General features: G+C 59.2%; 59 protein-coding genes and 1 pseudogene (1 of these 60 running past the window's edge). 38 read left to right on the top strand and 22 right to left on the bottom strand.

The window, feature by feature from the left end; translation table 11 throughout:
• The 3 genes in view from V6767_RS18180 to V6767_RS18170 are tightly spaced (at most 14 nt apart) and all read right to left on the bottom strand, a layout consistent with a single transcriptional unit that may run on beyond the window.
• On the bottom strand, nt 1–116 hold the 5' portion of the coding sequence (locus V6767_RS18180; RefSeq protein ID WP_018067328.1) for a hypothetical protein. Its footprint begins 259 nt before the window's first position; only the first 116 of its 375 coding nucleotides appear in the window; it begins with the start codon at nt 114–116; the stop codon falls past the left edge of the window.
• Between the two features lie 14 nt (nt 117–130).
• Nucleotides 131–673, bottom strand: coding sequence for a hypothetical protein (locus V6767_RS18175; RefSeq protein WP_448474747.1), 543 nt, complete (start codon nt 671–673; stop codon nt 131–133).
• Between the two features lie 8 nt (nt 674–681).
• On the bottom strand, nt 682–1,164 hold the full coding sequence (locus tag V6767_RS18170; RefSeq protein WP_448474746.1) for a hypothetical protein: 483 nt from the start codon (nt 1,162–1,164) through the stop codon (nt 682–684).
• A 144-nt stretch (nt 1,165–1,308) separates the two neighbouring features.
• Here V6767_RS18170 and V6767_RS18165 point away from each other — a divergent pair, with 144 nt between their 5' ends.
• From V6767_RS18165 to V6767_RS18135, 7 genes are all read left to right on the top strand, one after another.
• A complete protein-coding gene (locus V6767_RS18165; protein WP_448474745.1) occupies nt 1,309–2,439 on the top strand; it encodes a hypothetical protein in 1,131 nt (376 codons plus the stop codon).
• A 3-nt stretch (nt 2,440–2,442) separates the two neighbouring features.
• Nucleotides 2,443–3,084: a type IVB secretion system apparatus protein IcmL/DotI gene (locus V6767_RS18160; RefSeq protein WP_106308663.1), complete on the top strand. Its 642-nt coding sequence runs from the start codon at nt 2,443–2,445 to the stop codon at nt 3,082–3,084.
• Between the two features lie 41 nt (nt 3,085–3,125).
• Nucleotides 3,126–4,103, top strand: a complete 978-nt coding sequence (locus V6767_RS18155; protein ID WP_448474744.1) for a DotH/IcmK family type IV secretion protein — start codon at nt 3,126–3,128, stop codon at nt 4,101–4,103.
• The gene (locus tag V6767_RS18150) at nt 4,100–5,392 is read left to right on the top strand and encodes a DotG/IcmE/VirB10 family protein (protein ID WP_448474743.1); all 1,293 of its coding nucleotides are present in this window, start codon (nt 4,100–4,102) and stop codon (nt 5,390–5,392) included. The genes V6767_RS18155 and V6767_RS18150 overlap by 4 nt, the downstream gene beginning before the upstream one ends.
• On the top strand, nt 5,392–5,712 hold the full coding sequence (icmT, locus tag V6767_RS18145) for an IcmT/TraK family protein (protein ID WP_448474742.1): 321 nt from the start codon (nt 5,392–5,394) through the stop codon (nt 5,710–5,712). Before V6767_RS18150 ends, icmT begins: the two co-directional genes overlap by 1 nt.
• 385 nt (nt 5,713–6,097) lie before the next feature.
• Entirely contained in the window at nt 6,098–7,384 is a 1,287-nt protein-coding gene (gene repC / locus V6767_RS18140) for a plasmid replication protein RepC (protein ID WP_448474741.1), read from the top strand.
• A 17-nt stretch (nt 7,385–7,401) separates the two neighbouring features.
• Nucleotides 7,402–7,914 carry a thermonuclease family protein gene (locus V6767_RS18135; RefSeq protein ID WP_448474740.1) on the top strand — a complete coding sequence of 171 codons (513 nt, stop codon included), beginning with the start codon at nt 7,402–7,404 and terminating at the stop codon, nt 7,912–7,914.
• A gap of 38 nt (nt 7,915–7,952) precedes the next feature.
• Here V6767_RS18135 and V6767_RS18130 read toward each other — a convergent pair whose 3' ends face one another.
• Both V6767_RS18130 and V6767_RS18125 read right to left on the bottom strand, forming a co-directional pair.
• Nucleotides 7,953–8,633, bottom strand: coding sequence for a HEPN domain-containing protein (locus V6767_RS18130; RefSeq protein WP_448474739.1), 681 nt, complete (start codon nt 8,631–8,633; stop codon nt 7,953–7,955).
• Nucleotides 8,634–9,109: 476 nt separating this feature from the next.
• Nucleotides 9,110–9,741: pseudogene (locus V6767_RS18125) on the bottom strand (SOS response-associated peptidase).
• 163 nt (nt 9,742–9,904) lie between these two features.
• Here V6767_RS18125 and V6767_RS18120 point away from each other — a divergent pair.
• The 11 genes from V6767_RS18120 (at nt 9,905) to V6767_RS18070 (ending at nt 22,019) form a co-directional block, all read left to right on the top strand.
• On the top strand, nt 9,905–10,798 hold the full coding sequence (locus V6767_RS18120) for an ArdC family protein (RefSeq protein ID WP_448474738.1): 894 nt from the start codon (nt 9,905–9,907) through the stop codon (nt 10,796–10,798).
• A gap of 142 nt (nt 10,799–10,940) precedes the next feature.
• Nucleotides 10,941–13,049 (top strand): ParB/RepB/Spo0J family partition protein, encoded by a 2,109-nt coding sequence (locus tag V6767_RS18115; protein WP_448474737.1) that lies wholly within the window; start codon nt 10,941–10,943, stop codon nt 13,047–13,049.
• A gap of 126 nt (nt 13,050–13,175) precedes the next feature.
• A complete protein-coding gene (locus tag V6767_RS18110; protein ID WP_448474736.1) occupies nt 13,176–13,733 on the top strand; it encodes a hypothetical protein in 558 nt (185 codons plus the stop codon).
• 60 nt (nt 13,734–13,793) lie between these two features.
• The gene (locus tag V6767_RS18105; RefSeq protein WP_448474735.1) at nt 13,794–14,054 is read left to right on the top strand and encodes an antitoxin; all 261 of its coding nucleotides are present in this window, start codon (nt 13,794–13,796) and stop codon (nt 14,052–14,054) included.
• Nucleotides 14,051–14,455, top strand: a complete 405-nt coding sequence (locus V6767_RS18100) for a PIN domain-containing protein (RefSeq protein WP_448474734.1) — start codon at nt 14,051–14,053, stop codon at nt 14,453–14,455. The genes V6767_RS18105 and V6767_RS18100 overlap by 4 nt, the downstream gene beginning before the upstream one ends.
• The gene (locus V6767_RS18095) at nt 14,436–15,107 is read left to right on the top strand and encodes a hypothetical protein (protein WP_448474733.1); all 672 of its coding nucleotides are present in this window, start codon (nt 14,436–14,438) and stop codon (nt 15,105–15,107) included. Before V6767_RS18100 ends, V6767_RS18095 begins: the two co-directional genes overlap by 20 nt.
• Before the next feature lie 15 nt (nt 15,108–15,122).
• Complete coding sequence (locus tag V6767_RS18090; RefSeq protein ID WP_448474732.1) at nt 15,123–15,653, top strand: transcriptional regulator; 531 nt, start codon at nt 15,123–15,125, stop codon at nt 15,651–15,653.
• Nucleotides 15,654–15,854: 201 nt separating this feature from the next.
• Nucleotides 15,855–18,461: a strawberry notch-like NTP hydrolase domain-containing protein gene (locus V6767_RS18085; RefSeq protein ID WP_448474731.1), complete on the top strand. Its 2,607-nt coding sequence runs from the start codon at nt 15,855–15,857 to the stop codon at nt 18,459–18,461.
• Between the two features lie 122 nt (nt 18,462–18,583).
• Complete coding sequence (locus tag V6767_RS18080) at nt 18,584–20,110, top strand: tyrosine-type recombinase/integrase (protein WP_448474730.1); 1,527 nt, start codon at nt 18,584–18,586, stop codon at nt 20,108–20,110.
• Nucleotides 20,107–21,018 carry a tyrosine-type recombinase/integrase gene (locus V6767_RS18075; RefSeq protein WP_448474729.1) on the top strand — a complete coding sequence of 304 codons (912 nt, stop codon included), beginning with the start codon at nt 20,107–20,109 and terminating at the stop codon, nt 21,016–21,018. Before V6767_RS18080 ends, V6767_RS18075 begins: the two co-directional genes overlap by 4 nt.
• Nucleotides 21,015–22,019 carry a tyrosine-type recombinase/integrase gene (locus V6767_RS18070; protein WP_448474728.1) on the top strand — a complete coding sequence of 335 codons (1,005 nt, stop codon included), beginning with the start codon at nt 21,015–21,017 and terminating at the stop codon, nt 22,017–22,019. Before V6767_RS18075 ends, V6767_RS18070 begins: the two co-directional genes overlap by 4 nt.
• A 39-nt stretch (nt 22,020–22,058) precedes the next feature.
• Here the strand turns inward: V6767_RS18070 and V6767_RS18065 are convergent, their stop codons facing one another.
• Entirely contained in the window at nt 22,059–24,500 is a 2,442-nt protein-coding gene (locus V6767_RS18065) for a TOTE conflict system archaeo-eukaryotic primase domain-containing protein (protein ID WP_448474727.1), read from the bottom strand.
• 161 nt (nt 24,501–24,661) lie between these two features.
• On the opposite strand from V6767_RS18065, the gene V6767_RS18060 reads away from it, so the two are divergent.
• The 3 genes from V6767_RS18060 (at nt 24,662) to V6767_RS18050 (ending at nt 28,745) form a co-directional block, all read left to right on the top strand.
• The gene (locus tag V6767_RS18060; protein ID WP_448474726.1) at nt 24,662–26,506 is read left to right on the top strand and encodes a strawberry notch C-terminal domain-containing protein; all 1,845 of its coding nucleotides are present in this window, start codon (nt 24,662–24,664) and stop codon (nt 26,504–26,506) included.
• Complete coding sequence (locus tag V6767_RS18055) at nt 26,503–27,549, top strand: DUF7146 domain-containing protein (RefSeq protein WP_448474725.1); 1,047 nt, start codon at nt 26,503–26,505, stop codon at nt 27,547–27,549. Before V6767_RS18060 ends, V6767_RS18055 begins: the two co-directional genes overlap by 4 nt.
• Before the next feature lie 275 nt (nt 27,550–27,824).
• Entirely contained in the window at nt 27,825–28,745 is a 921-nt protein-coding gene (locus V6767_RS18050) for a DUF2493 domain-containing protein (protein ID WP_448474724.1), read from the top strand.
• Nucleotides 28,746–28,807: 62 nt separating this feature from the next.
• On the opposite strand, the gene V6767_RS18045 is transcribed toward V6767_RS18050, so the two are convergent.
• Together V6767_RS18045 and V6767_RS18040 are read right to left on the bottom strand one after the other, a co-directional pair.
• Complete coding sequence (locus V6767_RS18045) at nt 28,808–29,140, bottom strand: DUF736 domain-containing protein (protein ID WP_448474723.1); 333 nt, start codon at nt 29,138–29,140, stop codon at nt 28,808–28,810.
• Between the two features lie 774 nt (nt 29,141–29,914).
• Nucleotides 29,915–30,406, bottom strand: a complete 492-nt coding sequence (locus V6767_RS18040; protein ID WP_448474722.1) for a L,D-transpeptidase — start codon at nt 30,404–30,406, stop codon at nt 29,915–29,917.
• 647 nt (nt 30,407–31,053) lie between these two features.
• On the opposite strand from V6767_RS18040, the gene repA reads away from it, so the two are divergent.
• From repA to V6767_RS18015, 5 genes are all read left to right on the top strand, one after another.
• A complete protein-coding gene (gene repA / locus V6767_RS18035; RefSeq protein ID WP_448474721.1) occupies nt 31,054–32,277 on the top strand; it encodes a plasmid partitioning protein RepA in 1,224 nt (407 codons plus the stop codon).
• A 136-nt stretch (nt 32,278–32,413) separates the two neighbouring features.
• Nucleotides 32,414–33,433: a plasmid partitioning protein RepB gene (repB, locus tag V6767_RS18030; RefSeq protein ID WP_448474720.1), complete on the top strand. Its 1,020-nt coding sequence runs from the start codon at nt 32,414–32,416 to the stop codon at nt 33,431–33,433.
• 173 nt (nt 33,434–33,606) lie between these two features.
• Complete coding sequence (gene repC / locus V6767_RS18025) at nt 33,607–34,929, top strand: plasmid replication protein RepC (RefSeq protein ID WP_448474719.1); 1,323 nt, start codon at nt 33,607–33,609, stop codon at nt 34,927–34,929.
• A 175-nt stretch (nt 34,930–35,104) separates the two neighbouring features.
• Complete coding sequence (locus V6767_RS18020) at nt 35,105–35,470, top strand: type II toxin-antitoxin system RelE/ParE family toxin (protein WP_448474718.1); 366 nt, start codon at nt 35,105–35,107, stop codon at nt 35,468–35,470.
• Entirely contained in the window at nt 35,463–35,789 is a 327-nt protein-coding gene (locus V6767_RS18015; RefSeq protein ID WP_448474717.1) for a helix-turn-helix domain-containing protein, read from the top strand. The genes V6767_RS18020 and V6767_RS18015 overlap by 8 nt, the downstream gene beginning before the upstream one ends.
• 25 nt (nt 35,790–35,814) lie before the next feature.
• Here V6767_RS18015 and V6767_RS18010 read toward each other — a convergent pair whose 3' ends face one another.
• Nucleotides 35,815–36,894 carry a site-specific integrase gene (locus tag V6767_RS18010; RefSeq protein ID WP_448474716.1) on the bottom strand — a complete coding sequence of 360 codons (1,080 nt, stop codon included), beginning with the start codon at nt 36,892–36,894 and terminating at the stop codon, nt 35,815–35,817.
• A gap of 146 nt (nt 36,895–37,040) precedes the next feature.
• Between V6767_RS18010 and V6767_RS18005 the strand changes: the two genes are divergently transcribed.
• The 3 genes from V6767_RS18005 to V6767_RS17995 all read left to right on the top strand — a co-directional run bounded on the left by V6767_RS18005 (nt 37,041) and on the right by V6767_RS17995 (nt 39,501).
• Nucleotides 37,041–37,994, top strand: a complete 954-nt coding sequence (locus V6767_RS18005; protein ID WP_448474715.1) for a DUF1403 family protein — start codon at nt 37,041–37,043, stop codon at nt 37,992–37,994.
• A gap of 2 nt (nt 37,995–37,996) precedes the next feature.
• Nucleotides 37,997–38,680 carry an SMC-Scp complex subunit ScpB gene (gene scpB / locus V6767_RS18000; RefSeq protein ID WP_448474714.1) on the top strand — a complete coding sequence of 228 codons (684 nt, stop codon included), beginning with the start codon at nt 37,997–37,999 and terminating at the stop codon, nt 38,678–38,680.
• A 182-nt stretch (nt 38,681–38,862) separates the two neighbouring features.
• A complete protein-coding gene (locus V6767_RS17995) occupies nt 38,863–39,501 on the top strand; it encodes a YoaK family protein (protein ID WP_448474713.1) in 639 nt (212 codons plus the stop codon).
• On the opposite strand, the gene V6767_RS17990 is transcribed toward V6767_RS17995, so the two are convergent.
• Nucleotides 39,470–40,366, bottom strand: a complete 897-nt coding sequence (locus V6767_RS17990; protein WP_448474712.1) for a DMT family transporter — start codon at nt 40,364–40,366, stop codon at nt 39,470–39,472. The two genes, V6767_RS17995 and V6767_RS17990, sit on opposite strands and share 32 nt — an antisense overlap.
• A 129-nt stretch (nt 40,367–40,495) precedes the next feature.
• Complete coding sequence (gene rnk / locus V6767_RS17985) at nt 40,496–40,915, bottom strand: nucleoside diphosphate kinase regulator (RefSeq protein ID WP_448474711.1); 420 nt, start codon at nt 40,913–40,915, stop codon at nt 40,496–40,498.
• A 749-nt stretch (nt 40,916–41,664) separates the two neighbouring features.
• On the opposite strand from rnk, the gene V6767_RS17980 reads away from it, so the two are divergent.
• A complete protein-coding gene (locus V6767_RS17980) occupies nt 41,665–41,934 on the top strand; it encodes a hypothetical protein (protein ID WP_448474710.1) in 270 nt (89 codons plus the stop codon).
• Here V6767_RS17980 and V6767_RS17975 read toward each other — a convergent pair.
• Nucleotides 41,889–42,332, bottom strand: a complete 444-nt coding sequence (locus V6767_RS17975; protein ID WP_448474709.1) for an RrF2 family transcriptional regulator — start codon at nt 42,330–42,332, stop codon at nt 41,889–41,891. The two genes, V6767_RS17980 and V6767_RS17975, sit on opposite strands and share 46 nt — an antisense overlap.
• Nucleotides 42,333–42,461: 129 nt before the next feature.
• On the opposite strand from V6767_RS17975, the gene V6767_RS17970 reads away from it, so the two are divergent.
• Nucleotides 42,462–43,151, top strand: coding sequence for an NnrU family protein (locus V6767_RS17970; RefSeq protein ID WP_448474708.1), 690 nt, complete (start codon nt 42,462–42,464; stop codon nt 43,149–43,151).
• A 5-nt stretch (nt 43,152–43,156) separates the two neighbouring features.
• On the opposite strand, the gene V6767_RS17965 is transcribed toward V6767_RS17970, so the two are convergent.
• The 6 genes from V6767_RS17965 to V6767_RS17940 form a co-directional block, all read right to left on the bottom strand.
• On the bottom strand, nt 43,157–44,350 hold the full coding sequence (locus V6767_RS17965; RefSeq protein ID WP_448474707.1) for an NnrS family protein: 1,194 nt from the start codon (nt 44,348–44,350) through the stop codon (nt 43,157–43,159).
• Nucleotides 44,351–44,358: 8 nt separating this feature from the next.
• Nucleotides 44,359–45,579 (bottom strand): NnrS family protein, encoded by a 1,221-nt coding sequence (locus tag V6767_RS17960; RefSeq protein ID WP_448474706.1) that lies wholly within the window; start codon nt 45,577–45,579, stop codon nt 44,359–44,361.
• Nucleotides 45,576–46,328, bottom strand: a complete 753-nt coding sequence (locus V6767_RS17955; protein ID WP_448474705.1) for an ABC transporter ATP-binding protein — start codon at nt 46,326–46,328, stop codon at nt 45,576–45,578. The genes V6767_RS17960 and V6767_RS17955 overlap by 4 nt, the downstream gene beginning before the upstream one ends.
• Nucleotides 46,325–47,167, bottom strand: coding sequence for an ABC transporter permease (locus tag V6767_RS17950; protein ID WP_448474704.1), 843 nt, complete (start codon nt 47,165–47,167; stop codon nt 46,325–46,327). Before V6767_RS17950 ends, V6767_RS17955 begins: the two co-directional genes overlap by 4 nt.
• Nucleotides 47,145–48,161: an ABC transporter substrate-binding protein gene (locus tag V6767_RS17945; protein ID WP_448474703.1), complete on the bottom strand. Its 1,017-nt coding sequence runs from the start codon at nt 48,159–48,161 to the stop codon at nt 47,145–47,147. The genes V6767_RS17950 and V6767_RS17945 overlap by 23 nt, the downstream gene beginning before the upstream one ends.
• An 85-nt stretch (nt 48,162–48,246) precedes the next feature.
• Nucleotides 48,247–48,675: a pseudoazurin gene (locus tag V6767_RS17940; RefSeq protein WP_180902367.1), complete on the bottom strand. Its 429-nt coding sequence runs from the start codon at nt 48,673–48,675 to the stop codon at nt 48,247–48,249.
• A 462-nt stretch (nt 48,676–49,137) separates the two neighbouring features.
• Between V6767_RS17940 and V6767_RS17935 the strand changes: the two genes are divergently transcribed.
• Together V6767_RS17935 and mog are read left to right on the top strand one after the other, a co-directional pair.
• Nucleotides 49,138–49,512, top strand: a complete 375-nt coding sequence (locus V6767_RS17935; protein ID WP_448474702.1) for a hypothetical protein — start codon at nt 49,138–49,140, stop codon at nt 49,510–49,512.
• A 1-nt stretch (nt 49,513) separates the two neighbouring features.
• The gene (gene mog / locus V6767_RS17930; RefSeq protein ID WP_448474701.1) at nt 49,514–50,035 is read left to right on the top strand and encodes a molybdopterin adenylyltransferase; all 522 of its coding nucleotides are present in this window, start codon (nt 49,514–49,516) and stop codon (nt 50,033–50,035) included.
• Nucleotides 50,036–50,314: 279 nt separating this feature from the next.
• Here the strand turns inward: mog and V6767_RS17925 are convergent, their stop codons facing one another.
• From V6767_RS17925 to V6767_RS17915, 3 genes are all read right to left on the bottom strand, one after another.
• Entirely contained in the window at nt 50,315–50,857 is a 543-nt protein-coding gene (locus V6767_RS17925) for a hypothetical protein (RefSeq protein ID WP_448474700.1), read from the bottom strand.
• A gap of 21 nt (nt 50,858–50,878) precedes the next feature.
• Entirely contained in the window at nt 50,879–51,700 is an 822-nt protein-coding gene (locus V6767_RS17920; RefSeq protein WP_448474699.1) for a hypothetical protein, read from the bottom strand.
• A gap of 122 nt (nt 51,701–51,822) precedes the next feature.
• Complete coding sequence (locus V6767_RS17915) at nt 51,823–52,773, bottom strand: helix-turn-helix transcriptional regulator (RefSeq protein ID WP_448474698.1); 951 nt, start codon at nt 52,771–52,773, stop codon at nt 51,823–51,825.
• Nucleotides 52,774–53,007: 234 nt separating this feature from the next.
• Between V6767_RS17915 and V6767_RS17910 the strand changes: the two genes are divergently transcribed.
• The 5 genes from V6767_RS17910 (at nt 53,008) to V6767_RS17890 (ending at nt 56,354) form a co-directional block, all read left to right on the top strand.
• Complete coding sequence (locus V6767_RS17910) at nt 53,008–53,652, top strand: dihydrofolate reductase family protein (protein ID WP_448474697.1); 645 nt, start codon at nt 53,008–53,010, stop codon at nt 53,650–53,652.
• A gap of 11 nt (nt 53,653–53,663) precedes the next feature.
• Complete coding sequence (locus V6767_RS17905) at nt 53,664–54,029, top strand: ArsR/SmtB family transcription factor (protein WP_448474696.1); 366 nt, start codon at nt 53,664–53,666, stop codon at nt 54,027–54,029.
• Nucleotides 54,010–54,483 carry an SRPBCC family protein gene (locus V6767_RS17900; RefSeq protein ID WP_448474695.1) on the top strand — a complete coding sequence of 158 codons (474 nt, stop codon included), beginning with the start codon at nt 54,010–54,012 and terminating at the stop codon, nt 54,481–54,483. Before V6767_RS17905 ends, V6767_RS17900 begins: the two co-directional genes overlap by 20 nt.
• A 247-nt stretch (nt 54,484–54,730) precedes the next feature.
• A complete protein-coding gene (locus V6767_RS17895) occupies nt 54,731–55,846 on the top strand; it encodes an HPP family protein (RefSeq protein WP_448474694.1) in 1,116 nt (371 codons plus the stop codon).
• Nucleotides 55,847–55,934: 88 nt separating this feature from the next.
• The gene (locus V6767_RS17890; protein WP_448474693.1) at nt 55,935–56,354 is read left to right on the top strand and encodes a hypothetical protein; all 420 of its coding nucleotides are present in this window, start codon (nt 55,935–55,937) and stop codon (nt 56,352–56,354) included.
• Nucleotides 56,355–56,465: 111 nt separating this feature from the next.
• Here the strand turns inward: V6767_RS17890 and V6767_RS17885 are convergent.
• Nucleotides 56,466–56,687, bottom strand: a 222-nt coding sequence (locus V6767_RS17885) for a hypothetical protein (protein ID WP_448474692.1), incomplete at its 5' end; no start/stop codon positions are given.

The following is a 56,687-nucleotide window of genomic DNA, read 5'->3' as shown; positions in this document are numbered from 1 at the left end:
GTGGTCGTCGAAAAATTGCTGGCTAGATCGCCCAGCGATTGTTGCGCCATCACTGGCCCAAGCATGGCCAGATAAAAGCCGGAAAATGTCAGCAGGCCGGTGCACTTTCTCTGCATTTGGTCTCTCCTTTTTATTTGACCAGAAGTTTTTCAAGCATCTGCAGGACAACGACGATGTTGATCGCCAACGTCCCTGCGACGAGGTGGACAATCCCGCGTCCCGTATCGCCGATTTGTCCGCCGTTGCCGGCGCGGGCGAGCAGGAACAGACCCCGTACAAATCCGAGAAGGCCGATAAATTGCGCGAAACGAACCAGAGCAATAACGGCTCTCTGGCTCATTTCAGCGGAAAGCGGCTTGGTGATTTCGGGAGCGTAGGTGAATACCTGTTCCGCCGACACGCTCTCGGATTGCAGGAAGAAGCTCATCAGGAATGCCCCGATGACCGTCGACAGCGAAATCAGAAGTGAGCCGACGAAGAACAGGACCAGCGGACCGGTGTATGAGCCGGACGCCGCGCCCCCAATACTACGGAGCTCGTGGGCTGAAGCCATGCCGACGATCGAGCGCGCCACGAAGACAAGACCCACCAAAAAGCAGGTGCCTGCGACCAACGCCTGCAGGGGGGCAATGATCGCGACACCGCGCTCCAGGAGCTGGACAAAACTATCCATAGCCCGCCCTATTCCGCACTATTCCCATCCGGGGCCGGCATGGCGACGACCGGATGGGTTACAATCTCGTGCTGCACGCCAACGCCTCCATTTGCGGCCTCAAAGCCAAGAGGCCCGCCCGTGCCCTGGAGCGTGACCAGTTCGTTCAGGATAAACTCGTCCTGCTTCTTCAGCTCATTCACATGACCGATAATGCGCTCAAGGACGCCGTTCCTGGCGGTCAGCGTGTTCAGTTGCTGTACCAGGCCAGCCTGCGCGGTTTTAAGCCGTTGTACCTCTGAATGTAGCTCTGAGACCTGCACCGATGTTGCATCGGAGACCCGGCTTGATTTGACCGCCTCTGGTTGACGCATAAACAAGTAGAGGTTGACCGCCGATATGGCCACAGCGAACACGAGCGCGATGACAACAGGCGATTTAGAGCTATTTTTCAGCAAATTTGGGTTGCTTCGATACGATTCGTGTTCGTATAACTCAATTTGATTTGTCACGAGAGCCCCCGATGAGGTCTGATTTTTCCCCGAAATCACCCGTCTTCCAAGGGGACTTCACAGCTCCAATGTCTTGATGTAATACAGTCTCACGTCATTCAATGCAACATTGACAGGAACAAATTAGCACCGGGGGCCTCCTTAATGTTCAAACGCAAGTCGGCGGTTTCTACGTCCGTCCTTTTCCCCGCCGCCTTACTCGGCCTGTGGCCACTCGGGGCGATCGCCGAAAACGTCACTCAGGCCGACATCGATCTGCCTTGGCAGACCACCTTTGTCGGTTGCAGCACATCAGCAGCACCTTTCATCGAGAACCAGCTCAACCTTTACGGCGCGCGCCCGTTGATGAAGGTCGATGGTATGCAGGCATGGGCTGTGCCGCAGGGTGACGGCACAGAGAAATTTGCGCTCACAACGGAGGACGGACTGACGATCTTCGGCTCGGTTGTTGGGCCGCAAGGCGAGGACATTTCCGGCGCGTTGCTGTCGACCAGGCCGAATACCGTTTCACTGGAAACCGCCAGCGCGCTCTCTCCTTCACGGCCCCCTTCACCGAAGGTCGCCAACGAGGAGCCCGCTGCATCCAACCCCGACGCTCTCGAAACCCCTAATCGGTTGACCGGGGCAGTTCCTGCGGAATCTGACGAGGCGCCGTCTTCGAATGTGGTTGAACCGGGCGAGGATGCCACGCCGGCCGCATCGGCCGATCAGGTTGAGGCAAGCAAACCGCCCAAACTGGCGTCGGTGGGCTCTCAAAATACACCAGACATTCCGATCGCCCAGACTTTGGATGAGCTGGTGCAGCAGGCCCATGATTTCAGCGCGTGGTTTCCGGTCGGCAATCCAAAGCCCGACGCACCGACCTTTTTCCTGCTTGCCGATCCCACGTGCCCGCATTGTGCATGGTCGATCGATTCAATGAAACCGCTCATCCAGAACGGCGATATCGACCTGCGCATCATTCTTGCCCCGATCCTCAGCGAGGCGGCTTTCAATGTCTCTGCGGCCATCCTTCAGTCGGACAATGTCGGCACGGTTTTCTTGAAAAATGAGTATGCCGCGACTTCAAGCGTTGGTGGCCAAAAGGTTGCTGCGATCGCTTCCGACAAAATCGACGATCAGACGGCTGATATTCTGCGCAGAAACGTGTTGTGGATGCGCCAGAACGGGATCAAGGGTGTTCCCTTTTTCATTTACAAGACACCCGAGGGCGGACAGTTCGCTTTTGGCAACCTCACCCAACAAGCGCTCGATACAGCGCTCACAATGGAGTGAGGCATGAGCGAGCAATCCTACGGCGCACTCGAAACCGTCATGAAGCGCACACAGACGTATCGGACGGCTTTCCGGGTGATGTCGGTAATCAGCTGTGCGCTTCTGGTCACAACCGTCGTTTCGGTGGGCGCAGCGGCCTACCTTGCCACCCATCGGCCCGAGCCCCGCTACTTTGCGACAACAACCAACGGCCAAATCTTGCCATTGGTGGCGTTGGATAAACCGCACCTCAATGCAAACGAAGTCGCCAACTTCGCCACCCAGGCCGTTACCGCAGCGCTGACCTACTCCTTCACCAATTATCGCGCCGACCTCACAGCCGTGCAGAAGTATTTCACGCAGCCCGCCGGATGGAACTCGTTCATCGACGCTCTCGACAAGAGCGGTCAGCTCGAAATGGTGAAGGAGCGCAGGCTGAATACCACGGCGGTTGCTCAAGACGCAGTGATCCTTTCACAGGGGCCAAACGCTCGTGGCGTCTATCAGTGGGTCGTGCAGATTCCGCTCCGCATCACCTATGAATCCGCAAGTGAAGTATCGGGGCAGGATCTTCTTGTGACAGTTACCATCAATCGGATGGAAACCTATCAGACCCCTGAAGCCGTCGCGATCAACCGCTTTATCGCAGCGCGTGGAGGCGCCTAATGACAATGCGTACCTCAGGCGCCGTTCTATGCGTTCTACTAATGACCACGGCACCTGCTCTCGCGCAGGACGCGCCGAGCGGACTTGCCCAGGCGGCTGCACAAGGCACGCAGCGCGCCGAACAGATTAATCAGCAGCAAGCCGACCAGCAACAATACGAGCAGCCCGACAGCGAGTTTCCTGTCATTGGGTCAGACCACCTACTCAAGTCGCTCGATGAGTTGGACCGCCCGCTTTCGCCGGAAGAAATCACGGCTTACGGCGCGGCAGTTCAATCTCAAATGCCGATGACCCCCGAGTTGATCCGCGACTACAAGCGTCGGGTGAATGAAAGCCAGAAAGCCGCAGCTCAACCCGCGACCGGCTTTCGGCCGAAGGCGATCTCTGATCAGGTTCAGGTTTCGCTCGAGGCAGCCGCCCAAACCACCGCGATCAAAACCTCACCCGGAACGATCTCCAACCTCGCCTTCTTTGACCGCACCGGAAAGGCTTGGCCCATTGCCAGCTATGGCGTCGGTCGCCCCAATGCGTTTCAGGTCTATGCGATGCAGGAGGGGAGCAATCAGCTCATGATCACGCCGCTTCTTCCGCATGCCTTTACAAACCTGACCGTTTCTCTGGTCGGTGAGGACCGGCCATTAATCATCGACGTCGAAACAAACGAAAAGGTCACCCAATATCGGCGCGACTATCAGGTCGACGGTCTTGGCCCGAACGCGCATGTTTCCACGGCCGTCAGCGCTCCGCCGAGCCGCGCCTCCAACCAGGTCATGATGGCGTTCGTCCAAGGCGCCGGCATTCCACAAAACGCCACGAGGCTTTCCACGGACGAACCGTCCGTATCGGCATGGCGATACGGAAAGGATCTCTACATCCGCACGACCAGCACGCTGCTTTCACCATCCTGGACTGAAAGCCTGACCGGTCCTGGCTCGGTGCACGCCTACAAGCTCAAACCGACGCCCGTTGCACTGATCTCGTCCGATGGCTCTGTCAAGAAAGTGAGAATTTTCCAATGACCGATGCAGAAAACCGATCTAACGAGAACCACAACAACCCCGACACCAGCGAAACGCACCAGGCCGCGCCGGAAGTCGAAACGGAATCGCCCATGAACGATGAACGGCGTTCCACGATTGATCGGAGCGCGCAGCGCAACAATCGCATTGTCTACGGCGGCATCCTGGTGATCGCGGTGGGTCTTGGTTTCGTGCTGTGGCAGAGTTATTCGTCTTCGCCCGTTCCATCGTCGAGCGTTGCACGCCCACCGAATGTCGAGAGTACGCCCGGCGGCGAACAGCAAGGACGGTCAGAGCGCTACCAGAATACGCTCGATCAGTCGAACGAGGCCGGTGCCAAGAGTGCTTTCGAAAACGACGAAAGCTTCATCGCGACACCTGACGAAGCCATGCGGTCGATCGACACGATTGGGCAGAAGAAAGATCCGCCGCCGGTCAAACGACCCGTCGCGCCCGCCAATGTCATTGAGCGTCGCGACCAGCCTGTTGAGTACCGAACCGCCGATCGGCGGCAGCCCCCCAAACCGCAGACTGACTATCGACGCATCGATCAGCTTGCGAGCGCCATGAGCGCACAACAGCAAGGATTGCTTCAGTCATGGCAGCCTGTGGCCTCACAGGCAACGGTTGTCATTGAACAGGACCTGTATACGCCGCCTGAACCGCTCACGGCCAGCAATGGACAGGGCGGTGGCAATGGTTCCGTCCAGTCGTCCGGAGCTTCGTCGGTTCAAACCTATGCGGTCGCTGGCGATACGGTCATGGCGCGCATCCAGAACGCTTCCGATTCCGATACGCCCGGACCGGTGATCGCCGAGATCATCAATGGCCCCCTTGATGGCGCCCGCGCCATTGGCGCTTTTGAGGTGAACAAGACGCAGAGCGCGCTCGTCATCCAGTTCGATCGGATCGTGATGCCCGATGGCGCAAACTACGACACCAGCGCCTACGCGATCGATGCACAGCAGTCGACCATCGCCGTGAAAACAGACATCGACCGTCGTTATTTTCAGCGCTACGGCGGTAAGCTGGCGGCTGCGTTCATATCCGGTCTGAGCGGCTCTCTGTCTCAACCGCAACAGCAATATGTTGGCATTTCCGACAATATTGGCTCCATCATCACCAACAAGCCGACGGTGAACGAAAGCATCTATGCCGGCTTCGCCGCAGCTGGCGACGCCATTTCCAGCGACCTCAACAACAACGCGCCGAACGGACCCCTGGTCAAGGTTCGGGCCGGTCAAATGATCGGCATCCTGTTCCTTGAAAATGTCGGAGTGGCGAACTGATGGCGGAAAGCAGCTTCAACATCTACGGCACGCCGGTTTACTGGCGGGAAACAGTGCGAACGCCGCGCCTGCTTATCTTCGATGCCCGCCTGATATTCTTCTTCCTGCTTTTGACATTGCACCTGCGGCTATGGACCTTCATCACTCTGGTCCTCGCGTGTTGCGGGTTCTGGCTCATCGAGCGCTATGGGTACGCTTTTCCGAATGCACTGAGGGCCATTCGCAGTCTTGTTGCTGGCCGCCAACGTCCCGCCCTGCCCGGCTACAGATACCGGTCAATGATCGACTATGGCTTTGAGACGCGTGAGGTTCAGGGATGAGCATAGCGCGAACAAACACAGCCAAAGCTCCCGTTTGTGCATGTGCGCTCTCGAAAGGCACTGCCGGCGGCAGCGCAATTTGCGTTGTGGGTGGCGACTATAGCCTGATCAACGCGAGACAGAACCAGTTGGCGGATGCCGCTGAATCTATTTTGGCTTCGGTGAAGTCAAACTCAGCGCGACAAAAAGGAGAGAAAAGTTGAGGTAGCCTCAAAACGACAAAGCCCCGCGCGGCTGCAACCGGCGGGGGCTTAGTGCTAAAAATAGCCAAGACGTTGATAGGCTCTTTTTAGCATTCACCCGACATCGTGGGCAAGAGGAAAAACGCAGTTTCTGCGCACGATACCCCTTTGCCTGCTCCCTGCTCAAAAGCAAGGAAAACGGAATGTTAAAATCATCGACCGGGTGGCGCAAACAGACACCCGAGCGTGCCTATTTTTCCGATCTTGCGGCCAAGGCCCCGATCGGAAGTCACGGCCGCGCCGAAATCCGCAAGCTGCTCAATCGCATTCGGCCCGTACTGCGGACGAACACCACGCAAATGCTGCTGCTGAATATCCTGTTCGACGCCACCTATGATCAGGACTGGCAAAAAGGATCTCAACCGATCGTCTGGCTGTCCAACGAGGCGTTGGCTCGCCAGCTCAATATAAGCGTCAACGCGACACGGGCCGCCTTGCGGTCGCTGACCGACATGGGCATTATCTCTCACCACGATAGCGCCAATTGCCGGCGCTCCGGACAGCGTGATCGTTCCGGCCGCATCGTGCATGCGCATGGCATCAGCCTCGCCTTGCTCGACGCGCGGTTTGACGAGCTGACGGCGAAGGCCGACAGATACGATCGCGACAATCAGCGCCGGCGCATCCTGCGCAACGACATCACGTCGCTGCGGCGAGACATCATGGCCGCCCTGGAGATGTCGAAAGAGACGCTTCCGGCACGCCGCTGGCATAGCTTCGCAAAGCGGTTGGGCCACCTGCGAGCGTTCCTGGGCAAGATCGGCCGCGCCAGCGTCGAGCATCTTGAGCGGATGCACCGCGATTTCGAACGCCTCTGGAAGGCCCTTAATGCCCTCGTCATGAGGGACCTGGACAAGAAAACTGACACCAAGGCGTCATCTGACGGACACCTATTAAAACCTACAACTCACCCCGGAACTGTATCTTGTAATGAAGAACGGAGTTACGCCGACGCGCAACACTCTAGTTTTCAAGCTGACAGCGCCTACGGCGCTGAAAAGATGGCTCTTGAAAATGAGCCTCGGCAGGTTGAGGGGCATGAGCAACCCGAAGAATCGGTGAAATCCGGACGGCGGATAGATCTTCGAACCGTGCTGACAGCGTGCCCGATCATTTCCGAGCTTTCCCCCGTACCACCGCGAAGCTGGCGCGAGCTGGACGCATATGCCGCGGAACTTCGCCCCATGCTCGGCGTGTCGGCTCACGCCTGGGCGGAAATGCGACAAGTCGCAGGGCAAGGGCTCGCTTCGCTCGCCCTTGCTATTACCGCCCAAAAACAGGCCGACGGAGAAGTCAGTTCGCCGGGAGGCTATTTGCGGGGAATGGCGCGGAAAGCCGCCGAGGGGGAATTGCATCTCGAAAAGTCCTTGCACGGGCTGCTCGCTCGAAAATTGGCCGCGCGGCAGACGGGCGCGGTGACGATCCAGTAGGAGCTTAGGAACCCGACATGAAACGCATGCGATCCAAATTTTTGCTCGGTATTGCCGGGGGCATCGCCATTATCGCCGCCGTTCCGGAGGCCAGCAGCTTCGTTCAATCGATCGGCGTCCCGAAATCGGTCCTTCGCGAGATCGGCCGGCAGGCTGAAAAATACGGCAGACAAACGACGATCGAGACCAGCGCCGGGGAAATCAGCGTCTACGACGGGGACACCATCAAAATTGGTGGTCAGAGCATGCGTTTGCTCGACATAGATACGCCCGAGATTTCCAAACCGCGTTGCAGCTATGAGGAAAAGGCTGGTTATCAGGCGCGGGACAGGCTGCGGGATCTGATCGGTCAGGCCGGGACCGTCGAAATCATCGACAGCGGGACCACCGATAAGTACGGTCGGAATCTGATCCATGTCGAGGTGGACGGCCAGGACGCCGGGAAAGTCCTTGTCAGCGCGGGGCTTGCGCTTCGGTATCGGGGCGGTTCGGCCGCCTGGAACGCGAGAAAACGGCATTGGTGCGGGTGAATAGTTGCACGAAAATAAGGTGGATTAAATCTTCTGGCTTATGGGCGTCCAGCGTTGATAGGCGTAACTTGTGAAATTCGATCCACCCAACCGGCAGCGGTCGGATTAGTCCAACGAATAACTTCGCGGATGCGGTCATACTCAACCGTGATGTCACGCCTGAAAACCGGCTCGTGGTGAGCTATCCGGTTGCGAAGTTGTCTGATTTTGTCCAAGGCATCGTAGGCTTCACCACGAAGCTGCTGGACGGTTTTCGTTTGATCACAATTCGGAAAAACTGTTTGAAAATGGTGGTTCCAGATGTTGCCGTCATGAGCGCTGGTGAACATCTTCTGCCAGAAGACGAACTTGAGCTCAGCCACGATCTTTCCGGTGGTGCTGAGATGACGCAGGTTTCGCAGGTCTTTTCGAGGGTTATAACCATATTTAGGGTCGCGCAGCGTGATCAAGAAACTGTGTTCCCAAGGCCAGTTTGGGCCGTAGCTTTTCTCGATGGCTTCCATGATCGAATTTCGCACACTGACTTCACAGATTTGTAGCGGAACCAAGAAAGCGGCCGAAAGTTCGACATTCCACTGATAGAGAGATAATGCCGCTTCTTTGTCACTGTTCATGGCTGACAGGTACGTTGCAAAGCGAGGCGCAGACAGCACTTTCGGTAGGCACTGGATCTCTTCATGCGTGAATGGCAAACGACTCTTCCTCACTAAAGCGGTCAACTAAATGTTGACTTCCTAGGCTACAGAACGCATATAGGCCCTACAAGGGCGCGTGAGGTCGCGGGGTAAAACCACCCTCATCGTCAAACGATTATACGGAAAAGCTCGCTATTTGGCGGGCTTTTCTGCTTTTTGCCTTTCGCCCTTTGGTCGACCGCGCTCTATGCCTTCGGCACGAAGCCAGCCGTTGGCCGTTTTCGCCCATGCGGGTGACGATCACTAAGGCGAGCCGTCGCCATTGGCGCCGCGCAATGAAAGTCCGTCCAGCGATGCAGTCGGTCCCGCCTTCCGGGCTTCGCCCGTCGCTTTGCTAATGCTCCTGCGGCTGCATTCTATCGCCGTCCGGACCTGTCGAAAGTTCCCGCGCTCCCGGCCTGTCGGCCGTCACGATGTTGAGCGCTCCGATGTTCTCCATTCCTTTTCCTTTCAGGCCCTTCCAGCTCGTGGCGAGCTGGTCGCTGCGCTGCGCATTCTGCTCAGACCGGCAGCAAGATCAGGCCATCACCAGGCAAGGGACGCTGAAGCGATTGCGCCTCGTCCCAAGGAGCCCTCATCCAGATATCCATTTCCTCTTCCGTTGTGAGGGTCACCGGCATGGCCTTCGGGTGTATCGGCCGAACAATCGTGTTGGCGTCGCAGGTCAGAAATCCGTACAGCTCGTGTGTGCCCGGCCGCGGATTTTTTTGAGACCCACGCTCACCTTCCCACGTCGTCCAGATCCCCGCAAAAGCCGCCAGCGGCTTGTCGGCATCGATCACGAACCACCGCTTTGTCTTTTTCGGCTTGGGTTCTCCCACTCGCAAAATTCCGTCCATGGTACGAGACAGCGGTTTTCCGGCCTCAACCATCGGCGCCAGTGCGGGGAACTGGTGTTGCGAATGTTGGTCACGCCTGTGTCCGGTTTCCCTTTGGTCGCAAACACCGGCGATGGCATGCCTCAGGTCGCAAAGGTCAGCTCGCGTTCCCCGTTGTTGTTGCGAACAACGGGCGCTGGTCGATCCGGGTAGAATTCACCCGTCGGATTTGCCCGGTTCGTCAGATCGGCGGTCGGCTTGAACAGCCGCCGCATATTCTCGTGCGTCGAGCCATTGCGATACAAATTGCACATCGATCATCTCCGAATGAGCGGCATCCAAGACAGGCAAGATAGGGCGGTTCCGGCCAAACTGGAACCGTTGTCCTGATGCCAAAAAAGATAGAGGCATGTGTGAGCCTGGTGAGCGGGCTCAAAAGGAAGAGAAAGCTGTTCCGGCCTGCTCGAAAAAAGGAACATGACCGTGACCAGACAGAAAACCGGAGCCGACGTCTATCAGCTCGTCACCGACAAGATCATCCAGGCGATCGAGGCTGGCACCCCACCCTGGCAGAAGCCGTGGACGGGTGGTGCCGGCTTCCCCCGCCGTTCAAACGGCGAGTTCTATAAGGGCATCAATGCTATCATCCTGTGGTGCATCGCGGCCGAAAACGGATTCCGATCAAACTATTGGCTGACCTACAAACAGGCAAAGGCCATGGATGCTCAAGTTCGCCGAGGGGAGAAGTCCGCTCCCGTGGTCAAATACGGCACGTTCGAGGTCGACGATCCCGATATCGGCGAAGCTGTCGTCCGGCCATATGCGCGTGGCTATCGCGTGTTCAATGCCGATCAGATCGACGGCCTACCTGATTACTTTTACGGCGTTGACCCGGACGAACCGCGCGATCTCGGGACGGAACCCAATGTCGATCTGGATCAGTTCTTCGCTGCGACCGGTATCGAGATACGAACGACTGATGAACCTCAGGCGTTCTATCATCTTCTCGATGACTATGTGCACATGCCACCAATCGCGACGTTTCACTCCGCAAACGGATACTATGCCAGCCTCGCCCATGAAATGGTGCACGCTACCAGCCATGCAGGCCGGCTTGATCGGAATCAGAGGTTTTGCCGCAAAGCCGACCTCGCCTTCGAGGAGCTTTGTGCCGAAATCGGTTCCGCCATGCTTTGCGTTTCCCTGGATCTGGTCCCCGACTTTGCGCAATCGGCGGCCTATGTGGAGAGTTGGCTTCGATCACTGAAGAACGACAAGAAGTTCATCTTCCGCGCCGCAAGCGAGGCCCAGAAAGCAGCGGACTATCTTCTGCAGGCGTCTTCCGAACAAACCATTCAACATGCGGCATGAGGTGCCCGAAATTCTTAGCAAATCAAACGGGCTTCGCCGCCGCGCGAAGCCCGTTTTTTGTTACGGCACCTGCCTCGAACAGGGGTTTCGCCAAAGTGGGGGCCTTGGCTGCGAAATGTCCGCAACGAAGTCTATGCAACATATGAAGGAACAAAACACAACCGAAACGTTGATTTTGCCAGCTGTTTCGGTTCCACTCATCGATAGAGCAAGAGTTCAGCGAAGCCCGGTTGCCGGGCTTCCAAAAGGAGAGAAAGTCTTTCCTCCCGGCCGATACCGGAGAACAACAATGACCTCTAACGACATCAAGATCATCCCCGTCAAGCAGCTCGCGCTCAGCCCGCTCAACGTTCGCAAAACCGAGGCCGGCCCGGCCGCTGATGCGGAGCTGAAAGCCTCGATCAAAGCCGATGGCGGCATCAAGCAAAATCTTCTCGTCTATCCCGCAGGCAAGAACAAGTTCCTGGTCCATGGCGGCGGTCGCCGGCTGAAGCAGCTGCAGGCGCTGATCGAAGAAGGCGCGCTGCCGGCCGACACGGCCGTTCCCTGCAAGGTCGAGACCGAAGAGCAGGCTATCATCAGCTCGACCACGGAAAACGTCGTGCGTGCCAATATGCACCCCGCCGACCAGTATGAAGCCTTCGCGGCGATGATCGAAAAGGGCTTTAAGACCACCGAAATCGCCAATCAGTTCGGCGTGACCGAAAACCTCGTGCAGCGCCGCCTCAAACTGGCCGAGGTCGATCCGGTTCTTCTCACGGCTTTCCGCAACGACGAGCTCTCCCTGGACGCGCTGACGGCGTTCACGCTTTGCAAGGACCGGAGCCGGCAGGTCGAGATCTTCGAACAGCTCAAGTCTACCTATCACGGCATCAACGCCTATCAGGTTCGCCACCTGGCCACAGAGGACGAAGTGTCGGCGAGCGATAATGTCGCTCAATTTGTCGGCGTCGATGCTTATACGGCCGCCGGTGGAACGGTGCGCAGGGATCTGTTTTCCGAAGCCGACAATGTTGTTCTGGAAGATGTTGCTTTGTTGCATCGTCTGGCGACCGAGGCATTGAACGCCGAGGCGGAGAAGCTGACGGGAAAGTGGAAGTGGGTCGATGTGCATCTCTCGGTCACCTATGACCAGTATATGCGCTATGGTCGCGAATACCCCCTCCCCGTCGAGCCGGCCCCCAAGGATCAGGCTAAGCTCGATGCCTTGAACGGCGAGATCGAGCAGATGGAGGAGATCGACGAGGAGGCCTGGACCGACGAGGTGCAGGCGCGCTGGGATCAACTCCATAACGATCTGGAGGCGCTATCCGCAGACGTGAACCGGTCGGAATACACCGATGAACAGCGCGCCCGGGCAGGCTGCGTTGTGTCCATCGATCACCGCGGAGCGTTGAGGGTTGAGACCGGTCTGGTGCATCCGGACGACAAGCGACAGGAGGTTCGTTCTGGCGGTTCTGAAGCGATGTCGGCCGAAGAAAAGCGCAAGGAGGCTGGCGTGTCGAATTCGCTTTCGGCGGATCTGCGCGCGATCCGGCATCAGAACCTGCAGGCCCACCTTGCCAGCGACTATCAAACCGCCTTCGACGCGATGCTCTATTCGATGATCGTCCGCCTGCCCATCGCCTATGCCGCCGCGCCGATCGATATCTCGATGCGTCAGGCGGAGGTTTTCAGGAGCCGTGAATATCTGGAGGATACAGTCGCGGCTGCCGTGCTCGAGGAAATCAAGAGCACGCTCGACCTGTCGTGGATCTCGCTCGAAAGTCCGCAGGACTTCATCTCGATGTCCGCGCTGCCGATGGAAAAGAAGCAGGCGCTGTTCGCCTGGGCGACGGCGCAGGCTGTTCAGCAGCAATTGGCCAACGATGACCATAGCTCGCCGGTTCTTGAGGAGATCGGCCGCCGTTGCAGCACTGATGTTGCATATTGCTGGCGTCCGGACGCGAAAAACTACTGGTCGCGCGTCCCGAAAAAGCATGCCCTTTCCGTCGCCGCGGAGGTTATCGGTCAGAAGTGGGCCGATGAGCGCCGCGACTTCAAGAAAGACGCGCTCGCCGCCTCGATGGAAGCGGCTTTCCGGGAGGGCGCTGACGAACGGGTCGGCATCGATCCGGAAACGGCCAGGCGCACCGCGCGCTGGCTGCCCGACGGCATGGCCTTCGAAAGTTCTGATGAGCAGCCGCAGGGCGAGGTCGAAAACCCGAAGCCCGATGTGCTGCCGGCGTTCCTGAAAGCCGCCGCTGAATAGATCCCATCACCACCAGGTCTCCGGTGGACGGTCGCTCTCAAGTTAGAGGGCGGCCGTCTTTTCCGTGAACGGAAAACAATAGCGAGAAAGTTGGTTTCTCCGCCGTTCGATACGGAGACAAAACCCATGCGAGCTTACAGACCGAAACGAGAAGACTTCATCCCCGAAGGTGCTGACGTGCGTTCCGATCCGCAATCCGATGCCGTCGCCTATCTGTTCGAAAACCGCGGCAGGCCCTGCGCCAAGTTGTTCGTCGGCAAGCGCGCGCGCCCCGAGTGGCATTACTGGTTCAAAAGCCCGGAAGCGCGCGAGAAGCGGATCGAAGAAGGCTTCCAGGACCGCCGCAGGACGCTTGCGTGCAAAAATCGCTATCGGCCGTCAAACGCCGGCATCGAGATTGGCCATATCTTCGTGGCGTCCTGGGGCTATGATCAGACAAACGTCGATTTCTGGCAGGTCACAAAGCTCATCGGCAAGTCCATGGCCGAGGTCCGACCGATCGGATCGATCGACGCGTCGAGCGAGAATGAGGCGTCGATGACCGAGCATGTCGTTCCGTATGCCGACCACTTTATCGGTCCTGCCCGGCGCGTCAGAATCTCCAACAGTGGTTTCAGCCCGGAATCCTTCATTCATGCCCGTCTGTGGGATGGAAAGCCGTGCTACGCATCTCACTACGCTTGAAATCTCATATCCGACCTAGTATATGCGTCTGTATATACAAGATGTTGACAGGAGGTTATCGTGCCCCAACCCCACGCGTCCGAAGCACGCGAAGCCAAGTTGTTTCGCAACAACAAGAGCCAGGCGGTTCGTATCCCGGCCGATTTCGAGTTGCCTGGCGACCGTGTGCTGATACATCGGGAGGGAAACCGACTTGTGATCGAACCTGCCCCCAACAAAAACCTTCTGGACATTCTGGCGCGACTGAAACCGCTCGGCCCTGATGACCAGTTTCCCGACGTCGATGAGACCCTGCTGCCAGCAAGGGAAATCGACCTTTGAGCCGCCTTTACATGCTCGACACGAATATCGTGTCGGATCTCGCGCGTAATCCGGCCGGCGCCGTCGTCGGCCATATCGCTGATGTCGGGCAGGATATGATCTGTGTCAGCATTATCACCGCGGCTGAGCTATGCTATGGCTGCGAACGCAAGGGGTCTGCCAAGCTGACAGCCCAGGTCGAGGCCATTCTTGGCGGCATGCAAATACTCGCATTGGATGCGCCAGCACATGCCCGGTACGGCCGCATCAGAGCAGGCCTCGAAGCTGCTGGTACGCCGATCGGTCCAAATGACCTGCTGATTGCAGCCCATGCCTTGGCTGTCGATGCTGTTCTGGTGACAGCCAATACGCGCGAATTCCTGCGGGTGCCCGGTCTCCAGGTTGAAAACTGGCTGGACTGACAGCCCGTTCTTTGACGCCGCCTCAATGTTCGAGGGCGGCGCCTTCGCCGTGTATCTGAACAAGGAGCACGGCATGTTTGAATTGCACCGCGAAACCCTTAATGACAAGACAATCCGGATCGTCCCCGATCCTGATCCGATGAACCCGCGTGTCGAGTGCGACACGTTGGGCACGATGATCTGCTGGCATCCCCGTTATAATCTTGGAGACAAACACAGCTATCACAACAATCAGGAGCTGTTCATCGCTCTTGCAGGTTATGAGGATGAAGCGCCTTTCGATCTGGAAGCGATCGAAAAACGCGCTCTGCGAAACGCAATCATCCTGCCGCTCTATCTCTACGACCATAGCGGCCTGACGATGAACACCACTGGGTTTTCCTGCCCGTGGGACAGCGGCCAGGTCGGATACGTTTTCGTCACGCTCGAAGACGCCAGACGTGAATTCAGCGCAAAACGACTGTCTTCAAAAATGCGCGCGCGCACGCTCGACATTTTGCGGGCGGAAGTGGATGTCTATGACGCCTATCTTCGCGGAGAGTTTTGCGGCTTTGAGATCATGGGCGATGACAATGATGTCATCGATTCATGCTGGGGGTTTTCGACAATAGATGACTGCCTGACGGAGGCGCGTAGCATTATCGCCGCATAGGCATCGGCCATTGTTGTGGCTTCAAACCTGTCCACCTGCTATTCGTTTAATATGCGCGAAACTGACCTTCAGAATTTTACGGACTTTCTCAATGAGTTCCAGTCGGAAACCGACCGTGGGGCCGCGTTAGTCGGTGCAGCTCTGATTGATCAGAAGTTGGCTGATACACTGCGTGCCTTTTTCGTGAACGGAAGAACAGCCCGCGAATTACTCGAAGGTGGTACCGCAGCCTTGGGCTCGTTCTCTGCACGTATCAAGGTAGCTCATGCCCTCGGCCTCATCGATGATCTCGAGCTCCGAGAGTGCAACAGGATTCGAAAGATTAGGAACGAGTTTGCTCATAGCATTCACGGGCTCGCCTTTACGGAGCCGAAGGTTAGTGATCTTTGCTTCGGACTGGAATCCGATCTTCCAGGTGGCCGGGCGGCTTTCGCAGGAAAGCCGCGAGGAGTTTTTGTCAATGCAGTCATTCTAACGGTGCTACGCCTGACCTATCGTGCTGAGTGGGTGGCAAAAGAGCGACGTGTCACGAAAACCCGGCCGTAACGGCCCGGTATTTCGGGCGACCGCATATTTTTCTGCAAATTACGCTGAGCGGGAGCACAGAAGCCGCCCGAACAACCGGGCGGCTTTTCTATGTTGCGGTTCGTCTTCGAAGCCAAAAGCAAGAGGGGAACCGGGAAGGTTTGAACCTTCCCAGGACAGAGAAAGGGGAGGTCTCAACCGTCAACCAAGCCGGAGATCCCCATGACCATCGTCGAAGCCGTTACGACCGGAACCCCCGTCACCGATGATCCCGCCGCCATTTTGAAGGCAGCCAGGATCTTGTTGCCGATCCTCGACAGCGGGACCAGCATCACGTCATCTGCGTTGCGTGATGCCATGGAACGAGCCTCAGGCGGTTCCGACACAGACGGAACCTGGCTGTGGAAGCACGCCTACGAGGCTGCCGAATGCGCCCAGGTTCTGTTCCTGCAAAAATACGGCGCCACCATGCGCAAACAGGCGAAGATGCCGCAGCAATTGTTGACGATGATCGAGACCATCGCCAGCCTGTCGCCGAGCCAGACGAAGCGCTCCGATGAATCTCAGGCCCTTCAGCAATTTTCCACTCCCCTGCCCCTGGCATTCGCCGCCGCGCATGCGGCGGCGATCACCGCCGACGACCTTGTTCTCGAACCGTCGGCCGGCACGGGACTTTTGGCTGCTTTCGCCGCCATAGCCGGCGCAGACCTGCATCTCAACGAGATTTCGCAAACGCGCGCAGCCTTGCTGGCTGAACTGTTCGCCGGATCAGACGTTACCCGCCATGATGCCGGCACAATCCATGACCGGCTCAACCCGTCGGTCGATCCGTCGGCCATTCTCATGAACCCGCCATTTTCGGCCGCCCCGGGCGTCACTCGCCGTTACAGGGCCGCGACCGCGCATCATTTGCGCTCTGCCCTCGCCCGACTTCGCCCTGGCGGCCGCCTTGTGCTGATTTCCGGCGCTTCCTTTACGGCGCAGTCGCATTCGTGGCGCTCGTTTTTCGACGACCTGCAGCAAGCGGCTTCAGTTGTCTTCACCGCTTCGATTTCGGGCAAAGCCTATGCCCGGCATGGCACGACCGTCGAAACGCGCCTGACCGTGTTCGACAAGGTGCCACAGTCGGTTGAACCGCGGGCGTTTGCGCGCTGCGAAACCGCGGGCGAGCTGCTGGACCTTGTGGTCGAGCACTGCCCTGCCCGGCTGGCGAAGACAACTCCGTCGACAGCGCCGCACCCGGCTCCGGCCGCCCCGGCCTTGGCACAGATCCGCGCCAAGGCACGCGCGACCGTTAAAACATCCGCAGCGCATCCCCTGGATAACGCCGAGATCTGCGACGTAGCCTATCAGGCCCGCGACGACATCAGCGCCGGCGGTCAGGGCTCCGATGAAATCTATGAGCCCTACGAGGTTCAGACGATCGCGATTGATCACGCCAAGCCGCATCCCGGCGAACTGGTCCAGTCGGCCGCCATGGCGTCCGTACAGGCCCCGCTACCTTCTTATCGGCCCCGCCTTCCAGCGCAGCTGATAGCCGATGGCGTCTTGTCAGCCCCTCAGCTCGAAACCGTGATCTACGCCGGCGAGGCTCACGAGACGTTTCTGAAAGGCACTTACGATGTGGTCGACGACTTTGCGTCGATCCAGCCGGCAAAGGCTGAAGCCAGCGCCTTTTCGGTCGAAGCGCTGTCGGATGACGCCTCGAAGACCGTCCTGAAAAATGCACGGTTCCGGCGCGGTTTCTTTCTCGGTGATGGCACAGGTTGCGGTAAGGGTCGACAGGTTGCCGCCGTCATCCTCGACAACTGGCTGAAGGGCCGTCGCAAGGCCCTTTGGATTTCCCGCAGCGACAAGCTGATCGAGGATGCCCGGCGCGATTGGCAGGCGCTCGGTGGCGCGCCCGCCGATATTATCCCGATCTCGAGCTTTCCCCAGGGGCGGCCAATCCCGGAGCAGCCGAGCATTCTGTTCGTGACCTATGCCACGCTGCGCAGCCAGGCCAGGCAGGACAAGAAAAGCCGCCTTGCTCAGATCCTTGACTGGATCGGTCATGACTTCGATGGCGTCATCGCGTTCGATGAGGCCCATGCAATGGCCAATGCCATTAGCGCCAAGGGCGAGCGCGGCGAACGCAAGCCCTCGGAGCAGGGTCGCGTCGGGCTTCTCCTGCAGAATGCCGTTCCGAGCGCGCGCGTGCTCTATGTGTCGGCGACCGGAGCCACAACGGTCAGCAATCTGGCCTATGCCTCACGGCTCGGCCTTTGGCAGACCGGCGACTTTCCGTTCAGCACGCGGGCCGATTTCATCGCCTCCATGGAAGACGGCGGGATCGCCGCCATGGAGGTGATTTCACGCGACCTGAAGGCGCTTGGCCTCTATACGGCTCGCCTGCTTTCGTTCAAGGATGTCGAGTATGAGATGCTCGTCCACGAGCTGACCGAGGCACAGACCGAGATCTATGACGCCTATGCCAACGCGTACCAGATTATCCACCAGAACCTTGAGAAGGCGCTTGAAGCCGCCGGTATCACGGCGGATGGAGCAACGCTTAATCCGCGCGCCAAAAGCGCCGCACGATCGGCGTTCGAGGGCAACAAACAGCGGTTCTTCAACCATCTGATCACCGCCATGAAATGCCCTTCGGTTTTGCGGGCGATCCAGGCGGACATCAATGATGGTCATGCGCCTGTCGTTCAGATTGTTTCGACCGGCGAGGCGCTGATGGAGCGCCGTATCGCGGAAATCCCGCCATCGGAGTGGAACGACCTCAATGTAGACGTGACGCCCCGCGAATATGTGTTATCCGGAGCTCCGGATAAAACGTAATATGCCGCGTCGGCGTTATGCTGAGTTCGGGGTTTCAATCTGTTGTTCTTCTGATTCATTTTCGGTTTTCCGCTTTGGATAATCATGATGCCTCTGCTCTCAACCGCAGAAGGACATCTCCAATGAACTCCCCCTCCAACTCTCCGCTCGGTGGCTATGCCGAGGCCGATGACCGGACTCTCGTCCGCAGGTATTTCACAGATAATCCCGGGCTGTCGGCTGGCGCGCTGAGCGCCGCCCGACATTTCCTGAAGTGGGCACGCGCCCGGAAGATCCCGATCAGAGACCTCGATGTATCGGCAGTGAATCGGTTCCTGCGCCATCGCTGCCGTTGCGGCCGCTACAGACCTGCGCAATTGCGCAACCCGGCCTACGCGACCGATACCCGCAGGTTCCTGAGTTATCTCGAAGCCACCGGAATGGTCTTCATTGCCGATGACGTCGCACGGCTCGGGCAATATCTGCAGGCCTATGCCGGGAAGCTTCGCGCCGCCCGTTACAGCGAAGTGACGTATTCGATACGACTGAGCCAGGCGCGCCATTTCGCGGAATGGGCGCTGCAGATGCGTGTTCCGGCCCACGGGCTCGATGATGTCATTATCGACCAGTTCGCACATCATGATTGCCGATGCGGGATCAAAACCAAGCGCGGCAAACGGGTCAAGGGTTCAGGAACCAGGGATCGTCGTCGTGGTGCTCGTACTTTTGTGCGGTTCCTTAGGGATGAGGGTCTGGTTCCGATCGAAGAGCCTGACTGCGTCACCGCCTGCGATCTCTGCTTGACCGCGTTTGCGGAATGGTTGCGCCGTGAACGTGGAGTAACGTCCGAGACCGTGCGGCGCTATGTGAACGAAGCGGACCGCTGGCTGGAGCGCCTTGGGGCAGCCCCGAAGGATTACAACGCGGCGGCAATCCGGTCGATCGTTCTGGACCAGGGCGAAGAGCGTTCCCGATCATCCGTGCGCATGACGGTCACCGTGCTGCGTTCCTTCCTGCGCTTCACCATCATTCAAGGTGAATGCGCCCCGGCGCTCCTCCATGCGGTACCGCCCGCTGTGCGGCGCAGGCTTTCGACCGTCCCGCGCACCATACCCACCGCGAAGATCGAAGAGATCATAGCCTCCTGTCGCTCCGATACGCCGGTCGCGATACGGGACCGCGCCATTCTCCTCCTCCTCGCCCGGTTGGCCCTGCGCGCGGGAGACATCTGGCAACTGCGCCTGTCCGATATCGACTGGCGCGCGAGCCGGTTGCGATTGCACGGCAAGGGTAGACGCGGAGTGATGATGCCTCTGCCGCAGGATGCAGGCGATGCGGTGCTGGCCTATATCGAGGATGCGCGTCCGGTGGTCGCCACGGACAGGGTTTTTCTGCGAACCCAGGCTCCTTTCACCCCACTGCGATCCGCCGCCGAGATCGCCGGGATCGTTTCCCGTGTCCTGAACCGCGGCGGCTTTGCCGGCTTGCCGACCGGCTCACATGTCTTTCGGCATTCACTGGCGTCCGCCTGGTTACGCGGCGGTGCGGATCTTGACCAGATCGGTGTCGCGCTGCGCCACACCTCCCGCTATACGACAGCGATCTATGCCAAGGTCGATGTCGAGATGCTGGCAGAGGTAGCGCAGCCATGGCCGGGATGCGCGTCATGATGCATCACCATGTCGACCGCTTCGTCCAACTCAATCGCGCTCTTGGAATGAAGTTTGCCGCGCAAGAGACATCCTTGCGCGCCTTCGCGGATTTTGCCGCGGAACGTTCCATCACGCATGTAACGACCGCGCTGATCCTGGAATGGGCCGGTGGCGCCGCGACGCCTTATGCAGCGCAGGCCCGGTTTGATCGCGCCCGTGCCCTGACCGTGTTCCTGCACGCGGAAGATGCGCGGCACGAGATACCGGCGATGGGCCTGCTGGGCCGTTCACGCCGACGGCGGCCCGCCCCGCATATTCTGACGCGAGACCAGATCGGTCGTATCATGCAGCAAGCGCTTCTGGTACCCGGCCTGACGCCGATCAGCCCGCTGACCTACCACAACCTGTTCGGGTTGCTTGCTTCGACAGGCTTGCGGATTTCGGAAGCTTTGTCCCTGCAGCGCGACGACCTGACGGAGGATGGCCTCATGATCCGCAAGGGCAAGTTCGGCAAGAGCCGCCTCGTACCGATACATCCTTCAACCCGCGCCGCGCTGGAACGGTATCTCGAAGCCCGCAGTGCCGTGCGCCATCCGGGCGATGATCTCTTCGTTCTGGGCCACGGCCGCGCCCCGACGGCGACAAGGGTTTACGTGGTCTTCGTTCGGATCGTGCGCAAGCTCGGTTATCGCAACCCAACAGGCCCTGGCCCCCGTGTGCACGATCTGCGCCATACATTCGCAGTGCGATCTCTCGAAGCTTGCGGCAACGATCCGCAGGCGGTGTTGCGGCACATGAAGGCGCTGAGCACCTATCTCGGCCATGTCGATATCGCCAATACCTACTGGTACCTCGAGGCCACGCCGGTCCTGCTGAAGATGATCGCGTCGACCGCCGAAGATATCTGGATCGGAGGTACGGCATGACCCCGCTTGCTCCCGATCTTTCGGCCTTCCTGCGAACCCATCTCCCGGGCGACTGCGGAGCGAGCCGACATACCATCGCGGCCTATGCCCACGCGTTCACCCTTCTGCTGCGGTTTGCGGCGGGGCGGCTCAAGCGAACCCCTTCGGAACTCGCCATAGAAGACCTTGATGTGCAGATGATCAGGGCGTTCCTTGAACATATCGAGGAAGGGCGCGCCAATTCCGTCCGGTCCCGCAACGCGCGGCTGGCGGCGGTCAAATCGTTCTTCCGTTTCGTCGAACATCGACACCCAGCATGCCTTGAGCAGGCGATGATGATCCGGGCCATGCCGATCAAGCGGACAGATGCCAAGCTGATCGACTATCTGACCAGGGAAGAAGTCCGTGCCCTGCTTGCCGCGCCGAACCGTCACACGCCGGGTGGATTGCGGGACAGGGCGATGCTGCATCTGGCCTATGCCGCAGGGTTGAGGGCATCCGAACTGCTCGCGGTGCGAATGGACGATTTTCCCGAAGTTTCGTTGTCCAGCGTTCGGATCCTGGGCAAGGGGCGGCGGGAGCGCGTCCTGCCGCTCTGGAAGGAGACCCAGGCCGCCATTCGCGCGTGGCTGGCTGTCCGGCCAGGCAATGTGGGGCCCGAACTGTTCCTGAACCGTGATGGTCGCCAGATGACACGGGACGGGTTCGCCTACAGGCTCAGGCAGCATGTGGCGACCGCCGAAGGCTTGGCACCCTCGATTGCCGCAAAGCACGTGACCCCGCATGTGCTGCGGCACAGCTGCGCCATGCACACGCTCCAGGCTACCGGCGATATCCGCAAGGTGGCGCTCTGGCTTGGACATACCAGCATCCAGACGACGGAGATGTATCTGCGCGCGGACCCGACCGAGAAGCTCGCGCTTCTGGATGCGCATCATGCCCCGCTGATCAAACCCGGCAAGTTCCGGGAACCCTCGGACAAACTGATGCAGATATTGGCCGTCGCGACACAGAGATCCTGACTGATCGGGCAGAATTGGTGTCCCGCTATCGGCGGGGCGCTATTCCATCACATAGCCGAGCGCCCGATAGCCGGTCCGTCGTTTGGCGGCCATCCTGGCGAGGACCGGGACCGAACTGTCGACATAATCGACCACCAGCACGTCCTTCTTTTCGTCATGCCGCCGATGCAACCTGCCGACATATTGCGCCAGCGTGCCTTTCCAGGCGATCGGCATTGTCAGGAACAGGGTGTCGAGCCGGGCGTCATCGAAGCCCTCGCCGATATAACGCCCTGTCGCGAGGATCAGCCGTTCCTCACCGTCATCGACATTCAGCGCCGCATGCGCGGCCTTCCGGTCCTTTGCGGACATGCCGCCACGGAGCACGACGATGTTTTTCACAAATCGGGAGAGTCGTTGATGAAGATGCTCGAGGTGATCCTTCCGCTCGGTCAGTACGATCGGTGAGCGTTTGACCTCAAGCGATTTCAGCACGTCATTGAAGATCAGCTCGTTTCGGGCCTCATCCTCCGCCAGAGCGGCATAGATTGCGGGGATGGACGGGCGTTCGGCTATGGCGAGGGCCTCCGGCAATCTGAATCTCGTATGACGTTCCCGCGCCCGATGGTGAAGGCCGCTTTCTGCTGCCTGTGATTTGGCGCTTACCTGATGGCGTACCGGACCGCATTGCATGAAGATGATCGGGTGATGCCCGTCTTTCCGGGCGACCGTTGCCGACAATCCCGTAACATAGCGCGCCTTCGATCTGCGGGCGACAAGCTCAAAGCTTGCAGCGGACAGGTGATGGCACTCATCGACGACAAGATGACCGTAATCGGCAACGATATCGTCAACTTCGCCCTTGCGAACCAGGCTCTGGATCAGCGCCACGTCGATCACACCGGTGGGTTTGCGCTTTCCGGCGCCAATGGTGCCGATCTGCTTCGGGTCGATCTGCAGAACGGACTTGAGGCGCTCGATCCATTGGCTAAGGAGTTCGCGACGATGAACAAGAACCAGCGTATTGCTGGCACGACGCGCGATCAGCGCCGAGGCCACAACCGTCTTGCCGAATGCGGTCGTGGCGGCAAGCACCCCGGTATCGTGTTCGGCCAATGCTTCGAACGCTCGCGATTGCTGTTGGCGAAGTTCGCCACGGAAGCAGACCGTCTCAGGCAAGCGGGTTCCGTCTTCACGCAAATCGTCCAGTTCGGCTGTCACACCGTGATCGGACAGGAACCCGACCACTTCGTCGAAGCTGCCGCGCGGCAGGGCGACGTGTCGGGGATGCAGTTCGGCACAGGACACAATGCGCGGCTTTCCGAATGTCGGCAGCCGCATCGCCTGCGCGCGATAGAATTCGGGGTTCTGGAACGCGGCCAGTCGCACCAGTTGGGCAATCATGGCCGAAGGCAACTCCGAGCGGTCGATATAGATCTGGTCGGCAATCGTTACCTTGATGGTCGGTGGAACGGGCACGTCGAGGCGTCGCGCCGTGCTGCGGCGTGACGGAGACATCTTCCAGGGTTCGTCCGCCTGTTCGTCATCCACAGGCATGCGCACGCCCAGTATCCGCCCGGAAAGCTCGGCGGCTTCGACGAGCTTGGTCACCGCTGCCGCAGACAATCTCGGCAAGGAGGACAAATAGGCCCACTGATCGTCATATGGCCGCATGCCCGCGTCCACAAAGACGCTGTTGCCAGCCTTGCGCGCAGTGTTCTGGAGCGGCAGTGCGATCAGGTTGCCGAAGCCGCCGAGCGGCATGATATCCTGATTTGGAAACAACCGGTCATAGGAAGCAAAGCCGATTTCCGGCCGCCGCTCCATCGTTTCGGTAATAAGAACTGATCCAAACTGGCGTGCCACACGGGCAGAGACCGGTTCGGAGAAGAAGATCCAGATATGACCACCGTTCCCAGACCTCGATTGTTCCAGCGCTGCGGGAACGCCCTTTGCCCGACAGGTTTCGAGCAGCGCATTCGCGTCATCCGCCCAGGATGCCTTGTCAAAATCCGCCGCCAGAAACCAGCATGTATCACCGGATAGTAGCGGATAGACGCCGGCTACAAAATCGCCACTTCGGCCATCGCCACCGCGCAGGTGTTTTTCCATGACACTTTCGTCCGGCGGGATGAACTTCTGATGGAGGCATTCACCGCATTTGACCTTCGGTTTGCCGCATATTCCTTTCACCCATTCGTTGGCACAAGCAGGCGAATATCCCGAGCGACCGGTCTTCCTGTTGTCCCATCGCAACGGGAACACGTCAGGCCGACCGGCGAACAGGCTTCGGAACAGGTCAACCTTTTCGTGCGACGGCGAAGCATTCGTGACGGAGGCGTTCTCGAAGGAGGGCTGTTTCACGGTTGGCGCGGGCTCTGCAGCAAGACGAGCCTCAAGTGCAGCCATCTCGCGCTGAAGCTCATGCCGTTCAGCATCCAGATCGGCCAGCCGCGCTCGAACCCGCGTCAGGTTTTCCTCAATATCGTTCTTGTCGGCCACGCGTGATTTCCACCCAGTCTCTTCTGTCCCGCCCAGCATAATGCGCGGAAGAGACCGGCGTAAGAAGGTCGGCATGAAGAGTTGGAGGGGGAGTTCATTGGAGATGTCCTTCTGCGGTTGAGAGCAGAGGCATCATGATTATCCAAAGCGGAAAACCGAAAATGAATCAGAAGAACAACAGATTGAAACCCCGAACTCAGCATAACGCCGACGCGGCATATTATGTGCTGGACTATCTCAACAGCTCCTTTCCGACCCAGCTATTCGAAGCCTTCGAGGACGAGAACGGGGAACTGCGCTCCCGCCCGGTTCACGATGCAAACGGCAATCCGGTTGTCAGCCGGGAAGCGCTCGAAGCGCGTGATGAGCTCATCGAGCATCTTGGCGCCTTGCCTCCCGTTCAGTCGGCGCTTGACCAGATCATTTGCCATTTCGGGACCGAACAGGTGGCCGAAATCACCGGACGCTCGCGCCGGATCGTCAAGACGCGCGACGGGCGCATGAAACTGGAGCGCCGGCCGGCATCGTCGAACTACTCCGAAACCGATGCGTTCATGGGCGACAGCAAGAAAATCCTGGCATTCTCGGACGCCGGCGGAACCGGCCGTTCGTATCATGCCGATCGTTCAGCGACGAATACGCGCAAACGTGTCCACTATCTGCTGGAAGCCGGATGGCGCGCGGATGCGGCCATTCAGGGGCTTGGACGTACGCACAGGACCAATCAGGCGCAACCGCCCTTGTTCCGCCCCTGTGCGACCAATGTGAAAGGCGAGAAGCGGTTCCTGTCCACGATCGCACGTCGCCTCGACAGTCTTGGCGCCATCACCAAGGGCCAGCGCCAGACGGGCGGTCAGAATATGTTCCGGCCGGAAGACAACCTTGAGAGCGACTATGCCCGCGCGGCATTGCGCCGGTTCTTCAGCCAGCTCCATGCCGGCAAGATTCCGTCGTGCCCGCTGACGAAGTTCGAGGAGGTGACCGGTCTGGCGCTGACCGATCAGGACGGGTCGCTACGCGAAACCCTGCCCCCGATCAGCCAATTTCTCAATCGCTGCCTGGCGCTCACGATTGCTATGCAGAACACGGTGTTTGAAGCATTCACCCAAATCCTCGACGGGATCGTCGAAGAGGCGATTGAGGCTGGCACCTATGAGGTCGGCCTTGAGACGCTCACGGGTGAACGCTTCATGGTCAAAAAGCGCGTACCGATCTACAAACAGGGTCACAGCAAGACCGAGATCCTGACGATCGAGAGGCTGACCCGAAACAAACCGATGTCGCTCGACGATGCGCGCCGGTTTCTGGAGCGTCAGCCTGACGCCCAAGCCTATCTCGACAAGAAGACTGGCGACGCTGCCATTGTTATCCCATCGGCGACCTGGTTCACCGAAGCGGGCGATCCGATCCGGCGCGTGCAGCTGATCCAGCCGATGTTTAAAAAGGCGATGCACCGATCGACGCTGGCGGATTCCAGCTGGGAGCCGGTCGAGCGCGCTGCGTTCGAAAGGGCATGGGCAACCAAGGTTGAGACCATCCCCCAATTCGACACATCGACGATCACGATTGTCGCCGGCCTTCTGCTGCCGATCTGGCAGCACCTTCCACAGTCCAACACGCAGGTCTACCGCCTCACTGCCGAGGACGGAGAGCGTATCCTGGGCCGCATGCTGACCCATATCGATGCGGTCAATCTCGCGGCTCAGCTTGGCGTTTCGGATGCCATCAAGCTTGATCCCGAGGAGGTGCTGAAAGCCCTCCTCATTGGCAATGCTCAATTCACATTGTCCAATAAAATCAAGCTTCGGCGGTCGAAAGTGATGGATCGTTACCGCATCGAGATGCTAGACTTCAAACCGGGGGATTTGAAAGCTTTCAAAGCGCTTGGCTGCTATACGGAGACCATCGCATGGAAGACACGCCTTTTCGTTCCGGACGACGAAAGCGTTCTCGCAAAAGTGCTGGAAGGCACGAAAATCGTCGCAGTCAGGGAGAGGTGGACATGATTTCTGCCTCCCAACTTTCCGATCAGCTCGCTGCGCGAACCGAACAGTTCTGCCGTACCTATCTGCCCGCCGGTCGGCGGGCGGGCAACTATTGGCAGGTGGGCAACAAGTACGGTGACCCCGGTAGATCCATGGCCGTGCGTCTTAGAGACGCCGGCACGCGCCGGGCTGGCAAGTGGGCCGATCGTGCGACCCATGAATATGGTGATCTTCTCGATCTGCTGGAGAGTATCGTCGGGGCAGGCAGTTTTGCCGAAACCTGCAAGGAAGCCCGTCGTTTCCTGAATCTGCCGGAGGTGTCGGCTGATCCTGGACGAGCCGAGAACGATCAGGAGAAACCACCCTCCAATGTCGATCAAGTCGAATCCGGCCGAAAGCTCTTCTCCTACGGCAAACCGTTCAAGGATACGCCCGTAGAGCGCTATCTGCGCGGGCGGGATATCAGCCGCTTCGGCCCGGCACTCAAGTATCATCCCCGCGTTTTCTTCCGCGATGAGGACGGTCAGTCCCAGCAGTTGCCTGCCATGCTGGCGGCCGTGACGGATAATGACGGCGCGGTCATGGCATGTGCGCGGACCTGGCTCGATCTGAAAAACAACTCTGTCGCGCGCATCACCGAACCCAAGCGGGTTTCGGGCCAGCTCTACGGCAACGCCGTGCGGTTTCACTCAAGCAGTGCGGGCGGTGACATCATCGCCGGAGAAGGCATTGAAACAGTGCTGTCCATCGGCTCGGTGTATCCTTTCGCGGAGCTGGCCGCTTGCCTGACGGCAACGCATCTGTCTCTGTTCGATCCGCCATTGAGCTGCACGAGGCTGTTCATTGGCCGCGACAACGACGATGCCGGCGAACTGGCAAGCCGCCAGTTGCGCAGCCGGGCCGAAGAACGAGGCATCGAGGTGGTCGATCTTGTGCCGACACTCGACGACTTCAACGACGATCTGCGGAAGTTCGGCAGGCAGATCCTGCGGGAAAATCTCAACCGGCAGATCATGGCGGCGATCACCAGGCCGGTACCATGGGCCAGTCTGCGCATGCCATAACGGTTGGCCGGCGTGCGGTCTCGCCTGACAAGTCGTTTTCCGTAGCGGCTTGTATGGCTTTGGCGATGAACCGAAAGCCGACCGCAAAGGCGGTCTGACAGGACAAAGGACAACCCCGCCCTCTCAACAAAAGCGGTTTCCACTCTCAGTGGACCCTCCCCTTTTCTTTTCGGTTGGGGTCCAGCGCTTGCGCTCGGCCCTACGGGTGTCAGCCCTGCCCTTTCGGTTCTTTTATCGCCCCATACAAACCGCAAGGAAAACGAGAGGACGAACCGATGAACGCCTACACGACCGAAGTTCAGCAGCCGCAGAGCCCGACCGCGCACCTCCTCCAAGAAATCGCCCTCTTTGGCTACCGCCCGAACGGCGATGAGCACGACTACCGCCCTCTTCCCACCGCCGAGACTGTTGAGATCGGTGTCGCCGGCATCTTCGAAAGCCTTGAAACCATGTTCACCAACACCCGGCTGGAAGACGAACTGTCCGAGGTACTGTGGGCCGTCGCCAATGTGTTTCACCGCCGTCTGACCCGAGCGCAGAAGAAGCTCGATGACAATGAAGCCGAGCAGCGAAGCTTGATCGCCGTGCAGGATGGCAGTGAGATCAGCAGCGTCGAACTGGAAAGGAAAGCTGCCGAAGGGGATACGCTGACTGAAATGCGCAATGCCTTCGAGGCGATGCGAGATCTTGCCGCGGATCACTATAGGGTAAGCGTTGGCTGTGAATGGCTACCGCGCACTGGCTCGAAGACGTCGTATAATGGGCTTACCGCAGCGGTTATCGACAGTCGCGACTATCTCGCCACAAAGCGCCACGAAGAGAAGGAAATCTATTGCCCGACCGGCACCAAGATCGCGTTCACGGGCGGCGCCGATTATCAGGACCACGAGGCCATCTTCCATGCTCTCGACCAGACGCACAAAAAGTACCCGGATATGGTTCTGATCCACGGCGGTTCGCCCAAGGGGGCCGAGCTCATCGCCGCCAAATGGGCAGAACTTCGCAAGGTGACGCAGGTGGTTTGCAAACCCGACTGGACCGCGCATCGCAACAAGTCCGCGCCCTTCAAGCGCAACGACAAGATTGTCGAAATGATGCCCAAGGGGATGATCGTCACGCCCGGAAATGGCATCAACCAGAACCTGGCCGACAAGGCACGCAAGGCAGGTATCCCGCTCATGAAGGTCGGCTTCTAGGCCGATCTTCATCGCCTGAAGCAAAGGGCCAACGCCGAAGCGCCGGCCCTGGAATTGGCTGTCTAATCGCGCCAGAAGATCACGGACATGAGCTTGTCATCGATCTCGCCCGGATACTTGCCAAGATTTGCCCGCACAGTGCGTCCCGGCATATGCACCGATATCTGAAAGTACTCCTGACCCTGTTCGTTCTTACGCCGCCAAATAGCGCCGATCTCCACCTCCCGGTCTTTCGGGGTTTTGCCGTAAACGCGATATGCAGGTGAGCCTTCATTGTCGCTGTCAAGTTTGACGCCGCGAATGTCTTCGTCAAACTCAAGCGATGCGATATTCCCTTCGAATGTTTCCCGCGTTGCGTCAAACTGCACGTAGTTCAAGCGCTCCAGATTCTTCATTTTTTGCTCCGTCGATTGCGTTGTTTTCAACGGTCCGCCATGGGCAAGGCATCCATTCCTTTTCCCTGGAAAACCAAGTTTTCCGGGGGCAAAGGAGGGGGGCGCTGCCCGCCCGACGGCTTTTTGACTCGCTGTCATGACACATCTGTTGAGGTGGTGCGGCCGCAGGCGAAGGCGAGGCACGGCTCAATAGATGTCATCTGCCTTGCAGATGCTTGGTCATTGACCGCGAAGGGAAAAGATGGCGGCGGACTTCGAGACAAAGCCGCGGCCCATTGGTCGCGACCTCATTGCTGGAAGCCTTGTGCGCGCGCAAATCTAAACCGCGAGCGTATCAGACGAAGTTACAATGTCTGGAGAAGAAAGAGGCAGGTATGCGACTGTTCGTGGATCTTCGGTGAAGCTTGCTTCGAATGCGCCATCCGGGAGTGTAACGCGTAGATGCAGGTATTCATTCCCTTGGGCGTCGAAGCGCTTTCCGATGCCGCCGATCGCGACCTTCCGGCCGCGAGGCGAGTAACCGAACATATGGAACTGGTGAGGACCTGAAGGTTCGCCAATAATAATATACTTTGTGCCGTTCTGATGTATTTCACCCTCAAGGCCTGTTTCATTGGTATAGCATAGAAAATTGCGTTCTTGAGGCATGAAATCCCACCATATTGGATGCAGTGCTTGGCTGTATTACACCGTTTAGTCAACCGCCTAAAAGCTACGGTGTCAATAAACCCTGCCTCGTTCCCACCAGTTTAAAATAAGACTTTCGTCTAGGTATTACCGGACCACTACGTGTGCGCCGACACCGACACGGTCATATAAATCAATGACATCGCTGTTGAACAGGCGGATGCAGCCACTCGAAACTGACTTTCCAATCGAAGACGGATCATTCGTGCCATGAATGCGATAGAGCGTGTCGACGCCATCCTGGTAAAGGTATAGCGCGCGAGCGCCGAGCGGATTTACCTCGCTGCCGGATAGTCCCGTGGCTAAAGGAGCGTTGATCTTTGGACGGTCGCCGATCATGGAGCTTGTTGGCGTCCAGGTCGGCCACTCGGCTTTTCTTCCGATGACAGCCTCGCCCGAAAAATCATGGCCTTCTCGTCCGACCGCTACGTTGTAGACCAGCGCTGTCTCGGCGTCTTGGACCAGATAGAGCTTGTGGTCCTCCGGCTCTACGACGACTGTTCCGGGCGGCTCTGCGGTCTTGAAGCCAATCAGCGATGGCCCGACATTCGTGCTCTGCTGGCCGTCGCTCTTCGGCACTTCCGTTGAAGGATCTGCGACGCAGCCGAAAAGAAGGAAGACTATGAATTAGGATGCAAGTGTTCTCGTGATCTGAATTGGTTTCGGCATTTCCAGCTGCATCGCCTGCATTGAGTTAAAAGGACAGACATCGTGTTGTCCTGCGTGATCCTGATGACGGTATCATCGGCGACGAGAAGTTTGAAAGCTTTGCCTTTGATGGTCTAGGCCATGAGGTGGCGAAGACCACGGGCATGTGCGGCCATTGCGGCCGGCCGGACGACATAAGGAAAACCCCTAGTGCCCCACCCCTCAAACTTTTTTCCCCGCTTCTGGGTGGAGCTAATTCGAATGGCGATTCGGTAGAAGAAGGCTGATTTCGCACAGACCTGTCTGAAAAAGCATCGAGTTTGGCGGCTTCGCCCTGATGTCAGCGCACGCCAAATCGAAAATTTAGTACCAGTGCTTTCGTCCTGAACTTATCGAAGGCAAGATGATAAAGCTCTGAAAAATATGCACTTAAAAGGTATTCCGGCGATCGCCGCTGGGGAAACATGGCATCGCGTTAAGGCTTTGTTAACTAAAATCGCCTTGCTCGTAAACGCTTCGCGGGTATCATCACGGATATTCGGAATTTCTGCGGAAAAAACGTGATTGGAGAGATTAACGTGAACGCTTCGGCGCAGATTGACAGAGCGCGACTACCAAACGTTGATGATGTTATCGGCGCGCATGCTGAGCTCTTGGGATCGCAGCTTCAGAGTATCAGCGAAACTCTGTTTCCGCCAACCGCCAGTAAGGCTTTGCGCCGTTTCACGTCTGGGGAGGCTGCGAAGCTCATCGGCGTGTCTGACTCGACGCTTCGGAAGATGACTCTCGCGGGCGACGGTCCGTTACCTGAAACTGCGAGCAATGGCCGGCGCTTCTACTCCCTCTCCGACATCAACGAAATTCGAGCAATCTTTGCAGCCAACGCACGCGGCCGCGAGGCAATCGACTTTGTTCCGCACCGCCGAGAGGGTGAGCACTTGCAGGTGCTTGCCGTGACGAATTTTAAGGGCGGCAGCGGAAAGACCACGACATCGGCACATCTCGCCCAATATCTAGCATTGGCGGGTTATCGAGTATTGGCAATCGATCTCGATCCGCAAGCAAGTCTTTCCGCCCTGCTCGGCGTGCTGCCCGAGCTGCATGTGGGGCACAACGAGACGCTTTACGCAGCAATCCGGTATGATGACGGTCGTCGTCCCCTGCGCGATGTGATCCGTCATACATATTTTGATGGCCTCGATCTTGTCCCCGGTAACTTGGAACTAATGGAGTTCGAGCATACCACGCCGAAGGTCTTGGCAGAGGGCAGTGGTTCGGATGCCGGCGCGATCTTTTTCGCGCGTGTGGCAAGTGCAATTGACGAAGTGGCGAACGACTACGATGTCGTGGTGATCGACTGCCCTCCCCAGCTTGGTTTCTTGACACTTGCCGGCCTGTGCGCGGCTACCTCCATGATTGTGACGGTGCATCCGCAAATGCTGGATGTATCGTCGATGAGCCAGTTCTTACTGATGACACGCGATCTCTTAGGCGTTGTGCGTGATGCGGGGGGAACGCTGAAGTTTGACTTCGTGCGCTATCTGCTCACCCGTTATGAACCTCAGGACGCGCCCCAAACAAAAGTGGTCGCGCTGCTCCGCAATCTATTCGACGATCATGTCCTGACCAGTCCGATGGTGAAATCGGCGGCGATCTCGGACGCAGGCCTGACGAAGCAAACCCTTTACGAAATCGGTCCGGGCAACCTTACGAGATCGACCTACGATCGCGCGATGGAGTCATTGACAATGGTGAACGGCGAGATCGAGGACCTGATGAAATTGGCTTGGGGGCGCACATGACTACCCCCCTCGCCTCCTCCGCTGGCGACTTGTTGGGAGCTCCCAACAGTATGGCTACCGCGTATGATCCACTTGTTGGGAGCTCCCAACATGGACACCGTCGACGCCCCAACGATCCTCTTCAGGAGCTTTTCTCATGAGCCGCAAGGACGCGATCAACTCGCTCTATCTGCAGAAGCCGACTTCGAGCGCCGGTGAAAGCGAGAAGGCTGGTGAACGGGTAAGAACGGGTGCCATTTCCGCTATGGGCACATCGCTCAAACAAATGACCGATGGCGCAAAGCTGGCAAGTCGTCTTCAGGAACAGCTGGAAAAGGGAGATGTCGTCGTTGAACTCGACCCAGAGGCAATTGAGCGCTCGCCAATAGCGGATCGTATTCCGATTGATGTTGACCCCGCATTCGATGAGCTTGTGAAGTCGATATCAGATAACGGGCAGCAAGTGCCAATTCTCGTCCGTCCCAGCCCGGCAGGCCGCGGGCGCTTTCAGATCGCCTATGGTCGTCGTCGATTGCGTGCGGCGCAGGCGTTGGGTAGACCGGTTCGTGCTATCGTTCGCAGCCTTACTGACCAAGAGCTTTTCGTGGCTCAAGGACGGGAGAACCTGGATCGCGAGGACCTGTCCTTTATCGAAAAGGCATTCTTTGCGAAGAATCTCGAAGATTCGGGATGTGACCGCGCGACCATCATAGCTGCTCTTTGCTCGGACAAATCGGATGTCAGCAGATATATAGCGATCGCACGGCGAGTGCCAGAGAGGCTCGTCGGGCGGATTGGGCCGGCGCCCAAAGCTGGACGGGCACGCTGGATGAAGCTCGTTGAAGCTCTAGAAAAGGAAGAGGATGGCGATCGGCTCGAGCGTATTCTTGAGGAAGAGGGATTTGCTTCAGCCGGTAGCGACGGACGGTTCCAGCTTATACTAAAGGCCTTGGACGTCAAAAGCGCACGGCCGAAGGGTGGCCGTGTCGAGCAATGGAAAACGCCTTCGGGTAAGCGCGGCGCGCGCATCCAGACGGACAAGGCTACAACGACGTTGATCTTCGAAGACAAGGTCGTTCCCGCGTTTGCGCAGTTCGTTTCAGCTAAACTGGATGAACTGTATCAAGAGTTTGAAGATAGGCAAAAGGAGGAAAAGGATCAAACAACAGGCCGCTAGCTACGGTCAGAGAGAAAATGGCAAAGAAAAAGGCCCCGAAATCACTTCCGGAAGCCTTCTCTACGTGTGGTAACTAGAGAATCGCACTTCCTGGAATCTCAGTCAAGCTCTTTTGGGCGACGAGCGTCGATTCGGCGATCCTATTTCTATTGCCTGGCAACAGGTGAACAAAGATGCAAACACATACTGCAACAACGACGCCCTTTGGGCGGCGGCCGATGTCGCTCGCGATGCTTTCAAGCCAGAAAGCGGCGCGGGAAGTCCCGAAGGGGGCACGGCTCAACAAGTGGAAACTGTTCCACACCGTGCGCGAGGCGCGGGAAGCGCTTGGGGCGAGCGATCGCGGTCTTGCGATCCTGAACGCGCTTTTGACCTTCTATCCCGAAAACGAGCTTGCGGAGGAAACCGGCTTCGTGGTCTGGCCGTCGAATGAGCAGCTGATCGCCCGCGCCAACGGGATCTCGCCGGCAACGCTGCGCCGCCATCTGGCCGTCCTGGTCGAGTGCGGGTTGATCATCCGCCGCGATAGTCCGAACGGCAAGCGCTTCGCCAGGAAGGGCAGGGGAGGGCAGGTCGAGCAGGCCTATGGCTTCGACCTGTCGCCGCTGGTGGCAAGGGCGGCCGAGTTCGAGGCGATGGCCGCGCGGGTCGCCGAGGAGCGTCTGGCGTTGAAATGCGCACGCGAGCGCCTGACATTGCTGCGCCGTGACATCGTCAAGATGATCGAGGCCGGGCTCGATGAGGGCATTCCGGGCGACTGGGCGAAGATGGGCCGTGTTTACCGAGACATCATCGACCGGCTTCCGCGCCGCCCCGACCTGGCGATAGCCGAAGATATTTGCGATGCCTTGGCCCTGCTGCACGAGGAAGTGCGTGAGACATTGGAATTGCACGTAAATTCGGAAAAAAGGAACGCCAATGAGTCTCATTCTGAGCGCCACAAACAGAATTCAAACCCAGAATCCCAATTTGAATCTGAATATGGCTTAGAAAATAAACCAGAAGCGAGCGGCAGCGCCGAAGAAACCGACAACCTGCACAGCCTGCCGAAGCGGGAATTGCCGCTGGCACTGGTGCTGGATGCCTGCGAGGGCTTTCGGGATCTGGCAAAGGGGGGATCGATCCGCAACTGGCGGGACTTCCTGGGCATCGCCGAGATCGCCCGACCAATGCTGGGCGTCAGCCCGAGCGCCTGGCGGGAGGCCGCCGAAATTATGGGCGACAAACAGGCCGCGATTACCCTTGCCGCGATCTATCAGCGCGGAGAGGCCGTCATCAGTCCCGGCGGGTATCTCCGCAATCTGACGGAACGAGCGAGAGACGGCCAATTCTCGGTCTGGCCGATGGTGATGGCGCTGCTCAGGGCAAGGATCGAGGCCGGAAACAACCCGCCGCCGCCAGAACCCGATGCCGACGGGAGAGGGGAGGACCGCCGCGATGATGGTTTTTCCGTCTCGCCCGCTCTGGCACGCTCGCTGAAAAAGCCGCGGAGATGACTTGGAGCGCAGGCGTCATCACGGAACGTGCCGCCGTGGTGAGAAAAGCCGATGTCCGGACATAGGAGATACGGATAGTTGATCATTTGCCGGCACCTCCGGAGGAAGCGTCACCGTTGCCTTGAGGAGAGAAATTGGATATATCCCAAAGTATCTATATCATTTAGGATATTAAATGACGAAATGGAAGGTCGCGTTTCATGACCGCTTCAAAGGCGAGATCACAGATCTTCCAGCAGATGTTCGGGTCGAATTGCTCGCGCATCTGATGCTGCTTCGCGAAAAGGGATTTCGATTGGGACGGCCTGAGGTCGACACACTCGAAGGCTCCAAACACGCGAAGATGAAGGAACTGCGCGTCAAGGTGTTGAAGGTGCAATGGCGGTTCGCCTTTGCCTTCGATCCGGAGCGAAAGGCCATAGTCCTCTGCGGCGGTGCAAAGAGCGGTGTGAGCCAGAAACTCTTTTACAAGCGCCTGATCGATCTGGCGGACAAACGGTACGATGAGCATTTGAGCGAGTTGGAGAAGAAACATGGATGATCTCGATAAGCTGATGCAGACGCTTCCTGAAGAAGAAAGAGGCGCTATTGAAAAGCGTGCCGGCGAGCTTGTTACGGCCTACAATCTGCGGGAACTGCGCGTACTTGCCGGACGGACGCAGGAGGATGTGTCCGTCGGAACCGGTATCAAGCAGAACAATGTTTCGAGACTGGAGAAGCGGGCCGACATGAAACTGTCGACGCTTCGCGATTATGTCGAATCCCTTGGCGGCACGTTGAAGATCGTCGCGGAAGTCGCGGGCAAGAAAGTTGACCTGTCGAGCATTACGGAGCGCTCCCGACACGGTCCAAAGCTCTGAGAGAGCCCCGGCAGGAGAGGGGTAGCTAAAGCCCCGCCGCCTTGGTGAGGTTTACCCTGAACCGGTCGCGCCTGCGCTGGTAACGCCTTGTCATCTCGGCCGACGCGTGGCCGAGTTGTTTCTGGACGTAGCGCTCGTCGACCTCGGCCGAGGAGGCGAGGCCCGCTCTCAAGGAGTGACCGGAGAACAGTTTTTTCCGTTCGGCCTCGGGCAGTTCGCCGCGAATCCCGGCGGCAAGCACGGTCTTCTTGATGAGGCGGGCTACCTCCTGATCCTTCAGCCGTTCGGGTCCGACGGCCTTGCCCTTGCCGGTCACACGGCGGAACAGCGGGCCGTGGCCGATCCTGCCGAGTTTCAGCCAGGTTTCGACAGCGGTGACCGGGCAAGTGAGGTCCGATGAGCCGCGGCCGATTTCCACCTCGCGCCAGCCGGTCTTGCCGCGCAGCGTCACGATCATACCCTTGTCCAAAATTTCGATCCAGCCGCGACCATCCTCGGTCTGGTCGCGGCCGCAATCGAGCGCCACGATTTCCGAGCGGCGCAACCCGCCGGCAAAGCCGATCAGCAGCATGGCGCGATCGCGCAGACCCCGGAGCGTTCCGCGGTCGAGCGTTTCCAGCATGGCAATCAGTTCTTCCGGCAGGATCGCCTCCTTCTGGCGCGGCGGGGCTGCATGGCGATTGCGGATGCCAGCAAGAACGGTGGCGATGTGTCGGTCGCGGCGATCAAGCGTGAGGCCGCGCTGCTGATAGTTCCAGGCAATGGCCGACAAGCGTCGTTCGATGGTGGAAACCGCGCTCGGTTTCGCCCCGGGCGCTGCCTCGCCTGAGGCCAGTGCTGTGATGTAGAGCCCGATCGTCTCCGGATCCGGGGGCAGGGGGGAGAGCCCCTTGCGTCGGCACCAGTTTGCAAAATGCTTCCAGTCCGAAGCATAGGCGCGCCGCGTATTGGTCGAGCTTGCGGCTTCGACATAACTGCGGGCGCGATCGACCAGCGGTGCCAGATGGCCCGAAAGCGCACCCGACGGCCCGGAATGCTCCAATGCAACATCCGCCTCCGTGTTGAGAGACGGGCTGGCGTACGGATCGGCGTCGTTTTCGGGCATTTGCGGCCTCAAAATTGGGTTTTTCTTTATAATGAGAAATATGACCGATAATGCAAGATTATCAATCATAAAATGCGAAAGACAGGCTGTGCGGTTATGATCGATTATTCTGGTATTAAATGCTCGTTTGTTTTAGCCTCAACGCCATGGATTCGTACGCTACGCCACACACCAGAACCGCCACACCCACCGGTCCCCTGCCGGGCTGGACCAGCCCGCGCGGGCGCGAGTTGAGTGAAGCCGATGCGGCCTTCTCTTCCGCTATCGCACTGAAATATCTTGATGATTTCGTTCGATCCGAACCTGCATGGGCCGGTTGCTGGCGCGCCCGTCAGGCCCTGAAATGCGCCGCCGCCGCCGTGCGCCTGACCGGTCGCAACGAGGACGAACAAGCGTTGCGCGATGCCGTTCTGCTGACGGCCCCTGGCGACGATCCCGGCCCGGCCGGAAAGATTTTTCTGGCCTACAAAAGGCTCGCCGCCCGAAAGCCCGGCTTCTCTATAAAGCAGGTTGAAGATCTCACCGACCTGATGGGGCTCGCCTTCGACGACCAGCTTGCCGCCATCCCGCTTTTGGCAGACACCGCGCTCCAGTCCGGACACGCCGTACCCTTCGTGGTCGCCGATCTCGTCTCCGCAATTCTTGCCGTCCGCCCGGATACCGAACCGCTGGCCTGGGCGATGGCCGATATGATGGTTGCCACCCTGCTGAAATGGGACCGGCCTGTGCCGCTGCTGATGGCCGAGCGCTACGGCCCGGCGTTTCGGACCATCGGGGGCAGGGGGCGTGTGAGGGCCGGGGAACCGGGATTTGCTCGTGCCGTCTGTCTGGCACTGGCCGATGGCGCTGCAACTGCATTGCGATCGGCGGACGCAATCGCCCACCGGGCCGATGTTCTTGTGGCCGTCGCGCCGAAGGTGCGGACCAAGGGCGCAGGCCCCGTCATTCGGGCGTTACTCGACGAGGACGCCATCCCCGCGAGTGCCCCCGGCAGCAATCTTTCCCGCTGGGCGGCCTCGCGTCTGTTCGAACGGCTGGAAAGTTTCGGCGCCGTGCACGAATTGTCGGGCAGGTCGTCGTTCCGGATCTATGGGCTATGACCATGACCGGAGCAAATACCGCCAAAACACGCCGCCGGAAAGCGAAGGCCGCAGATGACCATCTGTTTGATCGTGAGCTTGAAGGGCAGCCGCCGGAGCTGCGCTGGCGCGAATGGATGTTGCGCGTCGAGGCGGTGATCTTCGCCGCCGCCGAGCCGGTCACCCGCGAGACACTCGCCCGCGTCGTCGGCAAGGATTGCAGCATCGATCTGCTGATCGACGATCTTCGCGAAGAACTCACCGGTCGCCCCTACGAGATCGTCGCCGTCGCCGGAGGCTGGCAGCACCGAAGCCGTTCAGCTTACGCGGACGCGATCCGGGCATCGATGGCGCCAACGCGGGGCGGGGGCGTAGCACTTTCCGAATTCGAAACCATGGTGCTGATGGCCATCGGCTACTTCCAGCCCATCACCCGCGCCGAAGTCTCAAAAATCTTCGGCAAGGAGGTCAACCGCGACACCATCGCCTCGCTTCGCAACGCTGCCCTCATCGCCTCCGGCCCTCGAAGCCCCACCCCCGGCGCGCCCTATACTTATGTGACCACCAAGCATTTCCTTTCGGCCTTCGGCATGGAAACACTCCGCGACTTGCCCGATATAGAGGCGCTGGAGGATGCGGGGTTACTCAGCAGAGAAGCCGTACAGGAAGAGGCGATGGCGGCCGCGGTGGAGGGCGAAGAGGAATGAGGGCGCGTACCAAGTGAGACCCGACTTCATCAGGAAGGTGCAAGACGGGCGGGAGGATGCCGTATTCGCATTACGGCAATGGCCAATCGATCGAAGCAGGACGAGCACCTGAACATGGGCGGGCGTATTGACGTCGACTTCCTGGAGAGCACGTCATAAGAAATAGCCAGGCGGACTTTTCGGTGTCCGATGAAGAGCAAAACAGTCGGGACATTTCGATGCCGGAGAATTCCGAAACCCGCGGGCGGGATGCTGACGCGAAACGTCAAACCGCGTGCCTTTCGGCCCCGCAGGGTCTTGTATCGTTGGTCCTCAACGCCGTTACCGGGTGGGTCGATGCGGTCGGCTATCTCGCCTTGCTGTCCTCTATCCAGATGTTCCCCTCTTTCATGAGCGGCAACCTGACCAAAATCGTAACCGAAGCCGTGAGCGGCCACGGGGCGACATCTGTGAAAATTGCCGGTGCGGTTCTCGCCTTCTTCGCAGGCGGCGTTGTTGGTCGCTTGGTCAATACGGGCGAAGCGCGGCGAGATCCGGCGTCGCTGGCACTGGTCGCAGGCGTGCTCGGCGCCTCGGCGGTCAATCTGGAGATGGGCGGCTCCCCATATCTGACGCTGGTGGCTCTGGCGGCGGCGATGGGCATGATCAACCATGCGTTCAACGGTCACATGGATTTCGAGGTGCGCACGTATCTTAGCGGGATATTGGTGACGCTGATGGCTTCCACGCAGACGGCTCAGTTCTGCGTGGAAGCCATCAGCCATAATGATAACAAGTGGTTTGAGCATGCTATCTTCCGCTGTATCTCCTGCTTTCCCTGAGAACCGCCTGATAGTTCGAGAGCAGGATTATTGCCCCGCCGAGGAAAACCCAAAGGTCGATGACCTCGCCATAGGCGTAGTAACCAACAATGGCCGCCAGGGGCACGCGAAGAAAGTCAATGGGTATCACGACCGATGCTTCGAGCCTTTTGAGGGCCTGTGCCTGGCAGAAGTGGGCACTGAGCGCGCCAATGCCGGCGACCAACATCCACGGCACATCGGTCCAACTGACCGGCTGCCAGTCCGTGAGGGCGAAAACAAAACCCAAGGGTAGCTGGATCAGGATCATCCAGACAACAATCACACCGGGCGAACACTTGCGTGTCAGCTCTTTCACGCAAATCAAAGCCAAGGCGTAAAACGCGGCGGCCAGCAGGACGAGGCTCGCCGCCGGATCAATCATTCCGAGGCCGGGGCGTGCAATGACCAACACACCGAGAAACCCGCCAAGGGTTGCCAGAATACGTGGACGCGTCAGCTTCTCCTTGAGGAAAAGCCAGGCAAAGAACGCGACCCAGATCGGCATCGTGAATTCCAGCGCGAAAACCGATGCCAGCGGCAGGAGGACGACGCCGATTGTCCAGAAATACTGCCCCGTAAAGTGGACGACATTGCGGATAATGTGCAGACGGACCATTTTTGCCTGCCTTATCTCGGGCAGGAATTGTCTAGCCAGGACGATAATGATGCCTAGGCCGACCAGCGCGCGGAAGAACAGGACCTGCCTGATGGATAATGACGTGGCGAGTTCTCGGGATCCAACGGACATCCCGATAAAAGCGGCCATGCTCAGCGCGACCCATATCAGGCCTTGTGAAAATTCTGCCCGGCTGCGCGACTGATCCAAGTTGAGGTTAGCAGACATTGTGTTTCTGTTCTCGCTCGACGGAGCGTCTGGAGACTGAGGCTTGCGGGCTGATCGTTCACAGCGGATGGACAGCCCATTGCCCTTCAGGGGCAACAAACCGGATAGCGTGTTCAAAGAGGGCGGAGCCTAAAGCTCGGCCGGGTCCTGGGGCTGGTTGACCGATTCCACCGTCAAGCGGCAGACCCGGCCGTCTCGTGTCGTCCAGTCGATTGAATGCCCGGCTTTCAGGCCGATCAACGCTGCGCCGATGGGAGTCAGAACGGAAATTTTGCCTTCAGCGATATCGGCTTTTCCGGGATAAACCAGCGTTACCTGTCGGTCTTCGCCGAGATCGGTCGTGAAATGAACAGACGAGCCCATACGCACCACATCAGTAATAATGCGTTCGTCTTCAACGATACGAGCTCGTTCGATTTCGCTGATAAGAAAATCGGCAAGGTCAGCATTCTGCTCGGCAAAGCGTTCGGCAAGAAGCAGAAGGCGCTTGTGGTCGGTTTTCGTCAGAACAATTGCAGGTTTGCGCAGTTTCTTTTGGTTTGAAGGCACAGTCTGTCTCCTTGCTGAGATCATCAGCAAAATGAAGGCCGCGAGTGCGGGCGTTATCTCTGCTATCTAGGGATTTGTGTCACTTGACAGGCGCTGTTTCGAGCGCCCGGTGGCAAAATGCCTGTGCCCCGCGACCGGGGCGCGACGCGACCAGGCCGGGGGCTATTTGCCTACGATAAGGCGAACCCGTTGGGAGCGGAGATGGAAACTCGTATAGTTCATAGTGATAAGGTGTGTCCTCGCAATCGATCAAAGTCAAGTGGGCTGGCGTGGGAGCCGGTGCGGCGAAGTGTCTGATGTTAGCATTACAGTTGCGATTTTGATTTGATATGGGCTCGTCGCCAGAGCGACCATGGGATGATGTGTGCGGGTCGGATTTGCTAACGCGCGAGGCGGTTGGCGATGCGACGCACCGTTTTTGGGGGTGGCGCGGCGTTGGCATGATGGCGAAGGCGAGCATGACGAGCGAGACGTGGCGATGCCAGCCATGCCTGGAACGGGTTTCACAAGGTCGAACGTTGCATGGACTCGAAGCGGCTTTTCTTGCCCATCCGTAACCTTCGTAGATCATTCGCCCCTGCGTTCGCTCATCGGCGTCCCACTCGGTCTTGCTTCGGCGCTGGTGATTTTCTTGACCGTCTATTGGGGTCTTCATGCCGCCTTTTTCCGCGCGGACCGCTGGCTCTGGCGGATATGAACGGAGGCGATGGCGAGCTGGGGGCAGGCGCTCCGGAGCTGGCACTCTGACGGTGATCGAAGCCTACGAACAGTCGATGATGGGGATGCATGAAGAGATGATGGACGGCTTGCGCTATGACGATCCGGGCGTGGCTTTCGCGCCCGGCATGATACCGCATCACCAGGCGCGATCGACCTGTGCATCTGGCGGCGTCAGCGCGGTATCGAAAGCGAGCCATTCCCGCCATACGCTGGCCATAGAGGAGGCGAGACGGATCTGTCTTGTCGTCTCGCCTTATGGCGGAGAGGATCGTGCCGGTGACCCCATAGCGAAGACCTGAGGCGAGAGCACAATGTCGGCGAGTGTGTAGTGGTCGAAGACGCTGAGGAAGGATGCGAGCGCTTCGTTCAGGATTGTCGGCAACTTGCAGGAGCTCGTAACTACGCATTGGTTTCCTGTCGCAAAACATTCGACAAGTGCGAAATCGGCCTCCGTTGAGCGGATTACCGCGCCGAGATTGATCCGCTCGGGCGGCAGTGCCAGACGGAAGCCGCCGGAGCGACCGCGAATACTCACAAGGTATCCGTTTCTGGTCAGCACATTCACGACCTTCATCAGATGTGTCTTCGAGATCGAATAGGCGGCCGATGTCTCTTCGATCGTGATCAGACGGTCGCCGGCCGATGCCGCATACGTCAGCACGCGCAGCGCATAGTCGGAAAAGGTTGTCAGACGCATCGGCGCACTCCGTGGATGCTGCGGCAGCGGAACGCAGAGGACATTCCGCATCCGGGCATTTTTTCTGTTGTCGGTATTATCATATATCGAAGATGATTCTTATCTTTCGGCGAGAGAGGGGACCAAAACATGACGAATTTTCTGCTCGCGATTTTCGCTTTCCTGCTGGCCCATGTTATTCCGCCGGCGCCGCCCGTGCGGGCACGGCTGATTGCCCTGCTCGGGCGCCGTGGTTACCTCACTCTCTATTCTTTCCTGTCGACCCTGCTTCTGGTCTGGATCATTGTCGCCGCCCGGCAGGCGCCATTGATTTACCTCTGGTATCCAGCGCCCTGGCAGGCCCTCGTTCCGGTGATCGCGATGCCGTTCGCCTTCTGGTTCATTGGCGCAGGGCTTGCGGCGCAAAACCGGTTTTCGATCACCTTCCGGCGCAGCGGTGAGACGGGCTCACAAGGCTCGATCACCGCCATAACCCGCCACCCGGTGCTGGTCGGTTTTCTGATCTGGTCGCTTGCGCACATTCCGCCGAACGGGGATGTGGTGTCGCTGATCCTGTTTGGCGGTATGGGACTGCTCGCCCTCGTTGGAATGCCGGTGCTCGACCGCCGGGCGCGTCGCCGGCTCGGCGATGGCGAATGGGCGACCGTGCGCGCACAAACCTCCGTCGTGCCGTTTCTCGCGATCTTTGAAGGACGCGCGCATTTTCATGCGGATCGAAGTTTCTGGCTCTGGACGGGCCTTGGGCTGGCCTTCTATGTCTGGTTCCTGTTGCAGGGACACCGCCTGCTGATCGGCGTCGATCCGATGGCCTGGCTGTAACCGTTTCAGCTGCGGGGCTTGGACAGCATCGGTCCGTAAACCACGCCGAAGCCCACAAAGGCGACCACCCATGCCACGCCGGCAAGGGGCATCAGCGTGAATGTCCATGCCGGGTTGAAAGCAGCCACAAGACGCAGGACCAGTGCGGTCATGATCGCCAGATAGATTGCCGCCGTTGCCGGCGGTGCGGTCAGCGGATGGCCGGTATGGCCGCGGCTGGCGCGGGTCATGATCGCAAGCGTCATGCCGCCGATGGCGCCTACGGTCCAGCAGTGTATGGCAGCGCTTTCCGCGCCGGCGCTTCCCGTAAAGGCGGCATAGCCGGCGAAGACAAAGCCGAGACTGACCGGCAGGAATGCAAGATGCAGAATGAAGACCAGCGGCTCGGCAAAGGTTTGCAGAGGTCGCCAGCGCCATTGCCGGAACAGGTTGAGGGCACCGATGGCCATCAGAAGCATGCCCAGGACCGGCTCTTCTATGTCAAATGCGGGAAACACGACCCATGCGCCGAGACCGGCGGCGCTCATCACCATCACGAACCGGTCGAATTCGCCGAAAGCAGGCGGCAGCGCCGGAGTTTCCTGCTTCTTGAGCCAGTTGCGGGTGAAGCTTGGAACGACCCGGCCGCCGATGGTCTGGATCAGCATGATGATGAGGGCAATCGCGGCGCGTTCGGCATAGACCGACGTGCCGTAGCGGATGTTTTCGTAGTAAAACAGGATCTGCGTGGCGGTAAACAGCGAAAGGACCACGATCACCTTCAGGTTCCGCCAATTATGTCCGGCCAGGATTTCCCGGGTCAGAAAGCCGATCAGCGTCAGCGGGAAGGCGAGAGCCGCAAGATAGACAAGGGCGGGCGGCAGCGAAGCCGAAAAGGCGACGACGACCCGTGCGCCAAGCCAGAGGCCAAACAGGGCCGCAAGCGGCCAGCCGACCACCGGCAGGCGGCCCGTCCAGTTGGGAACGGCGGTCAGAAGAAAGCCCGCGATGATCGCCGGCACATAGCCGTAAAGCAGTTCGTGGACATGCCATGCGACGGGCGTGAACATGCTCGGCACCTGGATGAAGCCCAGATACCACGGCACCCAAAGTGCGATCAGCAGGGCGGCGTCAAGCGCGCCGAAAAGGAAGAAGGGCCGGAAGCCATAGCTGAAAATCGCCGGTCCCTGCCATGCGCGCAGTCTTGCCATTGTCGTCATTGTTCTTCTCAGCAATCATGTTGGTTGAGAGTTGCGGGATTGGCGAACGCTGGCCAGTAGACCCTGAGCCAGAGCAGAAAGCCGCCGGCCCAGAAAATTGCCGCCACTGCGTGGTGGTGACCGACGAGCCCGGACGCGATCCCGAATTCGGGAAGAGTTCGGATTGCGATCGCGATGACGATCAGTGCGATTGCTATCCTCGTCTCCACGGAAAATGCGAGCGGCTGCCCCGTATGTCTTAGCCCGGCAATGCAGAATACCGCGATGACGCCGAGGCCAAGCCCTCCCATCAGGGCGATGTGCAGGCCTGTCGTTTCCATTACCGGCAGCCCGAGCCGGGCGCATCCGATCACGATGAGGCCGATTCCTGCCAGCGCGCTTGATCCGGCCAGCACGGCGATTTCAGCCCGGAAAAATGCGCGTCCGACGAAAGCTTCGGCCACGCGGTCGAGAAAGGCCGCGCCGGCGGCGATGAAGACAAATCCCGTGACCTCAAAGGACAATCCGGAAAGTTCCGCCGCGATCAGAATGGTCATCACACCGGGGGCGAGATTGAGCCGTCCGGGATGCGGCCTGAACGGGGATGTCTCTCCCGATGGATCCAGAACATCGTTGGTAACGGGCACTGTGATGCGTGCCAGCGCAAGACCGAGCAGCCCGAGGAAGATGAAGCCCGAAAGGTGGGTGAAAAGCTGCGCGTGTTCCACGTTCCCGGTTGCGAAGGCATAACGCGTTGCCGTTTCGCAAAGCCACAGACCTGCAAGCCAAAGGATAAAACCGGTCAGTCTGCTGTTCGTCTTGTCCAGACTGACGCGCAGCGCATAGGCCGCAAGAAAGCCGGTCCAGACAATATCCGCGATGGCGCCCATCCACATGAAGCCCTCAGTGCCGACAAGCCCGCAAATGCGTGCAACACCCCAGATTGCCGCGAGTGCATCGAGCTCCTTGCCGCGAAGGCGCGGCGTGTCCGTCCATTCCGGGATGGCCGTTGTTATGAAGCCCAGAAGCGCAGCGCCGAACGCTCCGATGATCATTTCGTGCACATGCCAGATGCTCGGTGGTATTGCCCCAGCCACAGGAAGTTCGTAGCCATGAATAACGACCCACAGGAACGGCCAGACAGCCGCGTAGACCGCACTCAAGGGGAAGAACAGCCTGAAACCTTCATCACCGACAACGTGCAGGAAGCTGAGCCGGCCGCGCAGAACGGATGTGTCGACAAGGCTCATCCGCTCATCCTTTCGTCGACGTCGTGAATATGACGAAAGGCAGGGTCTTCCTGTATCCAGCGCTGCGAGAGCGCGAAAAGCTCGGCATCATCGCGCATGCCAGGCGTTCCGGGAACCAGACGTTCGCCGACAATCCCGGCCCCGCCTACATCCAGCACGGCCACGCGATGGGCTATCCGTGCGGCTTCCATCAGATCGTGGGTCACGAAGATACCGCCGAAGCTGGACGATTGCGTCGCGGCGATCACGAGATCCTGCATCCGCCGTTTCAGCGCAACATCCAAAGCGGTGAAAGGCTCATCGAAATAGATAAAGTCCGGTGCGACAATCAGCGCACGTGCGATTGCACAGCGCTGGCGCATTCCGCCAGAAAGCTCGCCCGGATATTTTTCAAGATCGTCCGGTTGGAGTGCAACATTGGCCGCAACAGTCTTCAACCTCGCCCTGGCCTCCCTGCGCGAGGTGCCGGAGATCCTCAAGGGATAGGCGATGTTTTCGGCCGCCGTGGCCCAGGGCAGCAATCTCGGTTCCTGAAAAATCATCGCATGGCGTTTGTAATTGCGCTCAACCCGGCCGCCGATCGGCGACAGCAAGTCAGCAGCAAGGTGAACCAGCGTGCTTTTTCCGCTGCCGGAGGGACCAACCAGGGCGACGATCTCGGACGCTGATACCTCAAGGTCAATATGGTCCAGCACCGTGCGGCCGAGATAGGCATGACGGAGCCCTTTCAGGGTGAGGCCAGTCTTCATCGTTTGATCCCCCACGGGACTTCGGCACGCCGCCAGCGCTCGAACTCGGACCGGACGGGATGGATGACGCCATATTCGAAGATCAGCAGCGCGATCACCGCGATCATGACCCAGGCGAGCGCCTGCGTGATATCGAGATAACTGCGGGCTGCCGACAGTTCGCCACCGATTCCGCCGACATTGGCCAGCAGTTCGGCCATAACCGCGACCTTGAACGACATGCCGAGGGCCAGCGTCAGGGCGGTAAACAGATGGGCGGTGAGTTGTCGCAGACGCAGGCTTGTCATCCTGCGCCAGGCATTTGCGCCGAAGACGCGTGCCATGTCATCGAGCTTCCGGTCGCGGCTCAGAATACCCTCGGCCGTTCCCGCGAAGATGATGGGGACGGCCGTCACCACCACAGTTGCGATGACGGTTCCGTCGCCCGCGCCGAACCAGATCAGGGCCAGAACAATCCAGGCAATCGGCGGTACGCCGATCAGGATCGTGATCAGCGGCCGCGCCAGCCGGATCGTTGCCGGGGAATGGCCGGCGACCATGCCGAGCAACGCACCGGAGAACGCGGAGAGGAGGAAGCCCTGGAGCGCACGTCCGACAGTCTGCGCGATCAGCGACCATGCAGCCGGATCGGACAGGATCGCCCATGTGGCGGTAAGCGTTGCGAGCGGGGAGGGCAAAATGAACGCCCCCCATTGCTCGTGTCCGTATTGCCATACGGCGGCAAGCAGCGAGAATGCTGCCAGCCCCGCAAAGCCGGACCAGAGAAACTGCCCGGTCCGGCCGAGGCGATCCAGCACGGGGCGCAAGACGCTTGCGCTAAAGTGCGTAAAATCCGTCATCAGGAAGCTTTCCGCCGATAATGCCGGGATCGCTGTCGGCAAGGATCGACAACAGGGATTCGATTGCCGGTCGCGCCGTGGTCGCCTGTGTTGCCGTCAGATTGGAATAGCCGATCGCTTCTTTCAGAACAGGCCAGGGCATGCCAAGTGCGGAGGCCGCATTGTTGGCGGCATCTGCCGGTTCCGCATTGACGGCGGACGTTGCCTCGACCAGGGCCATATGAAGGTCCGGAATGAGGCTTCCATTGTCTTCGAAGAATGGCTCTGTCACCGCAAGGCCTGCCTGTGGCAGAACCGGCGGCACATTCATTGTCTCGCCCCAAGCTTTCTGCACATCGATTGCACGGGTGACTGTCACACCGGAGGCCTTGCCTTTGATGATGGCGGCCGAGGCGGCCGGCTCCGGCACAAGCGCGGCATCGATCCTGCCGCTCAGCAGGAGCTGCATGGCTTCAACCGGCGTGCCCGTGGTGTCGAGCGACAGATCCTGTTCTGGATCGATATCGTGGGCCTTGAGAAGCCGCTTGAGGATCAGATCGGGCGTGTCGTTGCGGAAGGGAACCGCAAGCTTTCTGCCGCGCAAGGCCTCGACCGTTTGCAGAGACGGATCGGTGGCAATGATATAGAGCAGTCCGTTGGTCAGCGTGTTGACAAGCCGAACGCCGAAGCCGCGATTATACATATTGGCGGCGACCTGGACCGGCATCACCACCAGCGACATCTGGCCGGAGGTGATGCCGGCACGGACTTCGTCGGGATTGCGCCAGACGTTGAATGCGGCCTTGTCGGCGATCTTCGAGAACGCGCCCGTGGCCGCGGCCTGGGCGAGCGTGATCGACGGTCCGGCAGGCGGCCCGGATAGCAATATTTGCGCAAGCGGCGCCGCGGCTGCGGCATGGCCCGCGCCAAAGCCGATTGCGGGCAGGCTTGCCATGCCGGCCATTCCGGTAAGGAACGTGCGGCGGCGAAGTGGGACGTTTGTCAGGCCGTTCATGACGGATTCCTTTCGACTGCTTCAGGACAGTCGATCTGCTTGTCGGGATGCGCCATCGAAGATTTCCTTTTGCACGTCGTGGCGTTCAAAGCGTGTCGAGATAAGCCTCGAACCGCTTGCGTGCGCGTGGCGGGACACGACGGGCGACGAATTCCTCAGGCGCCTGAGCTTCACCGACCGCGATGATCATGACCATGCCCATGGCGTAATGCGGTTTGCACTTGATGGCGTAAACGCCCTCGATATCGGGCGAAAACACGACTTCCTCGTTCAGCCGACCCTCAAAGCCCAGAGCGCCTTCCGGGATCATGCCGTCAATGGTTTCGGCATTGTGTCCCCGTTCGGCGGCAACAAAGCGCACTGTATCACCGGGCTCAATGACGAGCAGACCGGGCTCGAACACCATGATGCCATCGTCACCTCGGTTGAGCATGTTCACGACATGATCCTCGGCCCACACCGGAGCCATCGTGGTGGTTAGCGCGAGAAACGAAAGGGCGAAGATGCGGAACATGGATACACCGGTCAGAGTATCGGCCAGTCGCTAGCGGCCGAGCCAGGATAAAACATGTATTTTATACTCATCTTTTATGGCGACGGTCAATGATCACCTGACCGGCGGGTCAAGTTGACGCAGTGCGACCGGCTATTCGCGCATCCTGCGATGCCGAGGACCCTTGAACGGTATGAAACCAATCCGCGAAAAATCATCAGTATCTCCGTCAATACAATGAGCCCGAGGGGCCTTGGAAGCCGACGTTATGCTGCCGCCCAGGTGACCGCCACCACGAGGGGCGATGTTTGTTCTGCGTCAAACAAAATAGAGAAGAGGGGTCTCGAAGTGATACTATATATTGACCAAATTTCGAATCCAGACACATGATGTAGCTCAGTACCGCAATTTGGGATCGAGTCATCTCCTCAGCCAGTGCCACACTTCCTCACATCGATATTCGCGCAAGCATCGACGAATATCTTGCTCTCGCAGCTTCGAGACACACTTTCGAAGCGATGGACAGTTCAGCCGCTTGCCTTGAAAAGCGGCGGACCTGCGCGTTATGTGCGAGTCGCGGAAACGGACGGCCTGCTGGGGTTCATCACGCCGCTCTCGTGCGATTTTTGCGCATCCTGCAACCGCCTGCGCGTCAGCGCTACCGGCGACCTTTACACCTGCATGGGCGATGAAGGCCGGGTCGGTCTCAGGGATGCGTTGCGAACGAGTGACGACGACACGCCGGCCGATGCGCTGATTTCGCAAGCGGTGGCGATGAAGCCCGAGGGACATGCATTTTCAATTACTAATACCCGAGTCGAGGGCATCGGGCGGACGATGTCCGTGCTAGGAGGTTAAGATGCTGATCGTTGCACTGACCATTTCCGATCGCGCCAGCCGCGGCGAGTATGAAGATCAAAGCGGCGCCATGATCGAGACCTGGCTGGCGGAGACCCTCACGTCGCCTTACGCTTTAAACCGCGTCATCATCCCGGACGGGGTCGCCTCGGTGCGGGATACGCTGACGGAGCTCTGCGACACTGTTCGCGCCGACCTGATCCTGACCACCGGCGGCACGGGCCCTGCGCCGCGCGACGAGACGCCGGAGGCGATGCGGGCGTTAATGGAGAAGGAATTGCCGGGCTTTGGCGAGTTGATGCGGCGCATCAGTCTGGAACAGGCGCCGACGGCCATCCTCTCGCGCCAGACCGCCGGTGTGCGCGGAAAGAGCCTGATCGTCAACCTGCCGGGCCGTCCGGCCTCGATAAGGCTTTGCCTCGATGCGGTTTTCCCGGCGGTCCCCTATTGTCTCGATCTGATCGGCGCCGGATGCATCGAGACCGACCCGGCGCGGATCAAGGCGCATCGTCCGGCGGGCTGAGGCCGGTCATAAGAAGGAGTTTCAGACATGAGAGGACGACCCGCGCCGGAACGCACGGTTATCATCGACGGCAAGCCGCTTCCGGAGGTTCTGGACGAGGGGATGATCCGGGCCGTGGTGCACGGCTTTTACGGCCGGATCCGCGAGGAGCCGCTGCTCGGGCCTGTCACCTGGAAAGGCGGAGTAGGCGTCTCTGTTGCAAATCGCTTGTCGCTGGGGGGAGCCTGCCATGCTTCTGCTATCCAGCCCTCCATTCCTGGCACGCCCAAAAACGTCGCCTCAATTGGCCTTGCGCAGATCCGTATCGAAAGTGCCCTCAACCCGTCGGCAGTCGTTCGGGTCAGCGTCCGCAAACATACTGTCCCTGCGGCAGACAACAGCCGAGAAGCGGCCTTGAGCGGCGGCCCCGTCTTCCAACGAAAGCACATCAAAGACGATCTCGGCAGGCGTCCCGCTGTCCTCACTGAGGTAGAAAGGTTCGCTCATCCCGTCCGGCCACCAGGAAACCGACACATCCATGATGGAGGCCGACGCGTCGCCACCCATCAGCGAAACCTCGATCGTCAGGACGTCGCGCATGATGCTCTCGGCATCGGGGTTGTGCGCCTGGATGGAAATGGACGTCACCGGCCCCATGGGTCGAAATTCAGCCGTCGATGTTCCCTCTGATGGGATATCGAGCGTTTCGCCCGAATAGGGCGTTTCATCGATGGTGGCATCGACCATGCCGACCGGCGTTTTTGCGATTTGGGCCTGTGCGGGCTCGATCAGGCAGAGGACGAGGCCGACGGTTGCCAGGTGAGGCGCTTGGTTTAAGTTCATGGAGTGGATCCTTTCATGCGCTTATGGGTACGACCATCCGTCATGTTCGATGCGGAAGATGCGCAAGGGTGCGTCGGGTCGCGTGGCGTCGCCGCGCAGGCGGAAGACGGCCGTGTGCGTCTGGCCGAAATTCTCAACCTCGACATTGATGGTGATCATGCCCCGGAACATGGGCTGATCGGGGTCGGGAACCGGTTCGGAGACGCTGCCCTGAAAATCCTGCGCGCCGATGAGCAGGTCCGCGCCGGGTGGGCGCGATCGCAGAGCATCCCTGAATCCGGTGGAGAAAAACACGTCGGGCGCGGACGGATCGCGATGGCTAAGCCCTACGCCATGGTCATCATAGTCATAGAGCGCCGCGACGAGCGCTCGCGCGTGTTCGATCAGGTCATCGCCTGACCACGCCTGCGGGCCGGTCGTGGGGGCAGGGAGAATCTTCTCGACGTCAACCGCTTCCTCTTGTCCCTCATGCGCTCCGCCGTTTCCGAACTGGATGTCATCGTCGAAATCGGCGATCAGGTAGCGTTGCGCCACCCAGCCGGCGGTAGCCAGATCGGCAGTGCGCATGAGGCACCAGCGCGGCGGCAGGGCATCGAGTTCGGCTTCGGTCATCGCCGAAAAATGCACCATTGTGTAGAATGGCACGCAGGTGATCTGCTGCAGCTCGCGCTGGTCATGCGCGAAGGTCGCGATCACGGGATAGTCGGCGCCTGGTCCCATACGGACATTGAGAACGTCGTTCGGCGCGACTCCCGTTACCCGCCAGGCATCAGGGCCGGACCCGTCGATCTCGGCCTGGGCAACGCTCGCCAGCAAGGCAAACGCTGCGGCGATGGCCGCCATGGCATTTCTGCGGGCTTGTCTGTTTCCAAACACGGTCAATTCACCTCCGGCGAACCGCAAGGATATCCCGGGTTCAGGGGCGATTGACAATAGAGCGTTTGCTCCATTGCGTGAGAGGCGTGCTACATGCCGCCGACAAGTGTCGCGAGTTCCGCCTTGCTGGAGATGCCAAGCTTTTCGTAGATACGTACGATCTGGTTGCGCACGGTGGATGGTGATGTGCCCAGGGCGCGCGCCACCTGCTTGTTGGTCATGCCAGATGAGAATAATCCGGCGACCTCGCGTTCGCGTCGGGACAGGCCCGAAAGCGTCGAATGAACCGACATGTGAACGAAGTGATTACTGCCAAACCGGGACATGCGCACATCGAGACGTTCCCCGCGCCAACGTTTGCCCTGCTTGAGCAGTGTCATCACGTCAGCCGGGAGCCGGGCGATATGCCCAGACCACTCGTGCCCGGCAAAATCGTGAAACGGACCTTGTGTGCACAGCACCCAGCCTTGCCGGTCCACCAGCGCAATTGCCTCATGTTCGAAGGCCGCCCGGCCGGTCCATAGCTCCCGGTTCATACGCAGCGCCTGGGACAGGTGCGGCATAAGCATCTGCTTGAACATGCGCTCGGCATCGGAGAACATCACCGGCCTGTCATCCGCGCAAAGTCCAACGAAACTGACATAGCCGTCGGTTTTCTCCCCGACAATCGTCGCCATCATATGCGAGGCGTCAAAGCGCCGCCAATGCTCGTTGTACGCCAGACTTGCGCGATAGTCAGGAACGTCATCGAAGCGGGCGGTCGCGCCGAGGCGGTTGAGCGTCAGGTCGCAGAAGGCATCTTCCTGGGCGACAGTGTCCCATTCGCCCAATATCGCCTCGCTTTGGTTGAGGACGGTCAGGTCCGTGACCAGCCGGCCGTCAGCCCAGCCGCCGCCCCACACACCGAAATCGAAGGGAATGAAGCGCTGCAGTTTATTCAGTACGCGCAGACGCAGTTCGTCGGGCGTGCATTGCGAGGCGTCATGGTAAAGTTCCAGCAGAAAATCGCTGAGCCTTGATGCGTTCTCCGTTCCGCCCATCACGACAAGAGCCTCCCCGTAAAATGTTCCGCGCGGGCAAGCATATACAGAAGACGGGCAAAGCTGAATGCCACGAGCGGTAAAAGAGCCTAGGGCGGGTTAGCCTTCGCTTCGATCCTAGCGCTTCAGGAGCATCCCTTATTATCGGGAACGTTTGGAGTTCACTTTCCTCTTGAGCGAAGTATTCCGGCGTGATAGTTGGCTAAAAGGGAAACTATCATGCCGGAGGCTGGAATGCGCGTTGTCATTTTGAATTTCCTGTCGCTCGATGGGGTCTATCAGGGGCCGGGATCTCCTGATGAGGATCGGTCGGATGGTTTCGAACGCGGTGGCTGGTTTGTGCCTTTCGTTGATGCGACCCTGGAGAAACGCGTGGAAGAATGGGCGGCGACAGCATCCGGATTTCTGTTCGGAAGACGGACCTATGAAGAGTTTTCGGCTGTCTGGCCCGCCATTACCGATCCAGCCGATCGCAACGCCGCCCGGCTCAACACGCTTCATAAGTATGTGGCGGCCACCTCCCCAGTCGATGTCGCCTGGGGCCCGGTCACGGTTTTGGACCGCGATGTTGAAGCCACGGTCGCCGCCCTTAAGCGGGAGGAAAGCGGCGAACTTCAGGTGCATGGCAGCGGCAGATTGGGTCAGTCTCTCCTGGCTGCGAACCTCGTCGATGAACTGCGTATCGCGATCGCGCCGGTGATTGTGGGCCAGGGGCGAAAGCTGTTTGGCGACACGCAAGCGCCATCAGGTTTCAAACTTCTTTCCGAGGAGCGAACGCCATCGGGCCTCATCATGTGCCGTCTTGAGAACGCGGGCAATGGGTCGGCTGGAACATATGTGCGCGGGCAGACCAATCTGGTCGGCGCCGCACAGGATTGAGGAGCAGGTTGATGGCAACAGCCGCCTCGCAGATGTCCGACGATCTGAGCGCGATCTTCCTGGCGCTCGCCGATCCGACGCGCCGTGCCGTCATTGCCCGCCTCGGGCAGGGGCCGGCCAGCGTCAGCGAACTCGCAAGTCCTTTCGACATGGGGCTGCCTTCATTCATGAAGCACATTCGGCTTCTTGAAAACAGCGGGATGATCCGGACCAGAAAGTCTGGGCGAACCCGTACCTGCGTGATCGACGGACCAGGCCTTTCCAATGCCGAGCGGTGGTTGGCGGAGCAGAGAAAAATCTGGGAAGCCCAGGCCGATCGGCTGGAGGCTTTTGTAATGCTGGAACAGGAGGGCAGAAATGCAGACAGTGACCGCTGAATTCGATCTCGAAGTATCCCGGATCATCAAGGCGCCGCGGGACCGCGTCTGGAACGCCTGGGTGGATCCGGAACGCCTTGCAAAATGGTGGATACCACATCCCCTGATCTGCCGCGTCGTCAGTCTGGACGTTCGACCCGGCGGAGCGTTCGTCACTGAAATGAGCGAGAATGACGGGCCGTTCGTGCCGCACCTCTCGGCCTGCTTTCTCGATGTGCTGGCCGGGAGACGCATCATCTACACAAACGCGCTGACTGGAGGCTGGCGACCTGCCGCAAACAGCTTTGTAACGGCGATCATCACCCTTTCCGATCATCCAGACGGCACACATTACCGCGCGCAAGCGCTGCATAAAAGTCGTGCCGATCGTGAGAAACATGAAGAGCTCGGGTTTCACGATGGCTGGGGCACGGTGGTGGCGCAACTGGCAGAATGCGTGGAGACCAAGACATAGTGGCAAGAGAGACTGGAGCGCCTTCGGCCAAGGCGGAAGCGTCCTGCGCCAGAACAATAGCCGAAGGTGCAGCGGTAGGGATACTTGCTCGGCATGATCTGTTGCACACCCGTTTGTATCGACATAACGAGGAGAACGATCGCACAGCCAGACCGATCTGGCCCAGATGGCGGGAGAATGAAACTCGGTTGCGAAGATGAAATCAATGACAATCACAGGGCGTCTGATCCGGGCTATCGGGCCCGCGATGGCGCCCATTTCCCTTCGGGAATCCATCCGGGCGGGTCTCGGCGCCACGCTCGGTCTTGTCGTCGTGGGGCTGTTCGTTCTGGCGCCGACGGTGGATCTCAGGCTCGGGCTCTATCTCGTGGCGCCCTTCGGCGCGACTTCGGTTCTGATCTTCGCGGTGCCCAACAGCCCGTTGGCCCAGCCATGGTCCGCAATCGTCGGCAATACGCTTGCCGCAATTGTCGGCGTTGCCGTCTGTCTCACCGTTTCGGAGCCGTCGCTCCGCATCGCCCTGGCGGTGGGGATTGCGATTGCGCTCATGAGCCTCGCCCGCGCCGTCCATCCGCCGGCCGGGGCTGTCGCCATGACGGCGGCCATGAGCCCCGATGCCATCCACGAACTGGGGTTTCGTTTCGCCATCACGCCCGTGGCAACCGGAACAACGCTTCTCGTCCTCATCGCCTGGATCTACGCGCGCACGACCGGCCGGCGCTATCCATTCCGGCAGTTCGAGGAGCAGAATGTCCAGGGAACGAGCGATCAGCCGCCTGCCGAGCGCCTCGGTCTGAGCGAGGCCGAGCTGGTCGATATTCTGCAACGGTATCGGCAGTCCCTGAACCTGGGCGTGGAAGATCTGGCAAGGCTCATCGGAGCGGCGGAGCTGCAGGCAGCCAGCCATCAGACCGGCGCAATGACGGTCACCGACATCATGTCGCGCAATCTGATTACGGTCGGTCCGGACACCACGCTGTTCGATGTTGCGGATTTGTTCGAACGCCACAGGTTCACGTCACTTCCGGTGGTCGGACCGGGCGCGGAATTCATGGGCGTGATCTTTCAGATCCACCTCATCAGTCAGGCTGCGAGAGAGGGCTTGAAGCACGATCGCAGCTTCCTTCCCGCGTTCCGGCACATGCTCGGTCGCGAACAGCTGAAGCCGACAATCGCCCGGGACATTATGCAGGTGCGCGGTCCGCGCGCGGCGGCAACGACCCCGTTGAGCGCATTGCTGCCGATGATGGCCGATGGGGAGGTTGACGCGGTTCCGGTGCTGGAGAACAACCGCATCATCGGCATTGTGACGAGGACAGACCTTATCGCCGCGATGGCGCGAAGCGCTGTACGCGAGACGTAGTTTCCCGGACCGCTTTTGGTAACCGCAGCCACGCTTCACTGCGTGAACCCAACTTTCCGCTTTGGTATCCTGGCTCAAAGTGACCAGAATGAAGTCGGAAACAGCCATGGAGACCGGCCCGCGCTTAGGGCGGCAATTTCATCAGCCCGGGGCGACGCTGCCGTTCGGCTACGAGCAGTTTATTCAATTGAATATCATTTTGACGGGTCGTTGGTTCGTATCCCATCAAGACCCTTTGCTCACGCCCACTGATTTGTCGATCATGGTCAAGATCGTAAACGGCATTAAGTTCGGCGCCGCGGTGGAGCTTATACCGCAGCCAAAAATTGGCGTAAGTCACAAGCTGGTCGTCGTCAACCCACGCAATGTGCTGAAAGCGGGTTGTCGACGTGCCGCGAGTATTCCGGCAGACGCATCGCCTCGCCGAACACCTGCTGTGCACTGTTTACGTGGTTTTCGTTCTGCCCCACGCTTCGAGCGCTGTCACCGTATGTCTGTATATGAATAAACTGGTAGCTCATGCTGCACCTGACCTGTATTCTTATCCTCTGAACAGAATACGGGCCGGTTGTGAAAATCGAAAACGGGATGAGCGAATTTTCGGTCGACGTAAAACTATCTACATTGACAGACTGTCGATAGTTTTTCGGGAGACATTTTCCGAGAGAATTTGAGAGGTATGTTCGGTGACTGGAGCCAGCTCTATATGCCTTTCAAGGTCGAGCAGGGACCCGGAACTGCCGTTTTGTCGCCCCGAAAGCGTGATGCGGGCGCGCGTGTCAACGTCGGAGTAAAATCCGGCCACGGGGCGGAGCAAAAGTCGGCCACTTGTGGCGTGCGC

Source organism: Martelella sp. FLE1502, assembly GCF_053484255.1.
This window is presented reverse-complemented; position numbering and strand designations above follow the sequence as displayed.

Bases quoted from the DNA above. Each gene is read 5' to 3' on its own strand.
- V6767_RS18175 (WP_448474747.1), bottom strand. From the start codon at position 673: ATGGATAGTTTTGTCCAGCTCCTGGAGCGCGGTGTCGCGATCATTGCC.
- V6767_RS18165 (WP_448474745.1), top strand. From the start codon at position 1,309: ATGTTCAAACGCAAGTCGGCGGTTTCTACGTCCGTCCTTTTCCCCGCC.
- V6767_RS18160 (WP_106308663.1), top strand. From the start codon at position 2,443: ATGAGCGAGCAATCCTACGGCGCACTCGAAACCGTCATGAAGCGCACA.
- V6767_RS18155 (WP_448474744.1), top strand. From the start codon at position 3,126: ATGACCACGGCACCTGCTCTCGCGCAGGACGCGCCGAGCGGACTTGCC.
- V6767_RS18150 (WP_448474743.1), top strand. From the start codon at position 4,100: ATGACCGATGCAGAAAACCGATCTAACGAGAACCACAACAACCCCGAC.
- icmT (WP_448474742.1), top strand. From the start codon at position 5,392: ATGGCGGAAAGCAGCTTCAACATCTACGGCACGCCGGTTTACTGGCGG.
- repC (WP_448474741.1), top strand. From the start codon at position 6,098: ATGTTAAAATCATCGACCGGGTGGCGCAAACAGACACCCGAGCGTGCC.
- V6767_RS18135 (WP_448474740.1), top strand. From the start codon at position 7,402: ATGAAACGCATGCGATCCAAATTTTTGCTCGGTATTGCCGGGGGCATC.
- V6767_RS18120 (WP_448474738.1), top strand. From the start codon at position 9,905: ATGACCGTGACCAGACAGAAAACCGGAGCCGACGTCTATCAGCTCGTC.
- V6767_RS18115 (WP_448474737.1), top strand. From the start codon at position 10,941: ATGAAGGAACAAAACACAACCGAAACGTTGATTTTGCCAGCTGTTTCG.
- V6767_RS18110 (WP_448474736.1), top strand. From the start codon at position 13,176: ATGCGAGCTTACAGACCGAAACGAGAAGACTTCATCCCCGAAGGTGCT.
- V6767_RS18085 (WP_448474731.1), top strand. From the start codon at position 15,855: ATGACCATCGTCGAAGCCGTTACGACCGGAACCCCCGTCACCGATGAT.
- V6767_RS18080 (WP_448474730.1), top strand. From the start codon at position 18,584: ATGAACTCCCCCTCCAACTCTCCGCTCGGTGGCTATGCCGAGGCCGAT.
- V6767_RS18075 (WP_448474729.1), top strand. From the start codon at position 20,107: ATGATGCATCACCATGTCGACCGCTTCGTCCAACTCAATCGCGCTCTT.
- V6767_RS18070 (WP_448474728.1), top strand. From the start codon at position 21,015: ATGACCCCGCTTGCTCCCGATCTTTCGGCCTTCCTGCGAACCCATCTC.
- V6767_RS18060 (WP_448474726.1), top strand. From the start codon at position 24,662: ATGAATCAGAAGAACAACAGATTGAAACCCCGAACTCAGCATAACGCC.
- V6767_RS18055 (WP_448474725.1), top strand. From the start codon at position 26,503: ATGATTTCTGCCTCCCAACTTTCCGATCAGCTCGCTGCGCGAACCGAA.
- V6767_RS18050 (WP_448474724.1), top strand. From the start codon at position 27,825: ATGAACGCCTACACGACCGAAGTTCAGCAGCCGCAGAGCCCGACCGCG.
- V6767_RS18045 (WP_448474723.1), bottom strand. From the start codon at position 29,140: ATGAAGAATCTGGAGCGCTTGAACTACGTGCAGTTTGACGCAACGCGG.
- repB (WP_448474720.1), top strand. From the start codon at position 32,414: ATGAGCCGCAAGGACGCGATCAACTCGCTCTATCTGCAGAAGCCGACT.
- repC (WP_448474719.1), top strand. From the start codon at position 33,607: ATGCAAACACATACTGCAACAACGACGCCCTTTGGGCGGCGGCCGATG.
- V6767_RS18020 (WP_448474718.1), top strand. From the start codon at position 35,105: ATGACGAAATGGAAGGTCGCGTTTCATGACCGCTTCAAAGGCGAGATC.
- V6767_RS18015 (WP_448474717.1), top strand. From the start codon at position 35,463: ATGGATGATCTCGATAAGCTGATGCAGACGCTTCCTGAAGAAGAAAGA.
- V6767_RS18010 (WP_448474716.1), bottom strand. From the start codon at position 36,894: ATGCCCGAAAACGACGCCGATCCGTACGCCAGCCCGTCTCTCAACACG.
- V6767_RS18005 (WP_448474715.1), top strand. From the start codon at position 37,041: ATGGATTCGTACGCTACGCCACACACCAGAACCGCCACACCCACCGGT.
- scpB (WP_448474714.1), top strand. From the start codon at position 37,997: ATGACCGGAGCAAATACCGCCAAAACACGCCGCCGGAAAGCGAAGGCC.
- V6767_RS17990 (WP_448474712.1), bottom strand. From the start codon at position 40,366: ATGTCTGCTAACCTCAACTTGGATCAGTCGCGCAGCCGGGCAGAATTT.
- V6767_RS17975 (WP_448474709.1), bottom strand. From the start codon at position 42,332: ATGCGTCTGACAACCTTTTCCGACTATGCGCTGCGCGTGCTGACGTAT.
- V6767_RS17970 (WP_448474708.1), top strand. From the start codon at position 42,462: ATGACGAATTTTCTGCTCGCGATTTTCGCTTTCCTGCTGGCCCATGTT.
- V6767_RS17965 (WP_448474707.1), bottom strand. From the start codon at position 44,350: ATGACGACAATGGCAAGACTGCGCGCATGGCAGGGACCGGCGATTTTC.
- V6767_RS17960 (WP_448474706.1), bottom strand. From the start codon at position 45,579: ATGAGCCTTGTCGACACATCCGTTCTGCGCGGCCGGCTCAGCTTCCTG.
- V6767_RS17955 (WP_448474705.1), bottom strand. From the start codon at position 46,328: ATGAAGACTGGCCTCACCCTGAAAGGGCTCCGTCATGCCTATCTCGGC.
- V6767_RS17950 (WP_448474704.1), bottom strand. From the start codon at position 47,167: ATGACGGATTTTACGCACTTTAGCGCAAGCGTCTTGCGCCCCGTGCTG.
- V6767_RS17945 (WP_448474703.1), bottom strand. From the start codon at position 48,161: ATGAACGGCCTGACAAACGTCCCACTTCGCCGCCGCACGTTCCTTACC.
- V6767_RS17940 (WP_180902367.1), bottom strand. From the start codon at position 48,675: ATGTTCCGCATCTTCGCCCTTTCGTTTCTCGCGCTAACCACCACGATG.
- mog (WP_448474701.1), top strand. From the start codon at position 49,514: ATGCTGATCGTTGCACTGACCATTTCCGATCGCGCCAGCCGCGGCGAG.
- V6767_RS17925 (WP_448474700.1), bottom strand. From the start codon at position 50,857: ATGAACTTAAACCAAGCGCCTCACCTGGCAACCGTCGGCCTCGTCCTC.
- V6767_RS17920 (WP_448474699.1), bottom strand. From the start codon at position 51,700: ATGGCGGCCATCGCCGCAGCGTTTGCCTTGCTGGCGAGCGTTGCCCAG.
- V6767_RS17915 (WP_448474698.1), bottom strand. From the start codon at position 52,773: ATGGGCGGAACGGAGAACGCATCAAGGCTCAGCGATTTTCTGCTGGAA.
- V6767_RS17910 (WP_448474697.1), top strand. From the start codon at position 53,008: ATGCGCGTTGTCATTTTGAATTTCCTGTCGCTCGATGGGGTCTATCAG.
- V6767_RS17905 (WP_448474696.1), top strand. From the start codon at position 53,664: ATGGCAACAGCCGCCTCGCAGATGTCCGACGATCTGAGCGCGATCTTC.
- V6767_RS17900 (WP_448474695.1), top strand. From the start codon at position 54,010: ATGCAGACAGTGACCGCTGAATTCGATCTCGAAGTATCCCGGATCATC.
- V6767_RS17895 (WP_448474694.1), top strand. From the start codon at position 54,731: ATGGCGCCCATTTCCCTTCGGGAATCCATCCGGGCGGGTCTCGGCGCC.
- V6767_RS17890 (WP_448474693.1), top strand. From the start codon at position 55,935: ATGAAGTCGGAAACAGCCATGGAGACCGGCCCGCGCTTAGGGCGGCAA.